This window comes from Streptococcus sp. SR1 (assembly GCF_000526075.1).
GTDB classification, from domain to species: Bacteria; Bacillota; Bacilli; order Lactobacillales; family Streptococcaceae; genus Streptococcus; species Streptococcus halitosis.
This window is the reverse complement of record NZ_JATR01000021.1, coordinates 115,343-173,013: the sequence shown is the minus strand read 5'-3', so window position 1 is coordinate 173,013 and position 57,671 is coordinate 115,343. Positions and strand designations below refer to the sequence as shown.

General features: G+C 41.1%; 59 protein-coding genes and 1 tRNA gene (2 of these 60 running past the window's edge). 53 read left to right on the top strand and 7 right to left on the bottom strand.

What is annotated here, in order from left to right:
• The 44 genes from gyrA to HMPREF1518_RS07735 all read left to right on the top strand — a co-directional run.
• Positions 1–67, top strand: the 3' portion of a protein-coding gene (gene gyrA, locus HMPREF1518_RS07945) for a DNA gyrase subunit A (protein ID WP_033585396.1). Its footprint begins 2,402 nt before the window's first position; the window shows 67 of its 2,469 coding nt (coding positions 2,403–2,469); the start codon falls outside the window, past its left edge; it ends in the stop codon at positions 65–67.
• A complete protein-coding gene (locus HMPREF1518_RS07940) occupies positions 67–813 on the top strand; it encodes a class A sortase (protein ID WP_000018512.1) in 747 nt (248 codons plus the stop codon). Before gyrA ends, HMPREF1518_RS07940 begins: the two co-directional genes overlap by 1 nt.
• A gap of 74 nt (positions 814–887) precedes the next feature.
• Positions 888–1,304, top strand: coding sequence for a hypothetical protein (locus HMPREF1518_RS07935; RefSeq protein ID WP_033585394.1), 417 nt, complete (start codon positions 888–890; stop codon positions 1,302–1,304).
• Positions 1,305–1,330: 26 nt separating this feature from the next.
• Positions 1,331–1,960: a hypothetical protein gene (locus HMPREF1518_RS07930; RefSeq protein WP_033585390.1), complete on the top strand. Its 630-nt coding sequence runs from the start codon at positions 1,331–1,333 to the stop codon at positions 1,958–1,960.
• A gap of 131 nt (positions 1,961–2,091) precedes the next feature.
• Positions 2,092–2,214: a hypothetical protein gene (locus tag HMPREF1518_RS11055; RefSeq protein ID WP_260468146.1), complete on the top strand. Its 123-nt coding sequence runs from the start codon at positions 2,092–2,094 to the stop codon at positions 2,212–2,214.
• 119 nt (positions 2,215–2,333) lie between these two features.
• Positions 2,334–2,675 carry a hypothetical protein gene (locus tag HMPREF1518_RS07925; protein ID WP_033585389.1) on the top strand — a complete coding sequence of 114 codons (342 nt, stop codon included), beginning with the start codon at positions 2,334–2,336 and terminating at the stop codon, positions 2,673–2,675.
• Positions 2,676–2,797: 122 nt separating this feature from the next.
• The gene (locus HMPREF1518_RS07920; RefSeq protein ID WP_033585387.1) at positions 2,798–3,145 is read left to right on the top strand and encodes a hypothetical protein; all 348 of its coding nucleotides are present in this window, start codon (positions 2,798–2,800) and stop codon (positions 3,143–3,145) included.
• A 124-nt stretch (positions 3,146–3,269) separates the two neighbouring features.
• Positions 3,270–4,067 (top strand): formate/nitrite transporter family protein, encoded by a 798-nt coding sequence (locus tag HMPREF1518_RS07915; RefSeq protein WP_000254787.1) that lies wholly within the window; start codon positions 3,270–3,272, stop codon positions 4,065–4,067.
• Between the two features lie 150 nt (positions 4,068–4,217).
• A complete protein-coding gene (locus HMPREF1518_RS07910; RefSeq protein ID WP_033585385.1) occupies positions 4,218–5,498 on the top strand; it encodes an O-acetylhomoserine aminocarboxypropyltransferase/cysteine synthase family protein in 1,281 nt (426 codons plus the stop codon).
• A 94-nt stretch (positions 5,499–5,592) separates the two neighbouring features.
• Positions 5,593–6,867, top strand: coding sequence for a DUF2130 domain-containing protein (locus HMPREF1518_RS07905; protein WP_033585383.1), 1,275 nt, complete (start codon positions 5,593–5,595; stop codon positions 6,865–6,867).
• A 7-nt stretch (positions 6,868–6,874) separates the two neighbouring features.
• Positions 6,875–7,786, top strand: a complete 912-nt coding sequence (locus HMPREF1518_RS07900; protein WP_033585382.1) for a hypothetical protein — start codon at positions 6,875–6,877, stop codon at positions 7,784–7,786.
• An 86-nt stretch (positions 7,787–7,872) separates the two neighbouring features.
• Positions 7,873–8,250, top strand: coding sequence for an SdpI family protein (locus HMPREF1518_RS07895; RefSeq protein ID WP_000506904.1), 378 nt, complete (start codon positions 7,873–7,875; stop codon positions 8,248–8,250).
• Positions 8,251–8,360: 110 nt separating this feature from the next.
• Positions 8,361–9,239, top strand: coding sequence for a tRNA pseudouridine(55) synthase TruB (truB, locus tag HMPREF1518_RS07890; protein ID WP_033585380.1), 879 nt, complete (start codon positions 8,361–8,363; stop codon positions 9,237–9,239).
• Between the two features lie 110 nt (positions 9,240–9,349).
• Positions 9,350–9,988, top strand: a complete 639-nt coding sequence (gene udk / locus HMPREF1518_RS07885; protein ID WP_001181372.1) for a uridine kinase — start codon at positions 9,350–9,352, stop codon at positions 9,986–9,988.
• Between the two features lie 128 nt (positions 9,989–10,116).
• Positions 10,117–11,457 carry an exodeoxyribonuclease VII large subunit gene (xseA, locus tag HMPREF1518_RS07880; RefSeq protein ID WP_033585409.1) on the top strand — a complete coding sequence of 447 codons (1,341 nt, stop codon included), beginning with the start codon at positions 10,117–10,119 and terminating at the stop codon, positions 11,455–11,457.
• Entirely contained in the window at positions 11,435–11,647 is a 213-nt protein-coding gene (locus HMPREF1518_RS07875) for an exodeoxyribonuclease VII small subunit (protein ID WP_033585378.1), read from the top strand. The genes xseA and HMPREF1518_RS07875 overlap by 23 nt, the downstream gene beginning before the upstream one ends.
• Positions 11,644–12,519 carry a polyprenyl synthetase family protein gene (locus HMPREF1518_RS07870; protein WP_033585377.1) on the top strand — a complete coding sequence of 292 codons (876 nt, stop codon included), beginning with the start codon at positions 11,644–11,646 and terminating at the stop codon, positions 12,517–12,519. Before HMPREF1518_RS07875 ends, HMPREF1518_RS07870 begins: the two co-directional genes overlap by 4 nt.
• Positions 12,512–13,327: a TlyA family RNA methyltransferase gene (locus HMPREF1518_RS07865; protein ID WP_033585376.1), complete on the top strand. Its 816-nt coding sequence runs from the start codon at positions 12,512–12,514 to the stop codon at positions 13,325–13,327. Before HMPREF1518_RS07870 ends, HMPREF1518_RS07865 begins: the two co-directional genes overlap by 8 nt.
• A complete protein-coding gene (locus HMPREF1518_RS07860) occupies positions 13,320–13,751 on the top strand; it encodes an arginine repressor (protein ID WP_033585375.1) in 432 nt (143 codons plus the stop codon). Before HMPREF1518_RS07865 ends, HMPREF1518_RS07860 begins: the two co-directional genes overlap by 8 nt.
• A gap of 6 nt (positions 13,752–13,757) precedes the next feature.
• Entirely contained in the window at positions 13,758–15,425 is a 1,668-nt protein-coding gene (gene recN, locus HMPREF1518_RS07855) for a DNA repair protein RecN (protein WP_033585373.1), read from the top strand.
• On the top strand, positions 15,426–16,154 hold the full coding sequence (locus HMPREF1518_RS07850; RefSeq protein ID WP_033585371.1) for a metallophosphoesterase family protein: 729 nt from the start codon (positions 15,426–15,428) through the stop codon (positions 16,152–16,154). It begins immediately after the preceding gene.
• Positions 16,155–16,232: 78 nt separating this feature from the next.
• Positions 16,233–18,056 carry a translation elongation factor 4 gene (gene lepA, locus HMPREF1518_RS07845; protein ID WP_033585370.1) on the top strand — a complete coding sequence of 608 codons (1,824 nt, stop codon included), beginning with the start codon at positions 16,233–16,235 and terminating at the stop codon, positions 18,054–18,056.
• Positions 18,057–18,200: 144 nt separating this feature from the next.
• Positions 18,201–18,824, top strand: coding sequence for a hypothetical protein (locus tag HMPREF1518_RS07840; protein ID WP_033585368.1), 624 nt, complete (start codon positions 18,201–18,203; stop codon positions 18,822–18,824).
• A gap of 80 nt (positions 18,825–18,904) precedes the next feature.
• Positions 18,905–19,753: a DNA-processing protein DprA gene (dprA, locus tag HMPREF1518_RS07835; RefSeq protein WP_033585367.1), complete on the top strand. Its 849-nt coding sequence runs from the start codon at positions 18,905–18,907 to the stop codon at positions 19,751–19,753.
• 116 nt (positions 19,754–19,869) lie between these two features.
• Complete coding sequence (gene topA / locus HMPREF1518_RS07830) at positions 19,870–21,957, top strand: type I DNA topoisomerase (protein ID WP_033585366.1); 2,088 nt, start codon at positions 19,870–19,872, stop codon at positions 21,955–21,957.
• Between the two features lie 106 nt (positions 21,958–22,063).
• Entirely contained in the window at positions 22,064–22,423 is a 360-nt protein-coding gene (locus tag HMPREF1518_RS07825; protein ID WP_001220358.1) for a YbaN family protein, read from the top strand.
• Positions 22,424–22,516: 93 nt separating this feature from the next.
• Positions 22,517–23,149 (top strand): copper homeostasis protein CutC, encoded by a 633-nt coding sequence (locus HMPREF1518_RS07820; protein WP_033585362.1) that lies wholly within the window; start codon positions 22,517–22,519, stop codon positions 23,147–23,149.
• 43 nt (positions 23,150–23,192) lie between these two features.
• On the top strand, positions 23,193–23,849 hold the full coding sequence (locus HMPREF1518_RS07815; RefSeq protein WP_033585360.1) for an MmcQ/YjbR family DNA-binding protein: 657 nt from the start codon (positions 23,193–23,195) through the stop codon (positions 23,847–23,849).
• 314 nt (positions 23,850–24,163) lie between these two features.
• Positions 24,164–25,726: a 2-isopropylmalate synthase gene (locus tag HMPREF1518_RS07810; RefSeq protein ID WP_033585358.1), complete on the top strand. Its 1,563-nt coding sequence runs from the start codon at positions 24,164–24,166 to the stop codon at positions 25,724–25,726.
• Between the two features lie 11 nt (positions 25,727–25,737).
• Entirely contained in the window at positions 25,738–26,775 is a 1,038-nt protein-coding gene (leuB, locus tag HMPREF1518_RS07805) for a 3-isopropylmalate dehydrogenase (RefSeq protein ID WP_033585356.1), read from the top strand.
• A complete protein-coding gene (locus HMPREF1518_RS07800; RefSeq protein WP_033585355.1) occupies positions 26,772–27,041 on the top strand; it encodes a DUF1294 domain-containing protein in 270 nt (89 codons plus the stop codon). The genes leuB and HMPREF1518_RS07800 overlap by 4 nt, the downstream gene beginning before the upstream one ends.
• Positions 27,042–27,044: 3 nt before the next feature.
• Complete coding sequence (leuC, locus tag HMPREF1518_RS07795) at positions 27,045–28,427, top strand: 3-isopropylmalate dehydratase large subunit (RefSeq protein WP_000907571.1); 1,383 nt, start codon at positions 27,045–27,047, stop codon at positions 28,425–28,427.
• Positions 28,428–28,436: 9 nt separating this feature from the next.
• Entirely contained in the window at positions 28,437–29,030 is a 594-nt protein-coding gene (gene leuD, locus HMPREF1518_RS07790; protein WP_033585353.1) for a 3-isopropylmalate dehydratase small subunit, read from the top strand.
• 26 nt (positions 29,031–29,056) lie between these two features.
• Positions 29,057–29,836, top strand: coding sequence for an L-threonylcarbamoyladenylate synthase (locus HMPREF1518_RS07785; RefSeq protein WP_000160498.1), 780 nt, complete (start codon positions 29,057–29,059; stop codon positions 29,834–29,836).
• 137 nt (positions 29,837–29,973) lie between these two features.
• Positions 29,974–31,620 (top strand): AAA family ATPase, encoded by a 1,647-nt coding sequence (locus HMPREF1518_RS07780; RefSeq protein WP_231458944.1) that lies wholly within the window; start codon positions 29,974–29,976, stop codon positions 31,618–31,620.
• Entirely contained in the window at positions 31,604–32,908 is a 1,305-nt protein-coding gene (locus HMPREF1518_RS07775) for an McrC family protein (RefSeq protein ID WP_033585406.1), read from the top strand. The genes HMPREF1518_RS07780 and HMPREF1518_RS07775 overlap by 17 nt, the downstream gene beginning before the upstream one ends.
• A 172-nt stretch (positions 32,909–33,080) precedes the next feature.
• Positions 33,081–34,067 (top strand): GMP reductase, encoded by a 987-nt coding sequence (gene guaC / locus HMPREF1518_RS07770; protein WP_033585352.1) that lies wholly within the window; start codon positions 33,081–33,083, stop codon positions 34,065–34,067.
• Between the two features lie 67 nt (positions 34,068–34,134).
• Positions 34,135–34,206, top strand: a tRNA-Arg gene (locus HMPREF1518_RS07765).
• A 182-nt stretch (positions 34,207–34,388) separates the two neighbouring features.
• Positions 34,389–35,087, top strand: coding sequence for a ribonuclease III (gene rnc, locus HMPREF1518_RS07760; RefSeq protein WP_033585349.1), 699 nt, complete (start codon positions 34,389–34,391; stop codon positions 35,085–35,087).
• On the top strand, positions 35,078–38,617 hold the full coding sequence (smc, locus tag HMPREF1518_RS07755) for a chromosome segregation protein SMC (RefSeq protein ID WP_033585348.1): 3,540 nt from the start codon (positions 35,078–35,080) through the stop codon (positions 38,615–38,617). The genes rnc and smc overlap by 10 nt, the downstream gene beginning before the upstream one ends.
• Positions 38,618–38,760: 143 nt before the next feature.
• Positions 38,761–39,687: a bifunctional riboflavin kinase/FAD synthetase gene (locus tag HMPREF1518_RS07750; protein ID WP_033585347.1), complete on the top strand. Its 927-nt coding sequence runs from the start codon at positions 38,761–38,763 to the stop codon at positions 39,685–39,687.
• Positions 39,688–39,834: 147 nt separating this feature from the next.
• A complete protein-coding gene (locus tag HMPREF1518_RS07745; protein ID WP_033585341.1) occupies positions 39,835–40,029 on the top strand; it encodes a hypothetical protein in 195 nt (64 codons plus the stop codon).
• 75 nt (positions 40,030–40,104) lie between these two features.
• Positions 40,105–40,341, top strand: a complete 237-nt coding sequence (locus tag HMPREF1518_RS07740; protein WP_033585340.1) for an AbrB family transcriptional regulator — start codon at positions 40,105–40,107, stop codon at positions 40,339–40,341.
• Positions 40,338–40,751 (top strand): type II toxin-antitoxin system death-on-curing family toxin, encoded by a 414-nt coding sequence (locus HMPREF1518_RS07735; RefSeq protein WP_033585338.1) that lies wholly within the window; start codon positions 40,338–40,340, stop codon positions 40,749–40,751. The genes HMPREF1518_RS07740 and HMPREF1518_RS07735 overlap by 4 nt, the downstream gene beginning before the upstream one ends.
• Before the next feature lie 92 nt (positions 40,752–40,843).
• Here HMPREF1518_RS07735 and HMPREF1518_RS07730 read toward each other — a convergent pair whose 3' ends face one another.
• Genes HMPREF1518_RS07730 through HMPREF1518_RS11050 form a run of 3 tightly spaced genes read right to left on the bottom strand, consistent with a single transcriptional unit; the run spans position 40,844 to position 42,693 of the window.
• Positions 40,844–41,659 (bottom strand): TIGR03943 family putative permease subunit, encoded by an 816-nt coding sequence (locus HMPREF1518_RS07730; RefSeq protein WP_033585336.1) that lies wholly within the window; start codon positions 41,657–41,659, stop codon positions 40,844–40,846.
• Positions 41,656–42,561 carry a permease gene (locus HMPREF1518_RS07725; protein ID WP_033585335.1) on the bottom strand — a complete coding sequence of 302 codons (906 nt, stop codon included), beginning with the start codon at positions 42,559–42,561 and terminating at the stop codon, positions 41,656–41,658. The genes HMPREF1518_RS07730 and HMPREF1518_RS07725 overlap by 4 nt, the downstream gene beginning before the upstream one ends.
• Complete coding sequence (locus HMPREF1518_RS11050; protein WP_000268696.1) at positions 42,562–42,693, bottom strand: SPJ_0845 family protein; 132 nt, start codon at positions 42,691–42,693, stop codon at positions 42,562–42,564. It lies immediately after the preceding gene.
• A 130-nt stretch (positions 42,694–42,823) separates the two neighbouring features.
• Here HMPREF1518_RS11050 and HMPREF1518_RS07715 point away from each other — a divergent pair, with 130 nt between their 5' ends.
• The 5 genes from HMPREF1518_RS07715 to HMPREF1518_RS07695 all read left to right on the top strand — a co-directional run bounded on the left by HMPREF1518_RS07715 (position 42,824) and on the right by HMPREF1518_RS07695 (position 48,843).
• The gene (locus tag HMPREF1518_RS07715; RefSeq protein WP_033585334.1) at positions 42,824–44,953 is read left to right on the top strand and encodes a Tex family protein; all 2,130 of its coding nucleotides are present in this window, start codon (positions 42,824–42,826) and stop codon (positions 44,951–44,953) included.
• Complete coding sequence (locus HMPREF1518_RS07710; RefSeq protein ID WP_033585332.1) at positions 44,940–45,383, top strand: SprT family protein; 444 nt, start codon at positions 44,940–44,942, stop codon at positions 45,381–45,383. The genes HMPREF1518_RS07715 and HMPREF1518_RS07710 overlap by 14 nt, the downstream gene beginning before the upstream one ends.
• 59 nt (positions 45,384–45,442) lie before the next feature.
• Complete coding sequence (locus HMPREF1518_RS07705; protein ID WP_001092795.1) at positions 45,443–45,715, top strand: PspC domain-containing protein; 273 nt, start codon at positions 45,443–45,445, stop codon at positions 45,713–45,715.
• Between the two features lie 379 nt (positions 45,716–46,094).
• Positions 46,095–46,853, top strand: a complete 759-nt coding sequence (locus tag HMPREF1518_RS07700; RefSeq protein WP_033585331.1) for an ABC transporter ATP-binding protein — start codon at positions 46,095–46,097, stop codon at positions 46,851–46,853.
• A gap of 1 nt (position 46,854) precedes the next feature.
• On the top strand, positions 46,855–48,843 hold the full coding sequence (locus tag HMPREF1518_RS07695; protein WP_033585330.1) for an ABC transporter permease: 1,989 nt from the start codon (positions 46,855–46,857) through the stop codon (positions 48,841–48,843).
• 40 nt (positions 48,844–48,883) lie between these two features.
• Here the strand turns inward: HMPREF1518_RS07695 and HMPREF1518_RS07690 are convergent, their stop codons facing one another.
• Positions 48,884–49,579: a VIT1/CCC1 transporter family protein gene (locus HMPREF1518_RS07690; RefSeq protein ID WP_000136040.1), complete on the bottom strand. Its 696-nt coding sequence runs from the start codon at positions 49,577–49,579 to the stop codon at positions 48,884–48,886.
• Positions 49,580–49,784: 205 nt separating this feature from the next.
• Here HMPREF1518_RS07690 and HMPREF1518_RS07685 point away from each other — a divergent pair, with 205 nt between their 5' ends.
• Genes HMPREF1518_RS07685 through ftsY form a run of 3 tightly spaced genes read left to right on the top strand, consistent with a single transcriptional unit; the run spans position 49,785 to position 52,693 of the window.
• Positions 49,785–50,576 (top strand): Cof-type HAD-IIB family hydrolase, encoded by a 792-nt coding sequence (locus tag HMPREF1518_RS07685; protein ID WP_033585329.1) that lies wholly within the window; start codon positions 49,785–49,787, stop codon positions 50,574–50,576.
• Complete coding sequence (locus HMPREF1518_RS07680; protein ID WP_033585327.1) at positions 50,576–51,394, top strand: Cof-type HAD-IIB family hydrolase; 819 nt, start codon at positions 50,576–50,578, stop codon at positions 51,392–51,394. The genes HMPREF1518_RS07685 and HMPREF1518_RS07680 overlap by 1 nt, the downstream gene beginning before the upstream one ends.
• A gap of 3 nt (positions 51,395–51,397) precedes the next feature.
• Positions 51,398–52,693 (top strand): signal recognition particle-docking protein FtsY, encoded by a 1,296-nt coding sequence (gene ftsY / locus HMPREF1518_RS07675; protein WP_033585326.1) that lies wholly within the window; start codon positions 51,398–51,400, stop codon positions 52,691–52,693.
• A gap of 44 nt (positions 52,694–52,737) precedes the next feature.
• Here the strand turns inward: ftsY and zwf are convergent, their stop codons facing one another.
• The 3 genes from zwf to HMPREF1518_RS07660 all read right to left on the bottom strand — a co-directional run bounded on the left by zwf (position 52,738) and on the right by HMPREF1518_RS07660 (position 57,279).
• On the bottom strand, positions 52,738–54,225 hold the full coding sequence (gene zwf, locus HMPREF1518_RS07670) for a glucose-6-phosphate dehydrogenase (protein WP_033585324.1): 1,488 nt from the start codon (positions 54,223–54,225) through the stop codon (positions 52,738–52,740).
• Positions 54,226–54,373: 148 nt separating this feature from the next.
• A complete protein-coding gene (locus HMPREF1518_RS07665) occupies positions 54,374–55,114 on the bottom strand; it encodes an amino acid ABC transporter ATP-binding protein (RefSeq protein WP_007516801.1) in 741 nt (246 codons plus the stop codon).
• A complete protein-coding gene (locus tag HMPREF1518_RS07660) occupies positions 55,114–57,279 on the bottom strand; it encodes an ABC transporter substrate-binding protein/permease (protein WP_033585323.1) in 2,166 nt (721 codons plus the stop codon). Before HMPREF1518_RS07660 ends, HMPREF1518_RS07665 begins: the two co-directional genes overlap by 1 nt.
• 180 nt (positions 57,280–57,459) lie before the next feature.
• On the opposite strand from HMPREF1518_RS07660, the gene uvrB reads away from it, so the two are divergent.
• Positions 57,460–57,671 carry the beginning of an excinuclease ABC subunit UvrB gene (gene uvrB, locus HMPREF1518_RS07655; protein WP_033585322.1) on the top strand. 1,777 nt of this gene lie beyond the right edge of the window, so only the first 212 of its 1,989 coding nucleotides appear in the window; its start codon is at positions 57,460–57,462; its stop codon lies beyond the right edge, outside the window.

Here is a 57,671-nt window from a genome sequence, read left to right as displayed (position 1 = left end):
TACAACGGTTGATGCGGTAGAAAAAGAAGAAGTTGGGACTGAAAACGAAACAGAAGGTAAAGCATAATGTCTCATAAAAAAACGAAAAGTAAGAAGAATAAGCGTAGGAATTTATTTCTCAATATTTTAGCAGTTTTCTTAATCCTTTTATCCTTAGCTTTGATTTTTAATTCAAAGATTCGAGATCTCTTTATGGTATGGAATACCAATAAATACCAAGTCAATCAGGTTACTAAAGAAAATATAGATGAAAATCTCAAAACAGAAGGAAATTTTGATTTTGATTCGGTTAAATCTATCTCATCTGAAGCAGTTCTAGCCGCTCAGTGGGACGCTCAGAAGCTTCCCGTTATTGGAGGAATTGCTATTCCCGAAGTGGAGATTAACCTACCGATTTTCAAAGGGCTGGATAATGTAAACTTGTTCTACGGAGCAGGAACCATGAAACCAGACCAAAAAATGGGAGAGGGCAACTATTCTCTAGCAAGTCACCATATCTTTACTGCTGAAAATGCCAGTCAAATGCTCTTTTCACCTTTAGTTAACGCTAAAGCGGGTATGAAAATTTACCTGACTGATAAGGATAAGGTTTATACTTATGAGATTACGGAAGTTAAACACGTTACTCCGGACCGAGTAGATGAAATCGAAGATCGTGATGGTATCAAAGAAATCACATTAGTGACCTGTGTGGACTATAATGCGACAGAGCGTATAATTGTTAAGGGGATTTTTAAAGAATCAAAAGCTTATTCAGAGACTTCTGAGGATATTTTGAAGGCCTTTAATCAACCGTATAGACAACGTTATTAACCTCAAAAACCAGTGAAGAAGCAATTTCACTGGTTTTTTGTCAAATTGAGACATCAGTCAAAGGAGAATGATGCATGTTCGAATATTTTTTGTTTGGAATGAAAACGATGTGGGAAAGTCCTGTCTTTAGTTTTGCCTTTTACTTATTAGCCTCTATTCTGTTACTAATCTTTTGGCGACGTTTTATAATTGTCCGTCGTAGTGGTGGTAATTTTTTTGCCCCGTTTCACATTGCCAATGGGAGATTTTATATTCACAATGCTTTTGTATTTGTGAAGAGAATCATTCCGCTGAATAACATCAGAAGGATTGAAGTCAAATATATTCGAAGTGTCAAATTGAATGGGGCAAGTTATCATTTGTTTATCGAAAGAAAAGATGGAAAAGCTGTCAGTTTTTTCTTCGGACAATCAAAACAGAATGATCTCCTTGTGAAGAATCTAAAGAATGAAACTAAAAACTACCATATTAGAATTGTAATAGATGGATAAGTGTTTAGCTTAAGAAAGGAATGATCATGGATAAGCTACAAGAAGTCAGAGAAAATGAACAGTTAAGGACCTTACTGATGACTGAATGTGATATTTATTTTTATGACAAGATAAGTGAAGTTCAGTTTTCAGGGAACAATGAGGAATACTCTCTTGCCTGTAAGGCATTTGCTCAAGACGGTAGTGGGGAAGAATATGTTTTTCTCGAAGATAACAGCATAGGCTTTATCGGAAGTGAGGGCCAAGTGGGGAGAGTAGCAGAAAGTCTGGATGACTTACTGATATTCCTACTTCACGCAGGTTGTATTTCGGATTTTAGCTGTCGGTATCTTTATCAGAACACAGACTTATTGAAAGCATTTTGTAGGGGCTATGTGTCTAAAATACGAGAAAGCTATCAGGCTAAGCAGGAAAATTGGGATCTGGTACGAGGAAGTATGGCTCAAAAACTATCACTTGATTTCAATCCCCAAAAACTAGAAAAAGTAGCCATGGCATTTTATCAAGCAGCGACAAGGAAGCCTGTCTTTTCCTGTAAGTATATAGACGGTGAAGAAGAATATACCTGTGATTCAGTCTTGTCGGACATTGTGGGCTTGTGGACGACAGAACTTGTAGGCATGAGTAGAGAAGAAATCGAAAACTATAAAATTTGATAATGTATGATGCTTGCAAGATGATCATTCAACTTTAATGGTATCTTTTCAATGTGAGAGGAAGCTAATCAGTAGGTTGAAAGGTTTATCGTAAGTAACCGAAGGATGCCTGGCATAAGAGAGGATAGATAATGAGTCAGTTAAGAGAAAAGTCTTTCGTTACGCTCAAAGAAGACATAACAAGTAGTTTTCCATTTGACAAGGATCTTCCTATGATATTCTTGGGAGGAATTGCCAATATGGCTGGACACTGAATCTTCATAGGAAAATCGGGGGAAGTGTTATTTTGGATATCATATTTCACATTTTAGAGAACTAAGTGAAGATGAGATATAGGACTTTCGCAGTAGGAAAAATAGATGAGGAGTTGACAATGAATAATCAGATTGACTTGGTACTTCCAAACTTATACGCAGAATTCTTGAGTAAAATCGACAAAGCAGGAGAGTTGATAATAGAGAATACAGGTATCATCTTATACTCGAAGCTAGATTTGCTAGAAAGAAACTCCACCTACCAAATAGAAGAGTGGGAACCTGATTTTTTCCTGATTGGGCAAGATGGGGATGTCGCTTTTTTTATAAAGAAAGATTCTGACGACACTATTTATATGAATGATTTGGGGGCATTAGGTTCACTGGAAATGAAACCCATATCTTTGAATATTTTCGAGTTTGTGCAACAAGCGAGTGAACATTATGATGATATCTTCTAATCATTGCAAGTGTTGTTATTTTATCATACGCGTGTGTGGAAGACATTTTTATGAAATCATTTGAACATTTTGATTAATGTTAATAAATTTTTAGTAAATGATAATGATTTGGAGAGTGAACAATGAATTTTGATGAGAGTTTACGGCAATACACTTATGAGCATGAGGGAGTGATCTTTGTTTGGGACGAAGAGCCTGATTGTGACTTTATAGATAAAGTTGAACTGTTATCAAAAAATTATCAGGAAAATCTCAATAGAATTATCAACTTCATGCTAGCTGATCTTAAGGAAATGTATGGAGAAGTTAGCGAGGAAGATGTGAAGAACAAGCTGGGGAAACCTATCATTGACTACAATCAAGGAACAGTTAGTTATTGTGAGCAAACCTTCGATGACTGGCACCTATTTGAGTTTGAATTTTTGGATGATCAATTTGAAACATTGAAATGTTTTTCTGTTAATGGGTAAAGGAGAGATTTATGGAATTCCCCCAATGCCTTGATTTTCTTTGTAGAAAACGTATACAAGAAAGGCTTTTCAAAATGCGTGCTTTATGTTATAATATTCACAAATAAAAGTTTAGGAGTTTTTTATGGTCTCTTCAGAATTTATCTCAAAGATTGAATTTGCTTGTAAGAAGAAAGAAAGTCTTTATAGTCAAAGCAAGTTTAAGTATGCAATTCGTTCCATGTTTGCAGGTGCCTTTTTAACATTTAGTACGGCTGCGGGTGCAGTTGGGGCTGACTTGATTAATAAAATCGCACCAGGCAGTGGTCGCTTCCTTTTCCCATTTGTTTTTGCTTGGGGATTGGCCTACATTGTTTTCTTGAATGCCGAGTTGGTAACTTCAAATATGATGTTTTTGACAGCTGGTAGTTTCTTGAAAAAAATCTCTTGGAGAAAAACAGCTGAGATTTTACTTTACTGTACCTTGTTCAATCTCATCGGAGCCTTGATAGCAGGTTGGGGCTTTGCCCACTCAGCAGCCTATGCAAATCTGACACATGATAGCTTCATTTCAGGGGTTGTAGAGATGAAGTTAGGTCGTTCCAATGAGTTAGTCTTACTTGAAGGTATTTTAGCCAATATCTTTGTAAACATTGCCATTCTTTCATTTGTTTTGGTGAAAGACGGTGGCGCCAAACTTTGGCTTGTCTTATCAGCAATTTACATGTTTGTATTCTTAACAAACGAACACATTGCTGCGAACTTTGCTTCTTTTGCGATTGTTAAGTTCAGTGTTGCAGCTGATTCAATTGCTAATTTTGACATTCCTAATATTCTTCGTCACTGGGGTGTAACCTTTGTCGGAAACTTTATCGGAGGAGGTCTCTTGATGGGATTACCATACGCTTTCCTCAATAAAAACGAAGATACTTATGTCGATTAAAGAAACGAGCACGAGTGAATCGTGCTTTTTTGTTTGATGTGTAAGACTAGTCATAGTTGTTCCTTATATCAAAATATAGAAAAACAGTATTGGAAAAGACTAGCCTAAGATGATACAATATCCCTAATGAAGCTATTTGGAGGTCGTCTTATGACTCGTGATTTTAAATTTGAAACCCTACAATTACATGCTGGGCAAGTAGTTGATCCAGCGACTAAATCTCGTGCAGTACCAATTTATCAAACAACATCCTTCGTTTTTGATGACACGCAAGAAGGTGCCGATTTGTTTGCTTTGAGAAAACCGGGGAATATCTATACCCGTATCACAAATCCTACAACAGCAGCCTTTGAAGAAAGAATCGCTGCTCTTGAAGGTGGTGTTGGAGCACTAGCGACAGCATCAGGTATGGCTGCTGTAACCTACACTATTTTGGCGCTTGCTCACGCAGGTGACCATGTGGTGGCTGCGTCAACTATTTACGGTGGGACCTTCAACCTCTTGAAGGAAACCCTTCCTCGTTATGGGATCACAACAACCTTTGTGGATGTGGATAATTTGGAAGAAGTGGAAGCAGCTATCAATGACAATACAAAGCTTGTCTTGATTGAAACCTTGGGGAATCCCTTGATTAACATTCCTGACTTGGAAAAATTGGCTGAGATTGCGCATAAACACCAGATTCCTCTCGTTTCAGACAACACTTTTGCCACACCATATTTGATTAACGTCTTCTCTCACGGTGTAGATATTTCCATTCACTCAGCAACTAAGTTTATCGGTGGGCATGGTACGACTATTGGAGGAGTGATTGTCGATAGCGGTCGTTTTGACTGGGCAGCTTCAGGGAAGTTCCCTCAATTTGTTGAGGAAGATCCGAGCTACCATAACTTGAGCTATACTCGTGATGTGGGTGCAGCAGCCTTTATTATCGCTGTTCGTGTTCAATTGCTCCGTGATACAGGTGCTGCCTTGTCACCGTTTAATGCCTTTCTCTTGCTCCAAGGGCTTGAAACTCTTTCACTTCGTGTAGAACGCCATGTGCAAAATGCAGAGAAAATTGTTGATTTCCTTGTCAACCATCCTAAGGTAGAAAAAGTCAACTATCCAAAACTTGCAGACAGTCCATATCATGCCTTGGCTGAGAAATATTTGCCAAAAGGTGTTGGTTCAATCTTTACCTTCCATGTCAAAGGTGGAGAGGCAGAAGCCCGCAAGGTGATTGATAATCTGGAAATCTTCTCTGACCTTGCAAACGTAGCAGATGCAAAATCGCTTGTTGTCCATCCAGCCACAACTACTCACGGTCAATTGTCAGAAAAAGACCTAGAAGCAGCAGGTGTTACACCAAACCAAATTCGCTTGTCGATCGGTCTTGAAAATGTAGAGGATTTGATTGAAGATTTGCGTTTGGCCTTGGAAAAAATTTAAAGTAACAGATATAAACAGTGGGTTTCGACTCGCTGTTTTTGATTTTCCCTCAGGCATGATATAATGGTTACAGAAGTCTAGAAAGAGGAAAGTTATGAACGAAATCAAATGTCCCAACTGTGGGGAAGTCTTTACAGTAAATGAAAGTCAGTATGCCGAACTCTTGTCTCAAGTGAGAACGGCTGAGTTTGATAAGGAATTACACGACCGCATGAAGCAGGAACTTGCCTTAGTTGAGCAAAAGGCTATGAATGAGCAGCAGTCTAAACTGGCTCAAAAAGACCAAGAAATTGCGCAATTGCAGAGTCAAATCCAAAACTTTGATACAGAAAAAGAATTAGCTAAGAAAGAAGTTGAGCAGACAAGCCATGAGGCCCTATTGGCAAAGGACAAGGAAGTGCAGGCCTTGGAAAACCAACTGGCTACCTTGCGTTTGGAGCATGAAAATCAACTGCAAAAGACCCTTTCTGACTTAGAAAAAGAACGGGATCAGGTCAAAAATCAGCTCCTCTTGCAAGAAAAGGAAAATGAGTTGTCTTTGGCTTCTGTTAAGCAAAATTACGAAGCCCAGCTCAAGGCTGCTAGTGAACAAGTCGAATTTTACAAGAATTTCAAAGCTCAACAATCTACCAAGGCAATCGGTGAAAGTCTGGAACAGTATGCAGAGAGTGAGTTTAACAAGGTTCGTAGTTTTGCCTTTCCAAATGCCTACTTTGAGAAGGATAACAAGGTCTCTGCACGTGGGTCTAAGGGGGACTTTATCTTCCGTGAATGTGATGAAAACGGAGTGGAAATTATTTCCATCATGTTTGAAATGAAAAACGAAGCGGATGGGACGGAGAAAAAGCATAAGAATGCAGATTTTTACAAGGAATTGGACAAGGACCGTCGGGAGAAGAACTGTGAGTATGCTATTTTGGTGACCATGTTAGAAGCAGATAACGATTACTTTAATACAGGAATTGTTGATGTCAGCCACGAGTATGAAAAGATGTATGTGGTCCGTCCTCAGTTCTTTATCCAGTTGATTGGACTCTTGCGTAATGCAGCGCTTAATTCCCTTAAATACAAGCAAGAGTTGGCCTTGGTTCGCGAGCAAAATATCGATATTACACATTTTGAGGAAGATTTGGACGCCTTTAAGCTAGCCTTTGCAAAGAACTACAACTCTGCTTCAACCAATTTTGGTAAAGCTATTGATGAAATCGACAAGGCCATCAAACGCATGGAAGAGGTCAAGAAGTTCCTAACCACATCCGAAAACCAACTCCGCCTCGCTAATAACAAATTGGAAGATGTTTCAGTTAAAAAATTGACCCGAAAAAATCCAACTATGAAAGCGAAGTTTGAAGCACTGAAGGGGGAGTGAGAAAGCAGTGGAAAATGAATTATTAGTATTGGGTACTGAAGAAGTAGATGAGTCTAAAAATATAAACTATGACGAATTAGAAGAACTATTGGAACAGCAATTTACAATGGAGTTTTCTAATCTCGAAAAATTAGAACTAGAATGTAAAGAGATTAGTTCACCAGATAAATTAGGAGATGTTATTTTAGATGAAATCTGGGATCAATTTGCGAATCAAATTGGTTTAGATATGACAAGTGACACGCTTCTTAAGCAGTATAACGATAAACATCCTAATGGTTATACAAAAGAAGAGGGTGCTAAAATAATGAAAGATAAAAGGTATACTGATGCAAAGAATGCTATGAAAGAAAAGCAAAAATCTGGAAATTTAAAGGATGAATATACTGGAAAAACTTTAAAATTAAATGAAAACGCAAATTTGGATCACGTTGTAGCACGTAAACAAATTTTTGAAAATTCTTGGAGAAAGATTGCTGATATAGATACTGCAGATTTAGCAAACAAAAAGGAAAATTTAGCAGCAACTAATGAATCGCTTAATAAAAGTAAAGGTGCAGAATCTAATAGCGAGTATATAAAGGATAGAGAAGTAAGAGAAAAAAATCTAAAAGAACAAGTTGAAAGAGCTAATAAAAAAATTGACAAGAAGGATATTTCAGATTTCGAAAAACGAAATCTGAACGCTATAAACGAAAAAAGATTAAATGATAAATACATTTTGCATGATTCTGCAAAAGAAACATTAAAAAAATATTTAGAATTACATAGTAACAATCCTGAAAATAAAAATGCAAATGGGCGATTTGCAAGAAATGTATTTGATAGGATAGCACGTTCTAGCGCACGTGTAAAAAAATGCTACAAAGTCAAATTGAGCAATTGCGCGATGATTTTGAGCGTGAACGTACTCAACTAGTGGATCAAATCGATCAAAAAGACAAGCAGATTGCTGACATGATCGGAATCTATCATTTAGAGGTAAAAGTAATGGAGGGAATTTAAATGGGATTTAGGATATTCATGCTAATCGTAGTTTTACTTATTCCGTTAACTATGCTTTTATTTGGCTGGCTATTTTTTAGGAGAACACCGAAAGAAATCAATTATGTATTCGGATACCGAACAAAAAGGTCCATGAGGAATGAAGAAACATGGAAGTTTGCGAATCAATATTTTGGGAAAGTATGGTATCTTTGCGGACTACTTTCAGCACCTCTCTCCGTGATTGCCATGGCCATTGTTTTTGAAAAGGGAACGGAGACAATGAGTACTGTTGGCTTTATTATCACGATGATTCAGACAATCCCTTTAGTTGGCGCGATGATTTCAACAGAGATTGCATTGAAGAAAAACTTTGATGAAAACGGGAGAAGGAAATAAACGAGGTATATCCATCACTAGAAGAAAAGCAGCAAATCTTTTGTTACAAAAGATAATTACATTATAATTCTTGAAGAAGATATTTCATGAATGAAATAAGAAAGCAACACATGAACGGTATTATCAATTTAAAAAAAGAAGCGGGGATGACTTCGCATGATGCGGTTTTTAAACTGCGTAAGATTTTGGGAACCAAGAAGATTGGTCATGGTGGGACCTTGGATCCGGATGTAGTGGGAGTTCTGCCAATCGCGGTTGGCAAGGCAACCCGTATGGTCGAATTTATGCAGGACGAGGGCAAGGTCTATGAGGGAGAGATTACTCTGGGCTATTCAACGACGACCGAGGATGCTAGTGGGGAAGTGGTCGCAGAGACTCCTGTTTTGTCGCCCTTGGATGAAACCATTGTCGATGAAGCGATTGCGAGTCTGACTGGGTCTATTACTCAGATTCCACCTATGTACTCGGCTGTCAAGGTCAATGGTCGTAAGCTCTATGAGTATGCGCATGCAGGTCAGGAAGTGGAGCGCCCAGAACGTCAGGTGACTATTTATCAATTTGAGAGGACGAGTCCGATTTCTTATGAAGGCGAACTTGTACGTTTTACTTTTCGTGTGAAATGCAGTAAGGGAACTTATATCCGTACCTTGTCAGTTGACTTGGGAGAAAAGCTTGGTTACGCGGCCCATATGTCCCATCTGACACGGACTAGTGCTGCAGGGTTACAACTGGAGGATGCTCTTACCTTGGACGAAATTGCTGAAAAAGTGGAGGCTGGTCAGCTGGACTTTCTCCATCCTCTTGAAATTGGAACGGGGGATCTTGTCAAAGTTTTCCTAAGTCCAGAAGAGGCTACAGAAGTGCGCTTTGGTCGTTTTATCAAGCTAGACCAAACAGATCAAGAACTGGCTGCCTTTGAGGGGAATAAATTGCTAGCTATTCTAGAAAAACGAGACAATTTCTACAAACCAAGAAAGGTTTTTAGCTAGTTTAACTGGAGTGTGGGAAGGATTTGTTTTCCCTAGGCTATCCAAATCAGACTATAAATTTTGCAAAAAATATGATAGAATAGACGACGGATAAAAAAACGGAGGATAGCATGCAAAATAGACCAATCATTATCGGAGTGACAGGTGGTTCTGGTGGTGGTAAAACCAGTGTTTCAAGAGCCATTTTATCGCATTTTCCTGATGAAAAGATTTCCATGATTGAGCATGATTCATACTACAAGGATCAGTCTCACTTGACTTTTGAAGAGCGTGTCAAAACCAACTACGACCATCCATTTGCCTTTGATACAGATCTGATGATCGAGCAGATTAAAGAATTGTTGGCAGGGCGCCCAGTGGACATCCCGACTTATGACTATACAGCGCATACACGGAGTAGCAAGACCTATCGTCAGGAGCCTCAAGATGTCTTTATCGTTGAGGGGATTCTGGTCTTGGAGGATAAGCGCCTGCGCGATTTGATGGATATCAAGATTTTTGTGGATACAGATGATGATGTGCGTATTATTCGTCGGATCAAGCGTGATATGGAAGAGCGTGGACGTAGCCTTGACAGTGTCATTGAGCAGTACTTAGGTGTAGTTAAACCTATGTACCACCAGTTTATCGAGCCGACCAAGCGCTATGCGGATATCGTCATTCCTGAGGGAGTCAGCAATACAGTTGCTATCGACCTTTTGACCACTAAGATTGCAAAGATTTTGGAAGAAGCGCGAAACAGTAAATAATCAGATGAGGAGGCCTAGCCTCCTTTTTCTATTTTTCCTTTAGTTTCAGTAGGAAAAAGGTGATTTTTAAGCATGTTTTTGGTATAATAATACCCGTGGAAAAGCAAGAAAATGAATAGTAGGTGGAGATGGAAAAGTATTTATCGGTAACAACTTTGACCAAGTATCTGAAAATGAAATTCGATAAAGACCCTTACTTGGAACGGGTCTATTTAACTGGTCAAGTTTCCAACTTTCGTAAACGACCTACTCACCAATATTTCTCCTTAAAAGATGATCATGCAGTTATTCAAGCGACCATCTGGTCTGGGATTTATCAAAAATTAGGTTTCGACCTCGAAGAGGGAATGAAAATCAATGTGATTGGGCGTGTGCAGGTCTATGAACCCAGCGGGAGCTACTCTATCATCATTGAAAAAGCTGAGCCTGATGGGGTTGGGGCGCTAGCGATTCAGTTTGAACAACTTAAGAAAAAATTGACGGAAGAAGGTCTATTTCAAGAGAGATTCAAGCAACCTCTTCCCCAGTTTGCTAAGCGAATTGGAGTGGTGACCAGTCGTAGTGGAGCCGTTATTCGAGATATCATCACGACCGTCAGCAGACGTTTTCCTGGTGTTGATATCCTTCTCTATCCGACCAAGGTACAAGGTGATGGAGCAGCGGAGGAAATTGCTCGAAATATTGCGCGTGCCAATCAACGTGAGGACCTAGATGTTCTCATCATTGGTCGTGGTGGTGGTTCCATCGAGGATCTCTGGGCCTTTAACGAAGAGATTGTGGTACGAGCTATTTTTGAATCCCGTTTGCCCATCATTTCTAGTGTTGGTCATGAGACAGATGTGACCTTGGCAGACTTTGTGGCTGATCGTCGTGCTGCGACGCCAACAGCTGCAGCTGAATTGGCAACGCCTGTGACCAATTTGGATCTATTGACGCATTTGCAAAATCAAGAAAAACGGATGGCAACAGCAGTTCAGAATGTCTTGTCAAAGAAAAAAGAGGCTTTGAAAAAATGCAGTCAGTCTGTTATCTTTAGACAGCCAGAGCGCTTGTATGATGGTTATTTGCAACGGTTAGATCAACTGCAACTGCGATTAAAACAAAGTTTTCAAACACGGATTTCTGATAATAAACAGCTAGTCCAAGCAAGGACGCATCAACTAGTCCAATTATCACCTATAACCAAAATCCAGCGTTATCAAGACCGGCTTGGTCAGTTGGACAAGCTCTTACGTAGCCAAATGGCGCTGGTTTATGATGCTAAGGTTGCTGAAGTGAAAAGACTTTCAGAAGCCTTGTTGATGTTGGATACCAGTCGAATCGTGGCGCGTGGTTATGCTATTGTCAAAAAAGAAGAGTCCGTTATCGATTCGGTTGAAAATTTGAAGAAAAAAGACCAAGTGACGCTTTTGATGCGAGATGGTCAAGTAGAATTAGAGGTTAAAGATGTCAAAACAAAAGAAATTTGAGGAAAATCTAGCAGAACTGGAGACCATTGTCCAAAGTTTAGAAAATGGTGAAATTGCTTTGGAAGATGCGATTGCGGCCTTTCAAAAGGGCATGTTCTTGTCAAAAGAGCTCCAAGCGACGTTAGACAAGGCTGAAAAGACCTTGGTCAAGGTCATGCAAGAAGACGGAACAGAAAGTGATTTTGAATGAAGAAGCAAGAAAAATTAGCTCTTGTTGAGTCGGTCTTGGAAGCCTTTTATGGAGACCAGCAGTTTGCTTCTAGTTTACGGGAATCTGTTCTCTATTCCATTCATGCTGGTGGCAAGCGTATTCGACCTTTTCTCTTGTTAGAAGTTCTGGAAGCCTTGCAAGTCACTATCCAACCAGCACACGCGCAGGTGGCTGCGGCCTTGGAAATGATTCATACAGGGAGTTTGATTCACGATGATCTTCCTGCCATGGATGATGACGATTACCGTCGAGGGCGGTTGACCAATCATAAGAAATTTGGCGAAGCTATGGCAATATTGGCAGGAGATGCCTTGTTCCTAGATCCCTATGCCTTGATAGCGCAGGCAGATTTGCCAAGTCAAATCAAGGTGGACTTGATTGCCAACTTATCCCTTGCTTCAGGAAGTCTGGGAATGGTTGCAGGGCAGGTTTTAGATATGGAAGGCGAACACCAGCACTTGTCCTTGGAAAAACTTCAGACCATTCATGCTAATAAGACTGGAAAATTACTAGCCTATCCTTTCCAAGCCGCCGCTATCATAGCAGAATTAGCGCCTGAAATCCAAGCAAAATTGAAAACGGTTGGTGAATTGATTGGGCTGGCCTTTCAAGTTCGAGATGATGTGCTGGATGTGACAGCTAGTTTTGAGGAAATCGGCAAGACTCCACAAAAGGATTTGCAGGCTGAAAAGTCAACCTATCCAGCCTTGTTGGGTTTGGAGGAGGCCATTGCTTTTTGTAACCAAACTCTGGATCAAGCTAATGCAAAACTAGAGGAAATTGCCCATCAGGTTCCCTTTGAAACAGAGCCGATTGTGAAAGTAGTAGAAAGTTTGAGAATCAATGGCTAAGGAAAGAGTGGATGTACTAGCTTATAAACAGGGTTTGTTTGAAACGCGTGAACAAGCCAAGCGCGGTGTCATGGCTGGACTAGTCGTAGCAGTCCTTAATGGAGAACGCTTTGATAAACCAGGAGAAAAAATCCCAGATGACACTGAGCTAAAACTCAAAGGTGAAAAACTCAAGTATGTCAGTCGTGGTGGTCTAAAACTGGAGAAGGCCTTGCAGGTATTTGATTTGTCAGTTGATGGAGCGACCACGATTGATATCGGTGCTTCCACTGGAGGATTTACTGACGTCATGTTGCAAAATGGTGCTGAGTTGGTCTTTGCAGTTGATGTTGGCACCAATCAGTTGGCTTGGAAATTACGCCAAGACTCGCGGGTTGTCAGCATGGAACAGTTTAATTTTCGTTATGCTGAAAAGACTGATTTTGAGCAGGAACCAAGCTTTGCCAGTATTGATGTGAGTTTCATTTCCCTCAGTCTGATTTTGCCTGCTTTGCATCGTGTCTTGGCTGATCAAGGTCAGGTGGTGGCTCTGGTTAAGCCTCAGTTTGAAGCAGGTCGTGAGCAGATTGGAAAGAATGGAATCATTCGCGATGCCAAGGTTCATCAAACTGTCCTTGAATCTGTCACTGCTATGGCAGTTGAACAAGGTTTTTCAGTGCTTGGTTTGGACTTTTCTCCCATCCAAGGTGGACATGGAAATATCGAATTTCTGGCATATTTGAAAAAGGAAGAGGGAGCAAGTAATCAAGTTGCCCCTGAAATAGAAAAAGTTGTAGAGAGAGCACATAGAGAATTTAAAGATGAATAAAAAAGAGAGACTTGAAAAAATTAGAAGATTTGTTACGGATTATCAAATCGGGACTCAGGAAGAAATCGTTGAGCATTTGAAGGAAGCAGGTATTTCTGCTACGCAAGCCACTGTCTCAAGGGACATCAAGGAGCTTGGTATTGTTAAAATTCCTTTGAAGAATAATACCTATATTTATGAGTTACCAAAATCAATCGTCAAAAGTTTGCAGTTGGCTGAGGACAATATTGTGAGTTACGAGCTTATGGGAAATATGATCAACCTTTCTGTCATTCCTGGAAATACTATTTTTGTGAAGAGTCAGTTGGTTGAAGCATTTTCTGAACAGATTTTTAGCTGTCTAGCTGATGATGATTCTATCTTAATTGTAGCTAGAACAGCAGAGGCAGCTGAAGAAATTGTTGAACAAGTCAAAAAATGGTAGGTCAGTATGTTACTTGAAATTTCGATAAAAAACTTTGCCATTATTGAGGCGATTTCCCTCAATTTTGAAAAGGGTATGACTGTTTTAACCGGGGAAACGGGTGCTGGAAAGTCTATTATTATCGACGCTATGAATCTCATGTTGGGGGCTCGTGCAACGACAGACGTTATTCGTCATGGTGCGCCAAAGGCGGAGATAGAGGGGCTTTTCTCGGTTGAAAATAGTCGCCTTTTACAGGAACTTTTTGAAGAGCAAGGTTTGGAAATGGGCGATGAGATCATCATCCGCCGGGAAATTTTACAAAACGGTCGTAGTGTTAGTCGTGTGAATGGTCAGATGGTCAATCTTTCTGTCTTGCGTGCTATTGGGCAACACCTTGTGGATATCCATGGTCAGCATGACCAAGAGGAGTTAATGCGTCCTCAACTGCACATCCAGATGTTGGATGAGTTTGGTGATGCTGCTTTCTTGGAGCTGAAGGAGACCTATCAGACGAGCTTTGATGCCTATCGCAAAATGCGCAAGCAGGTTTTGGAAGTCAAGAAAAACCAACAAGAACATAAGGCTCGTATTGAGATGTTGGAATTTCAAATGGCAGAGATTGAGGCAGCAAACTTGCAGGCTGGTGAAGACTTGGCTCTCAACCAAGAACGAGATAAACTCCTCAATCATAAAAATATTGCGGATACGCTAACCAATGCCTACACTATGTTGGACAATGAGGAATTCTCCAGTCTTGCTAATGTCCGTTCAGCAATGAATGACATGGAAAGTGTCGAAGAGTATGACCCTGAATACCGTGAAATTTCAAGTTCTCTATCAGAAACCTACTATGTTTTAGAAGATATTACCAAGCGTTTGGAAGATATTATTGAGGACTTGGATTTTGATGGCAATCGCCTCATGCAGGTTGAAAATCGCTTAGACCTTATAAATACTATTACCCGCAAGTACGGTGGAACTGTGGACGATGTTTTGCTTTATTTTGCCAAGATTACGGATGAGTACAATCTCTTGACAGGTAATAACCTTTCTTCTGAAGACATGGAAGCAGAGCTCAAGAAATTGGAAGTTAATCTTGTTGATTTGGCAGGGCAGCTTGCATCAGCTCGCCATGACTTGGCCCAGCAGCTTGAGGCAGAGATTAAACAAGAACTGCAAGATCTCTATATGGAGAAAGCACAATTCCAGGTTCGCTTTAGCAAGGGCAAATTTAGTCGTGAGGGGAATGAAACGGTCGAGTTTTTCATTTCTACCAACCCAGGTGAAGACTTTAAACCCTTGGTCAAGGTTGCATCTGGTGGGGAATTGTCTCGTCTCATGCTAGCCATCAAGTCTGCTTTTTCTCGTAAGGAAAGCAAGACTAGTATTGTCTTTGATGAGGTGGATACTGGAGTTTCAGGTCGTGTTGCTCAAGCTATTGCTCAGAAGATTCACAAGATTGGCCAACATGGTCAGGTTTTAGCTATTTCTCATCTTCCACAAGTGATTGCCATTGCGGATTATCAATTCTTCATTGAGAAGATTAGCGATGAGCACTCAACGGTGTCAACTGTTCGACTCTTGACTTTAGAAGAACGAGTAGAGGAAGTTGCTAAGATGTTAGCAGGAGAGAATGTAACCCAAGCAGCCCTTACCCAAGCGAGAGAATTATTGCAAACGAGGGAGAAATAAATGACAGACTATTACGTAATTGGAGATGTCCATGGAAAAGCAGGTATGCTGGAAGACCTTCTCAAAACATGGGACGGTCACACCCAGTTGCTCTTTCTGGGGGATTTGATTGACCGAGGTGAAGACAGTCGCCGTGTTCTAGAAATGGTCAAAGACTTGGTCGACAATCAAGGGGCTATCTGTCTATCAGGAAACCACGAGTATATGTTTCTGACTTGGCTCGATGACCCAGAAGAAAGCTATGACCATTATCGTCGCAATGGTGGAGATACAACTATTAACTCTATTTTAGGTCGTCCCTTGGATGCACCAGTTGATGGCGTAGAAGATGCCAAGCGTGTTGCGACTGAAGCGGCTGACTTGGTCGAATTTATTCGTCAAATGCCATTTGTAGTAGAGACAGACAAGTATATCTTTGTTCATGCGGGTATTGATTTGACCTTGGATGATTGGCATGAAACGACTGATTACAAGAAAGTCTGGCTCAGAAAGCCATTCCACGAAGCCGAAAATCATACTGGGAAAATGATTGTCTTTGGGCATACACCGGTTTATGGTTTGCTCAAGCAAGACCGAGGTACAGCTGAGCTTTGGATAACAGAGGATGGCAAGATTGGTATGGATGGAGGAGCTGTCTATGGTGGTGTCCTTCATGGTATTGTCTTTACAGACCAAGGAATGACAGAACACCACTTTATCGAAAATGATGGCTTTATTGCCGAAGATTAGTACTCCTTACAGGGTATGGTCTTGTCAAAATGTTAAAAACAATTTATAATTAATAGATACCCTGAAAGGAAGAGCAGCATGAACTTAGAAGAATTAAAGAAACGACAGGAGAAGATCCGGAACTTTTCTATTATCGCCCATATTGACCACGGGAAGTCAACGCTGGCAGACCGCATTTTGGAAAAGACGGAGACGGTTTCTAGTCGTGAAATGCAAGCCCAGCTTCTGGATAGTATGGACCTAGAACGAGAGCGGGGAATTACCATTAAACTCAATGCCATTGAGCTCAATTATACTGCAAAAGATGGTGAGACCTATATTTTTCACTTGATAGACACACCTGGGCATGTGGACTTTACCTATGAAGTGTCACGTTCGCTCGCTGCCTGTGAAGGGGCGATTTTAGTAGTTGACGCTGCACAAGGAATTGAGGCACAAACTCTTGCCAACGTTTATCTAGCATTGGACAATGATTTGGAAATTCTGCCAGTCATTAACAAGATTGACCTACCAGCAGCCGATCCAGAGCGTGTGCGTACAGAGATTGAGGATGTCATCGGACTGGATGCCAGCGAAGCGGTCTTGGCTTCAGCCAAAGCTGGTATTGGTATTGAAGAAATTCTTGAGCAAATCGTAGAGAAAGTTCCCGCTCCAACTGGCGATGTTTCAGCTCCATTAAAAGCCTTGATTTTCGACTCGGTCTATGATGCCTACCGCGGGGTTATTCTCCAAGTTCGTGTCATGGATGGGATAGTCAAACCTGGCGATAAGATTCAGCTCATGAGCAATGGCAAGACCTTTGATGTCACTGAGGTAGGAATTTTTACACCGAAAGCAGTAGGGCGTGATTTCCTAGCGACTGGTGACGTTGGTTATATTGCGGCTTCCATCAAGACAGTTCAAGACACGCGTGTCGGAGATACAGTGACCCTAGCAAGCAATCCTGCCGCAGAACCATTGGATGGCTATAAGCAGATGAACCCTATGGTCTTTGCAGGACTTTACCCAATCGAGTCAAATAAATACAATGACCTTCGTGAAGCCCTTGAAAAATTGCAGCTCAACGATGCCAGTCTGCAGTTTGAACCAGAAACATCGCAGGCGCTGGGATTTGGTTTCCGTTGTGGATTCCTTGGACTTCTCCATATGGATGTTATCCAAGAGCGTTTAGAGCGTGAGTTCAACATTGACCTCATCATGACAGCTCCGTCTGTTATCTATAAGGTTAACCAAACTGACGGTGAGTCTATGGATGTCTCTAACCCATCAGAGTTTCCAGACCCAACCAAGATTGCGACTATTGAAGAACCGTATGTTAAGGCGCAAATCATGGTACCACAGGAGTTTGTCGGAGCAGTTATGGAATTAGCTCAACGCAAACGTGGGGACTTTGTGACCATGGACTATATTGATGACAATCGTGTCAATGTTATCTATCAAATTCCACTTGCTGAAATCGTCTTTGACTTCTTTGATAAGCTTAAGTCTTCGACGCGTGGTTATGCAAGCTTTGACTATGAATTGTCAGAGTACCGTCCATCTAAGCTGGTCAAAATGGACATTCTTCTCAATGGAGACAAAGTTGATGCCCTTAGCTTTATCGTTCACAAGGACTTTGCCTACGAACGTGGGAAACTCATCGTTGATAAGCTCAAGAAAATCATCCCTCGCCAACAATTTGAAGTGCCGATTCAAGCAGCTATTGGACACAAAATTGTGGCTCGTACGGATATCAAGGCCCTTCGTAAAAACGTACTTGCCAAGTGTTATGGTGGTGACGTTTCTCGTAAGCGTAAACTTCTTGAAAAACAAAAAGCTGGTAAGAAACGCATGAAAGCTATCGGATCAGTAGAAGTCCCACAAGAAGCCTTCCTTAGCGTCTTAAGCATGGATGAAGAATAGAAATAGAAAACAAAACTCTTGAAGATTTTTCAAGAGTTTTTTCTTTAAATGAGAGTGATAAAATCGGAAACTAACAGAATTGATTAGGTTAAAATTTGACAGAAGTCCTTATTTTTCTTATAATGCAGATGGAAAGGTGGTAGGATGAAAAAATTATTAATTTTAGGTACTGTAGTTACTGCTAGTATTTTTCTAGCTTCATGCTCCAATAAATCACAAACAGCAACCGAAGAAAGTACGACTGCGGTTGTTAGTTCTTCTAGCAGTCAGGAAACGAGTGGCTCTAGCTCTGCCGTTTCTGAATCGAAAAAGGAAGAGACTCAAATCATCGGCTCGAATGAGTATGGTTTTGTCAAGGTACCCAAATCATGGGTTCGATTCCATGAAGTAGAAGGTGGAAATGATATACAGTATAGTGATGGAACAGATATCAACATTGTTACGCTGAATACCTTCAAGGCTGAGCAATTTAATATCAGCGAAGAAGAATATGCTAAACTGGATGTTGTGACTGTCTCGTCTAGTATTTTAACTTCCAAAGAACAAAGCTCTGATTTCAGTAAGGTTTGGGGCTCCAAATCGACCATTGGAGGTTATGAAGCCTATGTTGTCAATGCAATTGCTAAGTCAGGGGAATACCTCGTTACTTGGGTTTTCCGATCAAATGATGGTAAAATCCGCTATGTTTCACTTGAAGGGGATGGAGAAACTTTAAAAACAATCTTACCGATGGTTGAAAGTAGCTGGTCAACTACTAAATCTGAATAAATGAAAAAAAGAAGATCCTTGGTCTTCTTTTTATTTTTTTACGAATAGATAGATGAGTAGAAAAAGAAATGGAGTTGTATATGAAGATCACAAACTATGAGATTTACAAATTGAGAAAAGCTGGGCTGACAAATCAACAAATTTTAACTGTTCTTGAATACGATGAGACTGTAGATCAGGAGCTCTTGCTAGGTGATATTGCAGAACTATCGGGGTGTCGTAATCCTGCTGTCTTTATAGAACGCTATTTCCAGATAGATGATGCACAGTTGGAGAAGGAGTTCCAAAAATTTCCATCCTTCTCGATTCTTGATGACTGTTATCCTTGGGATCTGAGTGAGATTTATGATGCTCCAGTGCTCTTGTTTTATAAAGGAAATCTGGACTTGTTGAAGTTTCCAAAGGTTGCTGTTGTAGGGAGCCGTTCATGTTCTAGTCAGGGAGCAAAGTCGGTTCAGAAAGTCATTCAAGGTTTGGAAAACGAGTTAATTGTGGTCAGTGGGTTAGCCAAAGGGATTGATACAGCTGCCCATATGGCTGCACTCCAGAATGGAGGAAGAACAATTGCTGTCATTGGAACTGGATTGGATGTTTTCTATCCCCGAGCCAATAAACGTTTGCAGGAACACATTGGCAATCACCATTTGGTACTTAGCGAATACGGACCTGGTGAAGAACCCTTGAAATTTCACTTTCCAGCTCGTAATCGAATCATAGCAGGACTATGTCGAGGGGTCATTGTAGCAGAGGCAAGGATGCGTTCTGGTAGTCTTATTACTTGTGAGCGAGCTATGGAAGAAGGGCGTGATGTTTTTGCCATTCCAGGAAACATTTTAGATGGCCATTCAGATGGCTGTCACCACCTGATCCAAGAGGGAGCAAAACTGATTTCCAGTGGTCAAGATGTGTTGGCTGAGTTTGAATTTTAAGGAGAAATTGATTATTCAGATAAACTTTTCTTCTATATATAGGACTTAGGTCTTGACAGCTATAGAAAAATGGTTTACACTTTATAAAGTTTATTACTTTGAAAAGGTGTGATAGTGTGGCTACGGCAACAAAGAAGAAAAAATCAACAGTTAAAAAAAATCTAGTCATTGTAGAGTCTCCTGCTAAGGCGAAAACGATTGAAAAATATCTAGGCAGAAATTACAAGGTTTTAGCAAGTGTCGGGCATATCCGTGATTTGAAAAAATCCAGTATGTCGGTCGACATTGAAAACAACTATGAACCGCAGTATATCAATATCCGTGGAAAAGGTCCTCTCATTAATGACTTGAAAAAAGAAGCTAAAAAGGCCAATAAAGTCTTTCTTGCGAGTGACCCGGACCGTGAAGGAGAAGCAATTTCCTGGCATTTAGCTCATATCCTTGATTTGGATGAGAATGATGCCAACCGTGTAGTCTTTAATGAAATCACCAAGGACGCAGTAAAAAATGCCTTTAAAGAACCTCGTAAGATTGATATGGACTTGGTCGACGCCCAACAAGCTCGTCGAGTCTTAGACCGCTTGGTAGGGTATTCGATTTCGCCTATTTTGTGGAAAAAGGTCAAGAAGGGCTTATCAGCAGGACGCGTGCAGTCTGTTGCCCTTAAGCTCATCATTGACCGTGAAAATGAAATCAATGCCTTTCAACCAGAAGAATACTGGACAATTGATGGTGTTTTTAAGAAGGGTACCAAGCAATTTCAGGCTTCTTTCTATGGTATGAATGGCAAAAAGATGAAATTGACCACCAATGAAGAGGTCAAAGAAGTCTTGTCCCATTTGACTAGCAAAGATTTCACAGTAGACCAGGTAGATAAGAAAGAACGCAAACGCAATGCACCCCTACCTTATACGACTTCAACCATGCAAATGGATGCGGCTAACAAAATTAATTTCCGTACTCGGAAGACCATGATAGTTGCCCAACAGCTTTATGAAGGGATTAATATCGGTACAGGCGTGCAAGGTCTGATTACCTATATGCGTACAGACTCGACTCGTATCAGTCCTGTGGCTCAGAATGAAGCGGCAAGCTACATCAACGATCGTTTTGGTAGCAAGTATTCCAAGCATGGTAGCAAGGTCAAGAATGCCTCAGGAGCTCAAGATGCTCACGAAGCCATTCGTCCATCTAGTGTCTTTAACACACCTGAAAGCATCGCTAAGTACTTGGACAAAGACCAGCTCAAGCTCTATACCCTTATCTGGAACCGTTTTGTAGCGAGCCAGATGACGGGAGCTATCTTTGATACCATGGCTGTCAAGCTCTCTCAAAATGGAGTCCAATTCGCGGCAAATGGTAGTCAAGTTAAGTTTGATGGTTATCTTGCTATCTACAATGACTCAGATAAGAACAAGATGTTGCCAGATATGGAAGTAGGAGATGTGGTCAAGCAGGTCAATAGCAAGCCAGAACAACATTTCACCCAACCGCCAGCTCGCTATTCGGAAGCGACGCTTATTAAGACTTTGGAAGAAAATGGAGTTGGGCGTCCGTCAACCTACGCTCCGACCATTGAAACTATCCAAAAACGTTACTACGTTCGTCTGGCTGCTAAACGTTTTGAACCGACAGAACTGGGAGAAATTGTTAATAAGCTCATCGTTGAATATTTCCCAGACATCGTAAATGTGACCTTTACAGCTGAAATGGAAGGAAAACTGGATGATGTCGAGGTTGGAAAAGAACAGTGGCAACGTGTTATTGACGAATTTTACAAACCATTCTCCAAAGATGTAGCCAAGGCTGAAGCTGAAATGGAAAAAATTCAGATCAAGGATGAGCCAGCTGGATTTGACTGTGAGGTCTGTGGTAGTCCAATGGTGATTAAGCTAGGCCGTTTTGGTAAATTCTATGCATGTAGCAATTTCCCAGACTGCCGTCACACACAAGCGATTGTCAAAGAGATTGGAGTCGAGTGTCCAAGTTGTCATCAAGGACAAATCATCGAACGCAAAACCAAGCGCAATCGTATCTTCTATGGTTGCAATCGTTACCCAGAATGTGAATTTACTTCCTGGGATAAACCAGTTGGACGTGATTGTCCAAAATGTGGTCACTTCCTTATGGAGAAGAAAGTCCGTGGTGGTGGTAAACAGATTGTGTGTAGTAATGGCGACTACGAAGAAGAGAAAATTAAATAAAACGAAGTGTCCTGAAAATAAATTTCAGGCTCTTTTTACTTGAAGCTTGACAAATTTCCTCACTTTGTGGGAAACTAGTATAAGATTATTTCAATTAGGAGAAGACATGCGTATTATTTACCTCAGTATTGGTTTTATTTCTTTAGCCTTGGCTCTTGTTGGGGTTGTCTTGCCCCTCTTGCCAACAACGCCCTTTCTTTTGTTAGCTATCGCTTGCTTTTCAAAATCTTCTAAGCGTTTTGAAGACTGGCTTTATCATACAAAGCTTTATCAGACCTATGTAGCTGACTTTCGGGAAACCAAGTCAATAGCGCGTGAACGCAAGAAAAAAATCATCGTATCTATCTATATCTTGATGGGGATTTCCATTTATTTTGCCCCTCTTTTGCCAGTCAAAATTGGTCTGGGTGCCTTGACTATCTTTATCACCTACTATCTCTTTAAAGTCATTCCAGACAAAGAATAGATAAAAATAGTAGTTATTTGCCTTGATAAAAATGAAAGCATATTTAAAATAATATGATATAATAAATTCAAAGAAAACATCAAGGAGAATCAAATGATTTACGAATTTTGTGCTGAAAATGTGACCTTGCTTGAAAAAGCGATGCAGGCTGGAGCTCGTCGAATCGAACTCTGTGATAATTTAGCTGTTGGCGGGACAACACCAAGCTATGGAGTAACCAAGGCAGCGGTTAAATTGGCAGCTAACTACGATACGACCATCATGACCATGATTCGTCCACGTGGTGGCGACTTTGTTTATCAGGATCTGGAAATTGCCATCATGCTAGAAGACATTCGTTTGACTGCTCAAACAGGTAGCCAAGGGGTTGTCTTTGGTGCTCTAACTGCTGATAAGAAATTGGATAAGGCTAATCTTGAAAAATTAATCGCCGCATCAAAAGGAATGGAAATTGTCTTCCACATGGCCTTTGATGAATTGAGTGATGAAGATCAGTTGGAAGCCATTGACTGGCTCAGCCAAGCTGGTGTCACTCGTATCTTAACTCGTGCTGGTGTGTCTGGTGACTCGCTAGACAAGCGTTTCGCTCATTATCACAGAATTTTGGAACATGCAAAAGGTAAAATTGAAATTTTACCAGGTGGGGGGATTGACTTGGACAACCGTCAAACCTTTATCGACCAGCTAGGTGTGACACAATTGCATGGAACTAAGGTTGTCTTTTAAAAAATAGAAAGGAACTGCTAGCTTTTGGTAGCAGTTTTCACTTATGTTTGAAATTTTTAACTCCTATCAGTTTAATAAAGAAAAAGCTCATGCCTATGGTTTTATAGAAAATGGAGAAGTCTGGACCAATAGTTGCCAGATTTTGCAGGGTGACTTTATCATGACAGTCTCCATCACTACTGATAATGTGAGTTTTCAGGTCTTTGATAAGGAGACTGGTGACCTCTATCCTCAAGTCCACATGGAAAGCATGAGGGGAAGTTTTGTCGGAAGTGTCCGTGAGGCTTGTTTGGAGATTCTTTACCAGATTCGGAAGGCTTGCTTTGATGTACAGGATTTTATCTGTCCTCAGACTAAGCGTATCATGGCTCAAGTTCAGGAAAAGTATGCTAATCAGTTGGAGTATCTTTGGGAGAAATCGCCTGATACAGCTGTATTACGCCATGAAGGTAATCAAAAATGGTATGCTGTTTTAATGAGAATTCCTTGGGATAAGCTGGAAAAGGGGAGAGAAGGGCTAGTCGAAGCAGTCAACCTCAAACACGACCAAGTAGCGGATTTACTTTCAAAAAGGGGCATTTATCCAGCCTTTCATATGAACAAACGCTACTGGATTAGTCTTACTCTTGATGATAGTTTATCTGATGATGACGTTCTAGATTTGCTAGAAATCAGTTGGAATTTGACTTTGAAAAAGTAAGGAAATTCCCTTGTGTTTTCAAATACTTTCAATTAGCAAAATATTCTTTACTGAAGAAATTTTCAGAAAATATTGGATTTTTTCTTGACAAGAGATTTTTCCTATGCTAAAATACTTAACAAGACATCAAACGAAGGAGAAAGTCAAACATGAAAACAGCTAAGTTTAATCAATTTGCTTTGTTGTTGAGGTACTCGGGCTAGTGCAAAAGCATTAGTCCTGTTTGGCTTACCAAGCGGGAGTAAATCAACATCTCGCTTGGGTTTCTGAGCGAGATGTTTTTTTAAAACCATATTTGGAAAAGGGGAAATCTTATGCGAACAGTTGAATTTCTAGATACCAGCCTTCGAGATGGAGAGCAGACACCTGGCGTTAACTTTTCAATCAAGGAAAAAATTGCCATTGCAAGGCAGCTGGAGAAGTGGGGCATTTCAGCCATCGAAGCTGGTTTTCCAGCTGCTAGCCCAGACTCATTTAAGGCAGTTCAGGAGATTGCTAAAGTCTTGAAAAAAACAGCGGTGACTGGTCTAGCACGTTCGGTCAAGTCTGATATTGATGCTTGTTACGAGGCGCTAAAGGATGCCAAGTATCCACAGGTCCATGTCTTTATCGCTACCAGTCCGATTCACCGCAAGTATAAGCTAAATAAGAGCAAGGAAGAGATTTTAGAAGCTATTAAGGAGCATGTTTCTTATGCGCGTTCTAAGTTTGAAATCGTTGAATTCTCTCCTGAAGATGCGACTAGAACAGAGTTGGATTTCCTCTTGCAAGTCGTTCAAACAGCAGTCGATGCAGGGGCGTCTTATATCAATATCCCAGACACAGTAGGATTTACCACGCCAGAAGAATACGGTGCTATCTTCAAATATTTGATTGAGAATGTCAAGACCGATCGTCAGATTATCTATTCACCTCACTGTCATGATGACCTCGGAATGGCAGTGGCTACCAGCCTTTCTGCTGTCAAGAACGGTGCAGGACGTGTCGAAGGAACCATCAACGGTATTGGGGAGCGAGCTGGGAATGCTGCGCTTGAAGAAATTGCAGTGGCGCTCAATATTCGCCAAGATTACTATCAGGCAGAAACCAGTATTGTCCTAAATGAGACCATCAATACGTCTGAAATGGTTTCTCGCTTCTCTGGTATTCCAGTTCCTAAAAACAAGGCTGTGGTTGGTGGTAATGCCTTTTCTCACGAGTCTGGTATTCACCAAGATGGAGTCCTTAAAAATCCTCTCACTTATGAGATCATCACACCTGAATTGGTCGGTGTCAAGAGTAATAGCCTTCCACTTGGTAAATTGTCTGGTCGCCATGCCTTTGTTGAGAAACTAAGAGAATTGGCTCTAGACTTTACAGAAGAGGATATCAAACCACTCTTCGCTAAGTTCAAGGCACTGGCGGACAAGAAACAAGAAATCACAGATGCAGATATTCGAGCTCTGGTAGCTGGAACCATGGTTGAAAATCCAGAAGGCTTCCACTTTGATGATTTGCAACTTCAAACCCATGCAGACAATGAAATTGAAGCGCTCGTTAGCCTAGCCAATATGGATGGTGAGAAAGTCGAATTCAATGCGACAGGACAAGGTTCCGTTGAAGCAATCTTTAACGCTATCGATAAGTTCTTTAACCAATCTGTCCGCTTGGTGTCCTATACCATTAATGCTGTGACAGATGGAATTGATGCTCAAGCTCGTGTCTTGGTTACTGTTGAAAACAGAGATACAGAAACCATCTTTAACGCAGCAGGTCTTGATTTCGATGTATTGAAGGCTTCGGCTATTGCTTATATCAATGCCAATACTTTTGTTCAAAAAGAGAATGCAGGTGAGATGGGGCATAGCGTTTCCTACCGAGACATGCCTAGTGTGTAAAGGAGAAGGCTATGACAAAGAAAATAGTAGCTCTAGCAGGGGATGGAATCGGTCCAGAAATCATGGAAGCTGGTTTAGCGGTTCTGGAAGCTCTAGCTTCAAAAACAGGATTTGACTATGAGATAGATAGACGACCTTTTGGAGGTGCAGGTATTGATGCTGCGGGGCATCCCTTACCTGATGAAACCCTCAAGGCATGTAGAGAAGCAGATGCTATTCTCCTTGCGGCTATCGGTAGTCCCCAGTATGATGGGGCGGCAATTCGGCCTGAACAAGGCTTGCTGGCTCTCCGTAAGGAACTCAATCTCTATGCCAATATTCGGCCTGTAAAAATCTTTGATAGTCTCAAGCATTTATCACCACTTAAACTAGAACGAATTGCTGGTGTAGACTTTGTCGTGGTACGTGAGTTGACAGGTGGTATCTACTTTGGGGATCATATCCTTGAAGAGCGAAAAGCGCGTGATATCAACGACTACAGCTACGAAGAAGTAGAGCGGATTATTCGCAAGGCATTTGAAATTGCAAGAAATCGGAGAAAAATCGTTACTAGTATCGATAAGCAAAATGTTCTAGCAACATCAAAACTTTGGCGGAGAGTAGCTGAGGAAGTTGCGCAAGATTTTCCAGATGTAACCTTGGAACACCAGTTGGTGGACTCAGCTGCTATGCTTATGATTACCAATCCTGCTAAGTTTGATGTCATCGTAACGGAGAATCTTTTCGGAGATATCTTATCTGATGAATCAAGCGTTCTATCAGGCACTCTTGGTGTTATGCCATCAGCCAGTCATTCTGAAAAGGGGTCAAGTCTTTATGAGCCTATTCACGGTTCGGCACCTGATATTGCAGGTCAAGGAATTGCTAATCCTATCTCTATGATTTTGTCAGTTGCCATGATGCTGAGAGACAGCTTTGGACGTTATGAGGATGCGGAGCGTATCGAGCGTGCTGTTGAAGCTAGTTTAGCGGCTGGCATTTTAACAAGAGATATTGGAGGACAGGCTTCTACTAAGGAGATGACAGAAGCCATCATTGAAAGATTATGAAGATGAATGAAGGAATCACGCTTGCCCTCTTGATTTGGAATTTGCTGATTTTATTGATTTATGGCATTGACAAATCCAAGGCAAGAAGAGGTGCTTGGCGCGTCCAAGAGAAAATCTTACTCATTTTAGCCTTTACTTGTGGTGGTTTTGGTGCCTGGTTGGCAGGAATCATCTTTCACCACAAGACTAGAAAATGGTATTTCAAAACAGTTTGGTTTCTCGGGATGGTGACCACACTAGTAGCCTTATATTTTATTTGGAGGTAATGGATGGCAGGAAAATCGATTTTTGATAAATTATGGGACCGTCATGTCATCACAGGAGAAGAAGGGCAGCCCCAACTCATGTATGTGGACCAGCACTATATTCATGAAGTGACTAGTCCCCAAGCTTTTCAAGGATTACGAGATGCAGGCCGCAGATTGAGACGACCAGACTTGACATTTGGGACCTTTGACCACAATGTACCAACGGTCAATATCTACGATATTCGAGATGTCATTTCCAAGGCTCAAATTGATAAGCTAGCAGAAAATGTTGAGGAGTTTGGGATTGAACATGCTGCCCATGGTTCTGAAAAGCAGGGAATCGTTCACATGGTAGGTCCAGAAACAGGACGGACGCAACCAGGAAAATTCATCGTCTGTGGAGATAGCCACACAGCTACTCACGGAGCTTTCGGAGCTATCGCTTTTGGGATTGGGACCAGTGAGGTCGAGCATGTCTTTGCTACCCAGACACTCTGGCAAGTTAAACCCAAGAAAATGCTGGTAGAATTCACTGGTGTTCCTCAAAAAGGAGTTTATTCTAAGGATTACATTCTCGCCTTGATTGCCAAGTACGGCGTTGCTTGTGGTGTTGGCTATGTAGTTGAATATCGTGGGCAAGCGATTGATGCACTGACCATGGAAGAGAGGATGACCATCTGCAATATGTCCATCGAGTTTGGCTCCAAGATGGGAATTATGAATCCAGACCAGACTACCTATGACTATCTCAAGGGACGGGAATGCGTTCCCGAAGCTTTCGAGGAGGCGGTTGCTGACTGGAAGACGCTTGTCAGCGATGATGATGCTGTCTATGATAAGGTTATCCGGATGGATGTCTCAGACTTGGCTCCTATGGTGACCTGGGGAACCAATCCTGCTATGGGCGTCGACTTTGACAGTAGTTTTCCAGAAATTAAGGATATGAATGATGAACGAGCTTATCATTACATGAACTTGGAGCCTGGTCAAAAGCCAGCGGATATTGAACTAGGCTATATCTTTATCGGGTCTTGTACCAATGCTCGGCTCAGTGACTTGCAACTGGCTGCTCGATTTGTCAAAGGGAAGAAAATAGCTCCCAACTTAACGGCTATCGTAGTCCCAGGCTCTCGTCCTGTCAAACGAGCTGCTGAGAAGTTGGGCTTGGATAAAGTATTCTTAGACGCTGGCTTTGAGTGGCGAGACCCTGGTTGCTCAATGTGCCTAGGGATGAATCCTGACAAGGTCCCTGATGGGGTCCACTGTGCCTCAACCAGTAACCGCAACTTTGAAGACAGACAAGGATTTGGTGCTAAAACCCATCTCTGCAGTCCAGCTATGGCAGCGGCGGCAGCTATTGCAGGGCGTTTCGTAGATGTTCGGCAAATGCCAGAGGCCCAGTAAGGAGAGGATATGGAGAAATTTACAGTTTATACGGGAACGACCGTTCCTCTCATGAATGATAACATCGACACCGACCAAATACTCCCCAAGCAGTTTCTCAAGTTAATTGATAAAAAGGGCTTTGGTAAGTATCTCATGTATGCTTGGCGTTATCTGGACGATAACTACGCAGAGGATCCAGACTTTGTTTTTAACCAACCTGAATATCGTAAAGCCAGCATCCTCATCTCGGGGGATAACTTTGGGGCGGGGTCTTCGAGGGAACACGCAGCTTGGGCTCTAGCCGACTATGGTTTTAAGGTCGTGATTGCAGGATCTTTCGGGGACATTCATTACAATAATGAACTCAATAATGGCATGTTGCCTATTGTTCAGCCTAGGGAGGTTAGAGAAAAGCTAGCCCAACTCAAACCGATCGACCAGGTAACTGTGGACTTGGAACAACAAAAAATCATCTCACCAGTCGGAGAATTCACTTTTGAAATCGATAGTGAATGGAAACACAAGCTTTTAAATGGTTTGGATGATATCGGTATTACTTTGCAGTATGAAGACTTGATTGCTGCCTATGAAAAACAACGTCCAGCCTACTGGCAGGAATAGAAAAATAGAAAAGGAAATATAGAACTATGACAAAACACATTCAATGGAACGGAACACTTTCACAAGAAGGCTATGACATTTTAAAAGGTGAGGGCGGTTGTATCGTTTGCCCTACAAAAGTTGGTTACATCATTATGACCAGTGACAAGGCAGGACTTGAGCGTAAGTTCGCAGCCAAAGAGCGTAACCGTAACAAACCAGGTGTTGTCCTCTGCGGTAGCATGGACGAGCTACGAGCTTTAGCACAACTCAACCCAGAAATTGAAGCCTTCTACCAAAAACATTGGGATGAAGACATTCTCCTCGGTTGTATCCTTCCTTGGAAACCAGAAGCTTTTGAAAAACTCAAAGCATACGGTGATGGCCGTGAAGAACTCATGACTGACGTTCGTGGTACTAGCTGTTTTGTCATCAAGTTTGGTAAAGCTGGTGAACAGTTGGCTGCTAAACTTTGGGAAGAAGGCAAGATGGTCTACGCCTCATCAGCCAACCCATCTGGAAAAGGAAATCGTGGTAAGGTGGAAGGTATCGGAGAACGTATCGAAGGAGCAGTGGACCTTGTCATCGAAGCAGATGACTACGTTGCTTCTATCCAACCGGACAAAACAATCGAAACTCGCTACGAGCAAGGTGTGATGGTCTCTATGGTCGATAAAGACGGCAAACTCATCCCAGAACAAGGTGGAGCACGTTCAACCTCACCAGCACCAGTTGTTATCCGTAAAGGGCTTGACATTGATAAAATCATGATGCACCTGTCAGATACCTTTAACTCATGGGACTACCGTCAGGGAGAGTATTACTAAGATAAAAAAAGAAGTCTAGTGTTAAGAGTCATTGAAGCTCCTAACGCTGGGCTTTTTATTTAATTTCTTGCTTTGCTTATTTAATAGTGTTATTATGTAAAAAGGTATTATATGTTAATGTGAAAATGGAGGAATTTATGTCGAATATAAGAGTCTGGAAAATTTCAGTTGGCGGAACCAATAACACAAAATTGCATGAGAAATCTTTTAAGGATAATGTTCTATATATCGGATTTAATAATATAGAAGAAAAAAATTATCCTTATAATGGGGAAGAAAGACCTAGAAAACAAGAGAATCAAGTAGCACTCCTTCAACATGGAGTCAGTATAGGAGATTTAGTAGTAGTTCCTAGGAGGAATCTACGGGCTTCTTTTTTGGCTAAAATAATTGGTCCTTATCAATATGTTGAAGATAGTGAGTTTGAAGTGTTTCCGAGACGATTTGAAATCATACCGATTAGTAAATTTGGTGATTTCCAGTTAAATTCTCTTGAAACTAAGAAATGGGACAATACAACAGTATCAGCATTACCATATTCAAGTCTTGATGAGTTATATGTGGATTTTAATATTGAAAAAGATAAGATTTCAGATGTTCAAAACGAGGAAAACGCATCAGAAAATATCAACGAGTATAAGAATATCTTATTACAATCCAAAAACCTCATCCTCCGTGGTGCTCCTGGCACAGGAAAAACTTATCTTGCTAAAGAAATTGCTAAAGAATTAACGGGTGGCAACGAAGACCAAATCGGATTTGTACAATTTCATCCATCCTATGATTATACTGATTTTGTAGAGGGGTTGAGACCGGTATCAAATGGGGATGGAGCTATTGAGTTTAAATTGCAAGATGGTATTTTTAAGCAGTTTTGCCAGAAGGCTAAAGAAGCTCAGAAGACTGGAGGTCAAGATAATTTTGATGAAGCTTGGGCTAAGCTAACGGATGCTATCAATGAAAAGCAAGGACAATACTTCTTCCCTCGTAGTTCTGTTCCAGCTAGTTTAAATAGCCAAGGGAATGTGAAGTTTGATTCTCCTGTTGCTACCAAAGAAAAAGTGTATCTTTTGTACAAGGGTGAAGATACTAATTTAAAGTACGAAACTTATCAAAACATTGTTTTGGATCACATGAAAGAAAGTTATGGATTATGTGATTATGTATCTCCAACGATTGACACAGACAAGAAATTCGTCTTCATCATCGATGAAATCAATCGTGGGGAGATTTCTAAGATTTTTGGTGAACTCTTTTTCTCTATCGACCCTGGCTATCGTGGTGAAAAGGGAAGTGTTTCTACCCAATATGCTAATTTACATGAGACTGATGAGAAATTTTATATCCCTGAAAATGTCTATATCATCGGAACAATGAATGATATTGACCGTTCAGTAGATACCTTTGATTTTGCTATGCGTCGTCGTTTCCGTTTTGTTGAAGTTACTGCTGAAAGCCAGTTATACATTCTAGATAAGAAACTAGATGGACATGAGGAAGAAGCGAAAAAACGTTTAAGAAACTTGAACGCTGCTATCAAAAACGTTCAGGAGTTAAACAGTCATTATCATATCGGACCAAGTTATTTCCATAATTTAAAAGAATTGGATTATGATTTTGAATTACTCTGGTCTGATTACCTCAAACCACTTTTAGAAGATTACTTACGGGGCTCTTATGAGGAGGCTGAAACTCTGGATACATTGAAAAAAGCATTTGATCTGACAAATAACGAGCAAACAGATCAGCAAGAGACTGGTGATAATGATGCGGATAACCGATAATCAGCATAGAATTGCTAAAGAAGACTTTGTCGCAGAATATCCCAAACTAAGTCAAGCCCTTCTTGATAGAACACTGGATAACCTTTCTAAAGAGAACAGTATCTTTATTTTCCCAAATGATTTGAAGCATTCTCCTGATTTGGATAAAGACCAAAAGATTTTTGAAACTGTCAATCAGGAAATTAAGACAGGAAACGTGATTGGTTTTCTTGGATATGGTCAGGAAAGATTAACGATTGCCTCTCGTTTTTCTGATGAAAGTAATGACCATTTTTTGCATTATCTCTTACAAAAGGTTCTCAATATCAATCTGACTAGTTTGGATGTCGGTCTATCTCCAGAGGATAAACTCTATCAACTCTTGATTTACCTATTTCCCAAGTATCTGCAAGCTGCTCTCAGAAAAGGTCTTTATAAGGAATACCAGAGATTTTTCTATAACGATAGTCATGTAAAGGGTGTACTAGATGTTGGAAATCATCTGAAAAAAAATCTCCCTTTTACGGGAAATATTGCCTATATAACTAGAGAGTTCACCTATGATAATCCACTCATGCAGTTGATTCGGCATACGATTGAGTACATAAAGAATCAGAAAAGTTTCGGAGTTCTGCTCGATAGCAATCGTGAAAATATGACAGAAATTACTCGTGTAACCTCATCTTATAAACTAGCTGATCGTGCCAAGATTATCAGAATGAATAAAATCAAACCCATCCGACACGCCTATTTTAGAGAGTATAGAAAATTACAGGAACTCTGCTTGATGATTCTGAGTAGAGAAAAGCATGGTCTTGGACCTCAAGCCCAAAAGGTACATGGTATTCTCTTTGATGTTGCCTGGCTTTGGGAAGAGTATGTTTACAGTTTGTTGCCAAAAGGTTTCATCCATCCACGAAATAAAGATAAGACGGACGGAATTTCAGTATTTTCTGTTGGGAAACGAAAAGTATATCCAGATTTTTATGACAGAGAACGAAAGATTGTTCTAGATGCAAAATATAAGAAACTGGAGTTCACTGAAAAAGGGATTAACCGTGAGGACTTGTTCCAATTGATTTCCTATTCTTATATCTTAAAATCTGAGAAAGCTGGACTGATTTTTCCTAGTATGGAGCAGTCAGTAAATAGTGAAATAGGAAAACTAGCTGGCTATGGAGCTCAATTGAAGAAGTGGTCTATCCAAATCCCTCAGAATGCCTCATCCTATAGTGCATTTTGTAAAATGATGGAAAATTCGGAAGAAAATTTTAAAGCGATTATTGATGAAGAAGTGGGGAGAAAATAGTCTCTTCACTTTTTTGCTATTTATATAAGCAATTCCCGAACAATATAATTTGATTGTTAAAAATATTTGACAAAAACTGTACTTTAGTTTATAATGAATCAAGGAAACGTCAGAAAAGACGTAGGGGTGCGCAAGCATAGGTAGGTCATTATAAAAGAAACGAGACATCGATATGTTAAATGAATTTCCAATTTTTGATTATGAAGATATTCAGTTGATCCCTAATAAATGTGTGATTAAAAGCCGTTCAGAAGCGGATACAAGTATTACGTTTGGAAAATACACTTTTAAACTACCTGTTGTGCCAGCAAATATGCAGACGATTTTGGATGAGAACGTAGCAGAGCAACTTGCTAAAGGCGGTTACTTTTACATTATGCATCGTTTTGATGAGGCTGGGCGCATTCCTTTTATCAAACGCATGCACGATCAAGGGCTCATTGCTTCCATTTCTGTCGGTGTCAAGGATTACGAGTATGACTTTGTTAGCCGACTCAAGGCTGATGCTCCTGAGTATATCACGATTGACATTGCCCATGGTCATGCGGATAGCGTGATTTCTATGATTCAACATATCAAGAAAGAATTGCCAGATACTTTTGTCATTGCTGGTAACGTAGGAACACCAGAAGCTGTTCGTGAATTGGAAAATGCCGGTGCGGATGCTACTAAGGTTGGAATAGGTCCTGGTAAGGTTTGTATCACAAAGGTAAAGACAGGTTTTGGTACAGGTGGTTGGCAGTTGGCTGCCCTACGCTGGTGTGCAAAGGCTGCGCGTAAACCGATCATCGCTGATGGTGGGATTCGTACTCATGGCGATATTGCTAAGTCTATCCGTTTCGGTGCCAGCATGGTCATGATTGGTTCCCTATTTGCAGGACATATCGAAAGCCCAGGAAAGACGATTGAAGTCGATGGCGAACAGTTCAAAGAATACTATGGTTCAGCTTCTCAATACCAAAAAGGAGCATATAAAAATGTGGAAGGCAAGCGCATCTTACTGCCTGCTAAAGGGCACTTGCAAGACACCCTTACTGAGATGGAGCAGGACTTGCAAAGTGCTATTTCCTACGCAGGTGGACGCAGGCTTGCTGACCTTAAACACGTTGATTATGTTATCGTGAAAAACTCTATCTGGAACGGGGATGCTTCCCACTAATGGATGGTTAGTCTACCCATAAAAAACTTGTTATTAGAGCAAATTTCTGTTATAATAAAGCAAGTTTCCACCCTTAGTGTAATGGATATCACGTAAGATTCCGGTTCTTGAGATGGGGGTTCGATTCCCTCAGGGTGGATGTAAATAGCCCAAGAAAGCCTTAAATAAGGCTTTTTCTTTATCTCGCCCCAAATTTGCCCCTAAAATTAAAAATTTTATTCTAAAAAATGCTCAAATCCCCTCTAGTCCCGTTTTAAAGTGACTCAGGGGGCTTTTTTTGATATAATAAAAGAGACTGTTATCAGTTAGAAAGAGGTTGGTATGAAAGAATTACAAACTGTACTAAAGAAGCGTTTTACAATCGAATTTGCAGATAAAAAACTACTAGAAACGGCCTTTACTCATACGAGTTATGCCAATGAGCACCGCCTCTTAAAAATTTCACACAATGAGCGCTTGGAATTTTTAGGAGACGCTGTTCTGCAATTATTGATTTCAGAATATCTGTATAAAAAATATCCTAAGAAACCAGAGGGAGATTTGTCCAAACTACGTGCTATGATTGTCCGTGAGGAGAGTTTGGCTGGTTTTGCGCGTGATTGCCAGTTTGATCAGTTTATCAAGCTAGGAAAAGGAGAAGAAAAGTCTGGTGGTCGCAATCGTGACACCATTCTTGGTGATGCCTTTGAAGCCTTTCTGGGTGCTTTGCTTTTAGACAAGGATGTTGCTAGGGTAAAAGAGTTCATCTATCAAGTCATGATTCCCAAGGTTGAAGCAGGTGACTTTGAAATGATTAAGGATTACAAGACACACCTGCAAGAGCTGCTCCAGGTTAATGGCGATGTGGATATTCGCTACCAGGTGACCTCTGAGACGGGGCCTGCCCATGACAAGGTTTTTGATGTAGAAGTTCTGGTTGAGGGCAAAAGTATCGGAAAAGGTCAAGGCCGTTCTAAAAAATTGGCAGAACAAGAGGCCGCCAAAAATGCAGTTGAGAAAGGGCTGGATTCATGTATTTAAAGGAGATTGAGATTCAGGGATTCAAGTCCTTTGCTGACAAGACTAAGGTCGTATTTGACCAAGGCGTGACAGCTGTCGTTGGGCCCAATGGTTCTGGAAAGTCAAATATCACAGAAAGTTTGCGATGGGCCTTGGGAGAGTCCAGTATCAAGAGCCTTCGTGGTGGTAAGATGCCCGACGTTATCTTTGCTGGAACAGAAAGTCGCAAACCACTCAATTATGCCTCTGTTATCGTGACCTTGGACAATGAAGATGGCTTTATCAAGGATGCAGGGCAAGTCATTAAGGTAGAACGCCATATCTATCGTAGTGGAGATAGCGAGTATCGAATTGATGGCAAGAAGGTTCGCTTGCGTGATATTCATGACCTCTTCTTGGATACCGGTTTGGGTCGTGATTCCTTCTCCATCATCTCTCAAGGGAAGGTTGAGGAGATTTTTAATTCCAAGCCCGAAGAACGCCGTGCTATTTTTGAAGAAGCTGCGGGTGTTCTGAAATACAAGACTCGTCGAAAAGAAACAGAAAGCAAACTGCAACAAACTCAAGACAATCTCGACCGCTTAGAGGACATTATCTATGAGTTGGACAATCAAATCAAGCCCCTTGCAAAACAAGCCGAGAATGCGCGCAAGTTTCTCGACTTGGATGGTCAACGCAAGGCGATTTACTTGGATGTACTGGTTGCTCAAATCAAGGAAAACAAGGCTGAACTAGAGCTGACAGAAGAAGAGCTAACGCAGGTTCAGGAACTCTTGACCAGTTATTACCAAAAGCGTGAAGAATTAGAAGAGGAAAATCAAAGCCTTAAAAAGAAACGTCAGGATCTCCAAGCTGAAATGGCCAAGGATCAAGGAAGTTTGATGGATTTGACTAGTTTGATCAGTGACTTAGAGCGAAAACTAGCCCTATCAAAACTGGAATCCGAGCAAGTAGCCCTCAATCAACAAGAGGCTCAAGCCCGTTTGGCGACTTTGGAAGATAAGAGAAAGGCTCTAAGTAAGGAAAAGGCTGAAAAAGAAGCGAACTTGGAACAGTTAGAGGAAAGTCTAGCTGAAAACAATAAGGAACTAAATCGTTTAGAAGCGGAGTTGTTGGCATTTTCAGATGATCCTGACCAAATGATCGAGCTCCTGCGTGAACGTTTTGTTGCGCTTTTACAAGAAGAAGCGGATGTCTCAAACCAACTGACCCGCATCGAGAATGAGTTGGAAAACAGCCGTCAGCTGTCTCAAAAACAAGCAGACCAACTTGAGAAACTGAAAGAACAACTGGCTACAGCTAAAGAAAAGGCCAGTCAACAGCAGGCTGAGCTTGAAACTGCCAAGGAGCAGGTTCAGAAATTATTGGCTGACTACCAAGCTAGTGTCAAGGAGCAAGAGGAGCAGAAAGTTTCTTTCCAAGCCCAGCAGAGCCAACTCTTTGACCGTCTAGACAGTCTCAAAAACAAGCAGGCTCGAGCCCAAAGTTTAGAGAATATCCTTAGAAATCATAGTAATTTTTATGCGGGCGTTAAGAGTGTTCTCCAAGAAAAAGACCGCCTTGGTGGGATCGTTGGTGCAGTCAGTGAACATTTGACTTTTGATGTGCATTATCAAACTGCCCTAGAAATTGCGCTTGGAGCTAGCAGTCAACATATCATCGTAGAAGATGAAAACGCGGCAACCAAGGCGATTGATTTCCTCAAACGCAACAGAGCTGGTCGTGCAACCTTTCTTCCATTGACGACTATCAAGGCTCGTACCATTTCTAGTCAGAATCAAGATGCTATCGCAGCAAGTCCAGGATTTCTGGGCATGGCAGATGAGTTGGTGTCGTTTGATAAGAGACTAGAAGCCATTTTCAAAAACTTGCTTGCTACGACAGCAATTTTTGATACTGTAGAACATGCGCGTGCCGCAGCTCGTCAAGTTCGCTATCAGGTTCGTATGGTGACACTGGATGGGACAGAGTTGCGTACAGGTGGTTCCTACGCGGGTGGTGCCAATCGTCAAAACAACAGTATCTTCATCAAGCCAGAGCTGGAGCAATTACAAAAAGAAATTGCTGAAGAAGAAGCTGACTTACGGTCAGAAGAAGCGACTTTGAAGACCTTGCAAGATGAGATGGTAGTATTAACAGAAAGATTAGAAGCTATCAAATCTCAGGGTGAGCAAGCTCGTATTCAGGAGCAAGGTTTGTATCTTGCTTATCAACAAACCAATCAGCAGGTCGAAGAACTGGAAACGCTTTGGAAACTTCAAGAAGAGGAATTAAATCGCCTTACTGAAGGAGATTGGCAAGCGGATAAGGAAAAATGCCAAGAGCGCCTTGCTACTATCGCCAGTGAAAAGCAAAATCTGGAAGCTGAGATTGAAGAGATTAAGTCTAACAAAAACGCTATTCAAGAACGCTATCAAAACTTGCAGGAACAAGTAGCGCAAGCACGCTTGCTTAAGTCCGAACTGCAAGGACAAAAGCGGTATGAAGTGACTGATATTGAACGCTTAGGTAAGGAATTAGATAACCTCAATCTTGAACAAGAAGAAATCCAGCGTCTCCTCCAAGAAAAGGTTGATAATCTTGAGAAGGTTGATACGGATTTGCTAAGTCAGCAGGTGGAAGAGGCCAAAACTCAGAAAACAAATCTCCAACAAGGTTTGATTCGCAAGCAGTTTGAGTTGGATGATATCGAGGGTCAGCTGGATGATATTGCCAGCCATTTGGATCAGGCTCGCCAGCAGAACGAAGAGTGGATTCGCAAGCAAACACGTGCTGAAGCTAAGAAGGAAAAGGTCAGCGAACGCTTGCGCTATCTACAAGCTCAATTAACTGACCAGTACCAGATTAGCTACAATGAGGCTCTAGAAAAGGCTCATGAACTGGAAAATCTCAATCTGGCGGAGCAAGAGGTTAAGGATTTGGAGGAGGCTATTCGCTCACTGGGTCCTGTCAACTTGGACGCTATTGACCAGTATGAAGAAGTTCACAACCGTCTGGATTTTCTCAATAGCCAACGTGATGATATTTTGTCTGCGAAAAATCTACTCCTTGAGACCATTACAGAGATGAATGATGAGGTTAAGGAACGCTTCAAATCCACTTTTGAAGCTATTCGTGAGTCCTTTAAAGTGACCTTTAGACAGATGTTTGGCGGTGGTCAGGCAGATTTGATATTGACTGAGGGCGATCTTTTAACAGCTGGTGTGGAGATTTCTGTCCAACCACCAGGTAAGAAAATCCAATCTCTCAACCTCATGAGTGGTGGTGAGAAAGCCCTTTCTGCTCTTGCCTTGTTGTTCTCTATCATTCGAGTCAAGACCATTCCTTTCGTTATCTTGGACGAGGTAGAGGCGGCGCTGGATGAAGCTAATGTTAAACGTTTTGGGGATTACCTCAATCGCTTTGACAAGGATAGTCAGTTCATCGTCGTAACCCACCGTAAGGGGACGATGGCGGCAGCGGATTCTATCTATGGAGTTACCATGCAAGAATCAGGTGTTTCTAAGATTGTTTCGGTTAAGTTAAAAGATTTGGAAGAAACAGTAGACTAGTTAACAAACGATAGCATCTCTTAGGAGGTGCTATTTTTTAAAACTAAAGCCCTAAATTTTCTCTTACGGTCAGTTCAGGCGCAAAAAACGACATTTGGGATTTCCTCTTAGCGAAAAGACTTTCTCTATGATATAATAGTTTCATGATTACAACAGTACCTATTAAGAACGAAAAAGATATTGCAGTACCAGGTAATACAGTCCTTGTACTAGGTTATTTTGATGGCATCCACAAGGGGCATCAGAAACTCTTTGAAGTAGCCAGTAAGGCTTCGATGAAGGATTATCTGCCAGTTGTCGTGATGACCTTTACAGAATCGCCAAAACTTGCCTTACAACCTTACCAACCTGAACTCATGCTTCACATCGTCAATCATGAGGAACGAGAGCACAAGATGAAGTGGCACGGAGTAGAGGCTCTTTTCCTACTTGACTTTAGTAGCAAATTTGCTAGTCTAACGGGTCAAGAATTCTTTGATACCTATGTTCGAGCTTTAAAACCAGCGATTATTGTAGCAGGATTTGACTATACCTTTGGCTCAGATAAGAAAACTGCGGATGACCTGATGGACTATTTTGATGGAGAGATCATCATTGTTCCTCCAGTTGAGGATGAAAAGGGCAAGATTAGTTCTACACGGATTCGTCAGGCAATTCTTGATGGAGATGTAAAGGAAGTCAAGCATCTGCTCGGCACTCCGCTCCCATCTCGTGGAATGGTCGTTCATGGAAATGCTCGTGGGCGGACTATTGGTTATCCAACAGCCAATCTGGTCCTAAGAGACCGAACTTACATGCCAGCGGACGGTGTTTACGTAGTCGATATCGAAGTGCAACGTCAGAGATATCGTGGCATGGCAAGTGTTGGGAAAAATGTTACTTTCGATGGAGAAGAACCACGTTTTGAAGTCAATATTTTCGACTTTTCAGACGATATTTACGGTGAGACAGTCATGGTCTACTGGCTGGACCGTGTTCGCGATATGGTCAAATTTGACTCCGTAGAGGAATTGGTAGACCAACTCCAGAAAGACGAAGAGATTGCTCGGAACTGGAAGGATGGAGAGTAGAAAAGTTTAAAAAAGTGAACCATATTTTGTGTTTGCTTTTTTATTTTTGAAAGAAATTTTTATAGCGAGAAACATAATTGAAGGTTGATTGAAAATCTGTTAAAATAGTGATATTCATAACTTTAAAACCAAAGAAAAGAGACTAGTATGATTACAGGCGAATTAAAAAATAAAATTGATCAGCTGTGGGAAATGCTGTGGACTGAAGGAAATGCAAATCCTCTAACAAATATTGAATATATGATAGAAAGAGCAAAATCACAATTGGCAATTCAAAAATCTCTGGAAGAATTGGAAACCTTGAAAAAATCACTTATGCTGAGTATTCCGGTTAAGCTCTGATATGAAATAGTAGTTTTACACTATCATTGTAATTACCGTAATTATTTGTTATAATACTTCAAAGGAGGAAATAAGATGGTCGTAAAAACAAGAAAACAAGGAAATTCAATCACCATTACAATTCCAAGCGAATTCAATATTCCAAGTGGTGTTAAATATGAAGCAAAATTGTTACCAAGTGGCGAAATTATCTTTACTCCTGAAGAATTGGATCATCAGGTCTCTTATGTTTCTGATGATGCCTTTAACTTAAAATTGGATACAATTTTTGAAGAATACGACGATGTTTTCAAAGCTTTGGTGGAAAAATGACAGTCTATCTAACAGAAAAGCAAATGGAAAAAATCAATGCTTTAGTAATTCAACGGTATTCTCCAAATGAGCAAATTCAAACAGTTAGCTCTTCAGCGTTAAATATGATTGTGAATTTACCAGAACAATTTGTTTTTGGCAAGCCTCTTTATCCAACAATTTTTGATAAAGCAACAATATTATTTGTCCAATTGATAAAGAAGCATGTCTTTGCAAACGCCAATAAACGAACAGCTTTCTTTGTTTTGGTGAAGTTTTTACAATTAAATGGTTATCACTTTACTGTTTCCGTGGAAGAAGCGGTTGATATGTGCGTGACTATAGCGGTAGAAGCTTTAACTGATGAAAGAATGATAAGCTACTCTAAATGGGTTTCTGAACATTCTATCAGAGAAATGATCAAAAAATAAGATAGTACGCTGGATTGAAATGAGCATAAGAAAAAATGAAAAGACAATATTAGAATTCTGTAATGCAGAAACTCTGATATTGCCTCTTTTTATTAAAACACGCGATATACATAAGGATTTTCTGGTTTATCTACTTTTGTGAAACTCTCAACCTCTAGTGTTGGGAGTTTTTGTTTGAGTTCTTTATGGTAGTGGAGGGTCAGGGTTCCTCTAGCGGTAATCCAGGTATTGTCAGGATACTGGCGTGAGTTTCCCTTGGTCAGGAGTCCATATACTCCAGAGTCTGCGATACAGTGGATGATGCCAAAGCGAAAGAGGAACTGGCTATCTGGATGGCTAGGATCGTTATAGACGAAGCCTGTAAACTCGATTTTCTTTCCTTCAAACTCTTGAGGATAGTCATAGAGAACTTCCATGACCTCCATATAGTTATCGTCTGTAATTTGAATGGTTGGCTGGGTGAGGTATTTATCAGCTGTAGTCCTCATTTCCTTTTCATAAGCAGATTTGGAAAAATAGGTGCTGGTATCGGGTTTGAGGTATTGACTGGATGTTTCTTCGCTTGCCTGAATGGCTGTGTTGATTCCCTCAGCAAGTGGGAAATGATATCCTTTGGCAGATACGGTTCTCGAGTCCAAACTTACTGTAGGAAAGGCAACCCCAATCAACAGAGGTAGTGACAGTAAAAGGATGCTGATTCGTCTAGATCGACGACTTTCCAAATGGCTGTGAGAGTTGATTTTCTTGATCCAGATATAGAATTGGACCAGAGCCAACAGAAGAGAAAGGACCATAGAGATATAGACTAGATAGGAATAGTGGAGGTTGATGTAGTGACTGAGCTTGCCAGATAGCTGCAGATACAGAGTTAGGGCAAAATAACCCAGTAAAATGAAAAATCGGATCATAGCATCACTCCTATCATGTAAGAATAAAGCAAGACAAGCACTGTCACGATGCCCATGAATTGCCAGATGAAGCGTGCTTTGAGATAGTGTTTCAACATGAGGAGATTTTTGATATCAAGCATGGGGCCAATGACCAGAAAAGCAAGGACTGGCGCTAGGCCGAAGCTCGAGAGGAGAGAAGCACCGATAAAGGCGTCCGCCTCGCTACAAAGAGAGAGGAGAAAGGCTAGAAACATGAGCAAGAGAATCGCAAGGACTGGACTTGCGCTGATAGAGGTCAAGATCCGAGTCGGGACATAGACCTGCACGATAGCCGCAAAGAGACAGCCAAAGATCAAGTAACGCCCCATATCAAAAAACTCATCAATAGCTTGTATAAAGACCTGAAATATTTTTCTAGCAGGAGTCAAGTGTGAAAAGTCATGTTCATGACAAGCGATAAGATTCTCTTTTTGAATGGGTTCCTTCCAGAAAAATCCTAGGAAAATTCCAAGCACCAAAGCAATCACAATAGCTCCCAGAGCTCGCAATAAGGCAAATTTTATTGAATTGCCAAAGGCAGAATATGTAGCGAAAAGAACGATAGGATTGATGATGGGAGCAGTCACCAGAAAGGGAACCGCTGTGTAGTTGGGCACTTTCTTTTCCAGAAAACGATTGATAATTGGAACGATTCCACACTCGCATGATGGAAAGAGAAAGCCAATGAAGGTACCAAAAAAGATCCTCCCCCAACGATTGCGAGGAAGAAACTCATAAACTTTATCAGGTGTGATATAGACCTCAATCAACCCCGAAATCAGACTCCCAATCAGGACAAAAGGAAGGGCTTCAATCATGATGGAGAGAAAAATAGCTCCCGCTTGTAATACACTAGGAGGAAGAGATTGGAAAATCGTCATCTATTTTTTCTTCTCAACTTTTTCTTTTTTGTCTTTGTCATCTGGGAAAGTGACTTGTGTTAAGTCAGGAAGTTTGGCGAATTCTTCAAACATCTTGTCCAAATCATCCGTTTTTGTAAATTTAACAGCCATGGGTGTACCTCTTTTCTACATTCTACCTTTATTATACTATTATTTTGTGGAAATGGGATTATTTTGATAATCAAAGATGCAAAAACAGGTAAGGCAAAACAAGAGTTGTTCCTTATGGTATAATAGGTATATGGATAAAAAATATGAAAAAATTTCCCAAGATTTGGGTGTAACCTTAAAGCAAATCGATACCGTTCTAAGTTTGACGGCTGAAGGGGCGACAATTCCCTTCATTGCACGTTACCGGAAGGACATGACTGGTAGTCTGGATGAGGTAGCGATTAAGGCCATTATCAACCTAGATAAAAGTCTGACAAATCTCAACGACCGTAAAGAAGCTGTCTTAGCTAAGATTCAAGAACAAGGCAAACTAACCAAGGAATTGGAAGCAGCTATTTTGGCAGCTGAAAAATTAGCAGATGTTGAAGAACTCTATCTTCCTTATAAGGAAAAGCGTCGGACCAAGGCAACCATTGCCCGTGAAGCTGGACTCTTTCCTCTTGCTCGCTTGATTTTGCAGAATGTAGCTGACTTAGAGAAAGAGGCCGAAAAGTTTGTCTGTGAAGGATTTGCGACTGGTCAAGAAGCCTTGGCTGGTGCGATTGATATCTTGGTCGAAGCCCTATCCGAAGATGTGACCTTGCGTTCACTAACCTATCAGGAAGTGTTGAGACATTCTAAAATCACTTCGCAAGTCAAGGATGAAAATCTTGATGAAAAACAAGTTTTTCAGATATATTATGATTTTTCAGAGACAGTTGGCAATATGCAGGGTTATCGTACCTTGGCTCTCAATCGCGGTGAGAAACTAGGGATTTTGAAGGTCGGCTTTGAACATGCGACGGACCGTATCTTATCTTTCTTTGCTGCCCGATTCAAGGTGAAAAATGCCTATATAGATGAAGTGGTTCAACAGTCAGTTAAGAAAAAGGTCTTGCCTGCTATCGAACGACGCATTCGGACAGAATTAACTGAGAAAGCAGAAGAAGGAGCTATCCAACTCTTTTCTGACAACCTGCGCAATCTCCTCTTGGTTGCTCCTCTGAAAGGACGCGTGGTTCTAGGATTTGACCCTGCTTTTCGTACTGGTGCTAAGCTTGCTGTCGTAGATGCAACAGGAAAAATGCTGACGACTCAAGTCATTTATCCAGTAAAACCAGCCTCCGCTCGTCAGATTGAAGAAGCCAAGAAAGATTTGGCAGACTTGATTGGTCAGTATGGTGTAGAAATCATTGCCATCGGAAATGGAACGGCCAGTCGGGAAAGTGAAGCCTTTGTGGCGGAAGTCCTGAAAGATTTTCCTGAGGTCAGTTATGTCATCGTCAATGAAAGTGGCGCTTCTGTCTACTCTGCCAGTGAACTTGCTCGTCAGGAGTTTCCAGAATTAACTGTTGAAAAACGCTCGGCTATCTCTATCGCCCGTCGTTTGCAAGATCCCCTCGCGGAATTGGTCAAAATCGATCCTAAGTCAATCGGTGTTGGTCAATACCAGCACGATGTCAGTCAGAAGAAACTGTCTGAGAGTCTAGATTTTGTCGTCGATACGGTGGTGAACCAAGTCGGTGTCAATGTCAATACCGCCAGCCCAGCTCTTCTTTCCCATGTGGCTGGACTCAATAAAACCATTTCTGAAAATATTGTCAAATACCGTGAGGAAGAGGGAAAAATCACTTCACGCGCCCAAATCAAAAAGGTTCCTCGCCTCGGTGCCAAAGCCTTTGAGCAGGCTGCTGGTTTCCTCCGTATCCCAGAAAGTAGCAATATTCTTGATAATACAGGAGTTCACCCAGAAAACTATGCTGCCGTTAAGGAACTTTTCAAACGCTTGGATATCAAGGACTTGAATGAAGAAGCCCAAAATAAGCTTAAGTCTCTTTCTATCAAGGAAATGGCGCAAGAACTAGAACTTGGCCCAGAAACCCTTAAAGATATCATTGCTGACCTTCTCAAACCAGGTCGAGACTTCCGTGATTCCTTTGACGCACCTGTACTCCGTCAAGATGTACTGGATATCAAAGACTTAAAAGTTGGCCAGAAGCTAGAAGGTGTGGTGCGTAATGTCGTTGACTTCGGTGCCTTCGTTGATATCGGGATTCACGAAGACGGCCTCATTCATATTTCTCATATGAGTCGCAAATTTATCAAACATCCCAGCCAAGTGGTGTCTGTTGGAGATTTGGTAACGGTTTGGGTTAAAAAAATCGATACCGAACGTGAAAAAGTCAATCTGTCGCTCCTCGCTCCAGATGAATCTAACTGAGTACGTTCAGTCTGTTTCACTCGTAGACTTTGGTAGACCCTTTACCCACCAAGCCCAGTGGAATTCTCGTCTGCGAACGACAGGTGGGCGATTTTTCCCTAAAGATGGGCATTTGGATTTTAATCCCAAGGTCTATAATGAACTTGGTTTGGAGGTTTTTCGGAAAATCGTGCGCCATGAACTCTGTCACTATCACCTTTATTTTCAGAAAAAGGGTTATCGGCATAAGGACCGAGATTTTAAAGAACTTTTGAAAGAAGTGGATGGACTGCGCTTTGTTCCCCCTTTGAGAGCCCAAAGTAGTTACCTAGTCTATCAGTGCCAATCTTGCCAGCAAACTTATCAGCGTAAGCGTAGGATTGATACAAAACGCTATCGTTGTGGCGTCTGCCGTGGTAAACTTGTCATCTTAAATCGGCCTAAGGACTGATGTTTGTGCCCCTGTTTCATGCTATACTAGTTGTAAGAATACCGAAAGAGGAAACAATCATGAATACAAAATTTTATAAAATGAGACGAAATCGTATGGTGTCAGGAGTTTTAGCCGGTCTGTCAGACAAGTGGAATTTTGATGTAACCTTAGTTCGCTTTCTCTTCGCCATTTTTACCATATCAAATTTTGGAGTTGGTGTGATTATTTACATCATTCTCGCCTCCATCCTGCCAACTAAGGAAGAAATCGAAGCAGAAATGTACGGAACAGGACCACGCAAACGCAAGGAAGCCGAAGCAATTGATGACAATGATGGCTGGTTTTGGTGAGTTGGATTTTGAAATAGTTTATAGATACTTTCCTTATTTCTCAAAGAGGTCAGAAAAAGAAGTGAACCTTAACCCTTGCATCCGCAAGGGTTTTCTTCTTGCCTTTCTTTTATGGTAAAATATTGATAGCGAAATTGCTTGATTTTTTCAATCTTACAAAAATGTAAGATTAAAGTCTCTTTTGTAAGGTTAGGTTATGGCAAGCCGCCTTTTTTTGCGATAAACTAGACTCATAAAGAACAAAGGAGTAAAACCATGAAAAGAATCTTACAAAAGAAAACAAGAAAACCAAGTCAAAAAGATATCGAGCGTGTTCAACTGGGATGCGCTATGATGCAAGCGCAGTTTCAAATGATGGGATATTAAGAAGGAGAAAATCATGACACTTTTAGATGTAAAACACGTTCAAAAAATCTACAAAACACGCTTCCAAGGCAACCAAGTAGAGGCTCTCAAAGATATTCACTTTACCGTAGAAAAGGGTGACTACGTTGCCATCATGGGAGAGTCTGGTTCTGGGAAATCAACCCTGCTCAACATCCTAGCTATGCTGGATAAGCCAACTCGTGGTCAAGTTTACTTGAACGGAGTAGACACAGCCACCATTAAAAACTCACGGGCTTCCAGCTTCCGTCGTGAGAAGTTGGGATTTGTCTTCCAAGACTTTAACTTACTAGATACCTTGTCTGTCAAAGACAATATCTTGCTTCCTCTAGTTTTATCAAGGAGACCCATCACTGAGATGATGAAGAAATTGGTAGTGACAGCTGAAAATTTGGGCATTAACCAATTGCAAGAGAAGTACCCTTACGAGATCTCAGGCGGTCAAAAGCAACGGGTAGCAGTAGCACGCGCCATCATCACAGAACCTGAAATTCTCCTTGCGGATGAGCCAACAGGAGCCCTTGACTCCAAGTCATCTGCAGCCCTTCTTGATGTATTTGATGAAATCAATGAACGTGGCCAAACCATTCTCATGGTAACTCACTCAACGGCAGCAGCCAGCAGGGCCAAGCGCGTTCTCTTTATTAAAGACGGCATTCTTTACAACCAAATCTACCGTGGAGACAAGACAGAGCGTCAGATGTTCCAAGAAATCTCTGACACTTTGACTGTTATGGCAAGCGAGGTGAATTAGTATGTTCCGATTAACCAATAAGTTAGCGGTATCCAACTTAATCAAAAACCGCAAACTCTACTATCCCTTTGCCTTAGCAGTTCTCTTAGCAGTGACCATCACCTATCTCTTTTACTCACTGTCACTTAACCCTAATATTGGCAAGATCCGAGGGGGAGAAACTATCTCTATGACCCTCGCTCTTGGTATGGTGGTTGTTACCATCGCTTCTGGAATTATTGTCCTGTATGCCAATAGTTTTGTCATGAAGAACCGCTCCAAGGAGCTGGGTATATATGGTATGTTGGGTCTCGAAAAGCGCCATTTGATCAGTATGGTTTTTAAGGAGCTTCTTATTTTTGGTTCCTTAACCTTGACAGCTGGTCTCGGCCTAGGAGCTCTCTTTGATAAGCTAATCTTTGCCCTTCTTCTGAAGCTGATGAAGATGAAAGTGGAGCTCGTTTCGACTTTCCAACCAATTGTCTTTATCCTAGTTCTCATCGTCTTTGGAGCTATCTTCCTAGGTTTGATTTTTATCAATGCCTTTCGCATCGCACGCATGAATGCCCTTCAGCTCTCTCGTGAAAAAGCTAGTGGTGAGAAAAAAGGACGTTTCTTAGGCCTTCAAACCATTCTAGGTCTAATCAGTTTGGGAGCGGGTTATTACCTAGCAGTTACAGTTGAAAACCCACTTTCTGCTGTTCTGATTTTCTTCGTAGCAGTCTTGCTGGTAATTTTTGGAACTTATCTTCTCTTCAATGCAGGAATCACAGTTTTCCTACAAATCTTGAAGAAAAACAAGCGTTACTATTACCAACCTAACAACATGATTTCTGTATCCAATCTCATTTTTCGTATGAAGAAAAATGCTGTTGGTCTAGCGACGATTGCTATTCTCTCAACCATGGTCTTGGTGACTATGTCTGCTGCAACGAGTATCTTTAAGGGCTCTGAAACTTTCAAGAAAGTCATGAATCCACATGATTTTGGAATTACAGGACAGAATGTTGAAAAAGAAGACATAAATAAACTCCTAGACCAGTATGCTAGCGATAAAGGATTGACTGTCACAAAGAAAGAAGTCCTTACATACAGTAGCTTTGGTGTAGCAAACCAAGAAGGTACGAAATTAACCATTTTTGAGAAAGGTCAAAATCGTGTTCAACCGAAAACTATTTTTATGGTCTTTGACCAAAAAGATTACGAGAATATGACGGGTCAGAAACTTGCACTTTCAGGTAAGGAAGTCGGATTGTTTACTAAAAACAAAGAACTTCAAGGACAGAAAGAACTGACTCTAAATGACCAGACCTATACAATAAAGGAAGAAATCAAAAAAGATTTTATTCTTGAACATGTCCCAAATCAGTACAATATTCTAACTTCGGACTATAACTATCTGGTTGTTCCTGACCTACAAGTCTTTCTTGACCAGCATCCTAATTCTTCCATCTTTAATCAATACTACGGTGGTATGAATGTAACAGCTAGTGAGGAAGAGCAACTCAAACTTGCCAACGACTATTCAAAATTCCTTGGTGATTTTAATAGAGAATTAAGCAAAGAAGGAAGCTATGTTTACGGAAGTAATCTAGCTGATAGCAGTGCGCAGATGAGTGCTCTCTTTGGTGGAGTCTTCTTCATCGGTATCTTCCTCTCTATCATCTTTATGGTGGGAACAGTTCTTGTCATCTACTACAAACAAATCTCTGAAGGCTATGAAGACCGTGAACGCTTTATCATTTTGCAAAAAGTCGGTCTCGATCAAAAGCAAATCAAGCAAACCATCAATAAACAGGTGCTAACTGTTTTCTTCCTCCCTTTGCTCTTTGCCTTCCTACACCTTGCCTTTGCCTATCATATGCTTAGTCTCATCCTAAAAGTCATTGGGGTGCTAGATGCAACCATGATGCTGACTGTCACTCTGTCCATCTGTGCGATCTTCCTCATCGTCTATGTTTTAATCTTTATGATTACCTCAAGAAGCTATCGCAAGATTGTGCAAATGTAAAAAAAGATACCTCGATATTTATCGAGGTATTTCTTTTATCTTAGATACTAAAGAGTTGTCCTAAGAGGAAGGTTACTCCCATGGTGAGAAGTCCGATACAGAGGTTACGGATCATAGCAGTTTTCGTAGGTGCTTTTCCTAATTTAGCACTGGTATAGCCAGTGACGAGAAGGGAAAGGGCTACGATAAGAACAGTTGCTGGAATACGATAGTCACTTGGAAAGACGGTGATGGAAAGCATAGGAGGAAGACTTCCCAGTACAAAGGCGATAAAGCTAGAGATAGCAGCATGCCAAGGGTTGGTAAACTCTTCGTACTCGATTCCATACTTCTCTTCGACCAAGGCTTTGAGGGGATTTTTTAAAAAGGCCTTGTTGGTCAAGAGTTGGGCGGACGTTTCACACTCACCATTTTGAAGGTAGGCAGCATAGAGGGATTGTTTTGCAGATTCGATGTCCTTATCCAAGAGCAACTGTTCTCTAGCAACAGCGGCTTCTTCCGTGTCTTTCTGAGTGGATACAGAGACATATTCGCCACCTGCCATAGAAAAAGCACCAGCGAGGATAGCGGCTAGTCCAGATAAAAAGATAATCCAGATATTGCTTGTCGCACTAGCAACCCCGATAACCACTCCAGCGATGGAAATAATCCCATCATTGGCACCCAGAACACCCGCTCGTAGGATATTGAGTCGGCCTGCAAAGTTTGCATCAATTTCATGTTTTATTTCTGTCATAGTCATCTCCTTTCTCTTCATTATAGAGAAAAGGGTAGGGGAATACAAATTTTTTAAACTATCTGAAAAAAGTTCTACGATTCTAATTTTTAGGCCCTTTGAAGTTTCTCCGAAAAAGTAGTGCTATCCTACTGTACTAGAACTTTTTAAACTTATCTATGGTATAATAGAAGATAGATTTATCAATTGGAGAATAAAGGATTTTATGATTAAACTTGTAGCAACGGATATGGACGGAACCTTTCTAGATGGAGAGGGTCGGTTTGATATGGAACGCCTTAAAAATTTACTTGTTTCCTACAAGGAAAAGGGGATTTATTTTGCAGTGGCTTCAGGTCGTGGTATTCTGTCCCTGAAAAAGTTGTTTGCGGATGTACGTGATGAAGTGATTTTTATAGCTGAAAACGGGAGCTATGTTGAGTTTCATGGAGAGAATATGTACGAGGCTACTATGTCTCGCGACTTTTACTTGAGTACTTTTGAAGCTTTAAAGAAATCACCCTATTTTGATGAAAGAAAAATGCTTCTGACAGGGAAAAAAGCGTGTTATATATTGGATACAGTCGATGAGACCTATCTCAAGTTCAGCCGTCACTACAATGAGAATATTCAAAAAGTAGCGAGTTTAGAAGATATCACAGATGAGATTTTTAAATTCACTACTAACTTTACTGAAGAAACGATAGAAGCTGGAGAGGCATGGGTCAACGAAAATGTTCCTGGTGTGAAAGCCATGACCACAGGTTTTGAATCCATCGATATTGTCTTAGACTATGTTGATAAGGGTGTGGCTATTGTTGAGCTAGCAAAAAAACTGGATCTAACCATGGATCAGGTTATGGCATTTGGCGATAATCTCAATGACCTTCATATGATGCAGGTTGTTGGGCACCCAATCGCTCCTGAAAATGCGCGACCAGAGATTTTAGAATTAGCAGAAGCAGTGATTGGCCACCATAAGAACCAATCAGTGATGGCTTATATGGAGGGCTTATAATGGCAGATATTAAATTGATTGCACTTGATTTGGATGGTACCTTACTGACAACAGATAAAAGGCTGACAGATCGTACCAAGGCGGTCCTCAAGGCTGCGCGTGATCGTGGCATCAAGGTCGTACTGACAACGGGGCGTCCTCTAAAGGCTATGGATTTCTTTCTCCATGAGCTGGGGACTGACGGTCAGGAGGATGAGTACACCATCACCTTTAATGGTGGTCTAGTGCAAAAAAACACAGGAGAGATTCTCGATAAAACAGTCTTTTCAATCGACGATGTGGCACGCTTGTACGAGGAAACTGAAAAACTCGGATTACCGTTAGACGCCATTTCAGAAGGAACAGTCTATCAAATCCAGTCTGACCAAGAAAGTCTCTATGCTAAGTTCAACCCAGCCCTGACTTTCGTACCTGTCGCTTTTGAAGATCTATCTAGTCAGATGACGTATAATAAATGTGTGACTGCCTTTGCCCAAGAACCTTTGGATGCAGCGATTCAACAGATTTCTCCAGAATTGTTTGACCAATATGAAATCTTCAAATCGCGTGAACTCTTATTGGAATGGTCGCCGAAAAATGTCCACAAGGCAACAGGTTTAGCGAAATTAATTAAACACTTGGGAATCGACCAAAGTCAAGTCATGGCTTGTGGGGACGAGGCCAATGACCTTTCCATGATTGAGTGGGCGGGTCTAGGAGTTGCCATGCAAAATGCAGTTCCAGCAGTTAAAGCAGTTGCCAATGTGATTACCCCGATGACCAACGACGAGGAAGCTGTTGCCTGGGCTATCGAAGAATATGTGCTAAAGGAGAGTTAAAAAATGGGATTATTTGACCGTTTATTCGGAAAAAAAGAAGAGCCAAAAATCGAAGATGTTGTAAAAGAAGCACTGGAAAATCTTGATTTGTCAGAAGAGGTTGAAGAAAACCAAACGGCAGTCGAAGAAACAGCGACGGACAAAGTGGAAGAAACACCTGCTCAAGAAGAACTTCCTCAGGTCTCGACAGAAGAAGTTATTGAACCAGAAGCAGTCGAGGAAACTGCTCAGGAAGAGCTTGAGCTAGAATCTGATGAACTGGAACGATTCCAAGAGTCAGAAAAAATTCTAGAAGAAGAGAGCCAAGAATCTCTAGAAACTGAAGAAGAACTAACGTCTGAAGTTGTAGAAGAAGAACTTCCTCAGGTTGAAGAAACCGCTCAGGAAAAATATGACCGCAGTCTCAAGAAAACTCGTACGGGATTCGGTGCTCGTTTGAATGCCTTCTTTGCCAACTTCCGTTCAGTCGATGAAGAATTCTTCGAGGAATTGGAAGAACTGCTCATCATGAGTGACGTCGGTGTGCAGGTCGCTTCAAACTTAACAGAAGAACTACGTTATGAAGCCAAATTAGAAAACGCTAAGAAGCCAGACGCACTCCGTCGTGTCATTATCGAGAAATTGGTTGAACTCTATGAGAAGGATGGCAACTACGATGAGCAAATCCATTTTCAAGATGGTTTGACAGTCATGCTCTTTGTTGGTGTTAATGGTGTTGGGAAAACAACTTCTATCGGGAAATTGGCTCATCGCTACAAACAAGCTGGCAAGAAGGTCATGTTGGTTGCGGCAGATACATTCCGTGCTGGAGCTGTTGCCCAGCTAGCTGAATGGGGCCGTCGTGTTGATGTTCCTGTTGTGACGGGGCCTGAAAAGGCTGATCCAGCTAGTGTAGTCTTTGATGGGATGGAACGTGCTGTAGCAGAAGGGATTGATATCCTTATGATTGATACAGCAGGTCGTCTGCAAAACAAGGACAACCTTATGGCCGAGTTGGAAAAGATTGGTCGTATTATCAAACGTGTCGTTCCTGAAGCACCTCATGAAACCTTCCTGGCCCTTGATGCGTCAACTGGACAGAATGCCTTGGTACAAGCTAAGGAATTTTCTAAGATAACACCATTGACAGGAATTGTTTTGACAAAAATTGATGGAACTGCCCGAGGTGGTGTTGTACTAGCCATTCGAGAAGAACTCAATATCCCTGTAAAATTGATTGGTTTCGGTGAAAAAATCGATGATATAGGGGAATTTAACTCAGAAAACTTTATGAAGGGTCTTTTAGAGGGCTTGATTTAATACAAAATAAATATCCTGCAAGTTAATCTTGCAGGATATTTTTGCTATTCTAAACGTCCATCTTCACGATAGGCGATATCTGGTTGCCAGGTCCATTTGGCTCCATACTTCTCAAGTAAGTCAAAGCTAGCTTGTGGTCCCATGCTCCCAGATTTATAATCGTAGAGTGGAGCTCCGTTTTCAGCCCAGAGTTTTTCAATACGGTCAATCAATTTCCAAGAAGCACTTACCTCATCCCAGTGGCTAAAATTGGTTGAGTTGTTGTTCAAGACATCGTAGATTAATTTCTCGTATGGATCTGGTGAGGCTCCAGTAGCAGTAGCATCTGTACGGTAATCCAGAGAACTTGGTGCCAGGTTAAATTCTTCACCGACTTGCTTCCCATTGAGGCTGAGTGAGAAGCCTTCAGTTGGTTGGATATAGATTGTCAAAATGTTTGGAGCAAGAGGCTCTCCAAAGATAGAGTCCATTTGCTTAAAGACGATATTGACATGAGTGCCTTTTTCTGTCAGGCGTTTACCAGTACGGAAGAAGAAGGGAACACCACGGAAACGATCGCTATCTACAAAGAAGGCGCCAGATGCAAAGGTTTCTGTTGTAGATTCAGGATCGACATTTGGCTCGCTTCGATAGGAAATGTATTTCATACCATCGATTTTACCAGAGCGGTACTGACCACGGATAAACTGTTCTTTCAATTCTTCCTCAGTTGGATGATAGAGGTTTTTAAAGACCTTTATCTTTTCAGCACGAATCTCATCCTTTGTAAAGCTAGCTGGTTTGTCCATGGCTAGAAGAGAGAGGAGTTGGAGTGTATGGTTTTGCACCATATCACGAAGGGCGCCAGATTGATCATAGTAGCCACCACGTTCTTCTACACCCAAGCGCTCTGCAAAGGTAATCTGAACATTATCGATGTGTTCGCGATTCCAAACATTCTCAAAAATCATGTTGGCAAAACGAACAGCAAAGATACTCTGAATCATCTCTTTACCTAGGTAATGGTCGATACGGTAGATCTGCTCCTCATCAAAGGCCGCAAGGAGATCTTCATTGAGCTTGCTCGCTGTTTCGTAGTCTGTACCAAATGGTTTCTCAACGATCAAGCGCTCAAAACCTTTGCCATCGACAATGTTTTCAGATTTGAGGTGCTTGGCAATGGTTCCAAAGAACTGAGGTGCCATAGACAAGAAGAAGAGCTTGTTGTGTTCAGCTTGGTATTTTTCATTCAGCTCAGCTTGTAATTGACGCAAAGCAATGTAATGTTCCGTATCATTCACATCATGGCTTTGATAGTAGAAGTGGCTAGCAAATTCTTGGGCTTGCTCGGTACTATCTGCCAAGTCAAGGATGGACTCGACAACTACAGATTCAAAATATTCCTTACTCCAAGGTCTACGAGCTGTTCCGATAACAGCAAAATGCTCAGAGAGATTGCCTGATTTATAGAGCCTGAAAAGGGAAGGGTAGAGTTTGCGTTTAGCTAAATCTCCACTCGCACCGAAAATTGTAACAATAACCTTTGATGACATCTAGCTACCTAATTTCTATATTTTTTCCTAGTTGGACTAGGGATGAGATTTTCTCATTGTCATAGATTTTATTTTATCATAATTTTCAAAAAAATCAAAAATCCAATACGCAATTAAAAAAGTGTAAGGAGAACCTTACACTTTTGTTTTATACATTTAAGACCTTGTCCAAGAACTCTTTTAGACGAGGGTGTTGCGGGTTGTCGAAGATTTGATCTGGAGTTCCATCTTCCAGGAACTCACCATCAGCCGTAAAGATAACACGATTGGCCACCTGACGAGCAAATCCCATCTCGTGGGTTACGATGATCATGGTCATGCCTTGCTCTGCTAATTCCTTCATAACGTTTAGTACATCTCCAACCATTTCAGGGTCAAGAGCGGAAGTTGGTTCATCAAAGAGCATAATATCAGGATTCATGGCAAGTCCACGAGCGATGGCTACACGCTGTTTCTGACCACCTGAAAGGCTATCTGGATTGGCATTAGCTTTATCTGCTAGTCCAACCTTTTCAAGCAACTCCATCCCCAATTTCTCAGCTTCTTCTTTGGTCATCCGTTTGTGTTCAATAGGAGCAAAAGTGATATTCTCTAGAACGGACATGTGAGGAAAGAGGTTGAAATGTTGGAAAACCATTCCCACGTTTTCGCGGACATGGTCGACATTGGTTGATTTGTCAGTCAAATCATAACCATTCACAGTGATGTGGCCACTCGTCACCTCCTCGAGAAGGTTAAGGCTACGGAGGAAAGTGGATTTACCAGAACCGGAAGGACCGATAATACAAACAACATCTCCTTCATAGAATTTAGTTGTAATGCCTTTTAAAACTTCATTTTTTCCATAATACTTATGCAAATCATTTACATCAATTTTTAGTTTTGCCATTAACGAATCCTCTTTTCTAAGCGTTTGGCTAGTCTAGTCAAAAGCGTGATAATTACAAGATAGAAGATAGCAAGGATTGCATACATCTTGAAACTTTGGTAGTTACGGGCGATGATAATCTTACCAGTTTGGAAAAGTTCCACCAAACCGATAGCAGACACGATGGTTGTATCTTTAAGAGCGATAACGAATTGGTTGACGAAGTTTGGCAACATCAATTTAGTCGCTTGTGGCAAGATAATCTTACGCATGGTTTTTCCATAAGAGATACCAAGACTGCGACTGGCTTCCATTTGCCCAACTGGAACAGCTTGAATCCCACCACGAACAATTTCAGCGATATAAGCAGCAGCATTGAGTGAGAGGGCAATAGTACCAGCTACAAAGTCATTAATTGGACTTTGTTGGCCTGTAATCGACTCGATGAAGTTTGGAATACCCCAGAAGATGAAGGCTGCAAGAATCATCAAGGGAATACCACGGATAACGTCAACGAAAATCTCAGAGATCAAACGAAGAGATTTGTATGGGCTAACACTAAACATACCAAAGATAATCCCGATGACAATAGCAATTGCAAATGAAATAAGCGCTAGAGCAAGAGTGATTCCAAGTCCACTAAGAAGTTGTTTGTAGTTGTTTTGAAGCAAGCCCCAGATAGTTGTTTCGTCAACCGTACTTGTAGAGTCAGTTGAAGTTTCGCTAGCTAGATACTTGTCAAGAATCTTTTGGAATTCTCCGTTAGCTTTGAGGTTCGCGAGTCCATTATTGAACATCTGGATCAATTCAGGGTTTGTTCCTTTTTTAACCGCAAAGGCTGTTTCACCGATTGGAGTTCCAGTGATTGGCGTTTTCAATTTTTGACCTTGGCTGATAGAATATTTTAGAACTGGCTCATCATCCATCACGGCATCAATAGATCCAGTATTCAGACTGTCATACATAGATGCGCCATCTGCGAAGGTTTTAATCTTATATCCGTATTTGTTTTGGTTTTCAGTAAGGAACGTTTGAGAAGCAGTCCCGTTTTTAACACCGACAGTTTTATCCTTGAGGTCTTCATAAGAAGCAATGGTGCTTGATTCTTTTACACCGAGAATCGTATTTGCTGTGTAGTATGATTCTGAGAAGTCGAAGGTTTCCTTACGGGCATCCGTTACAGACATACCAGCAATGATACCATCTGCTTGTCCTGCTTGTACAGCACTAATGGCTGCGTCAAATCCTGGGTTGGTAATTTCAATTTCAAAACCTTGGTCTTTAGCAATGGCCTTGATAAGGTCCATATCAATACCAGTGTATTGATTGCTTGAATTTTGAAAGACGAATGGGGCGAAAGATGAGTCGCTGGCAATAATGTACTTGCTTTTCACAGGAGTAGCTTTTTGTCCAGCAGCAGTAGTTGTCGTTGGAGTTGCCGTAGTTGTAGAAGCTGTCCATTTTTGGATGATTTGCTCCAAACTACCATCCTTTTTCATTTGTGCTAGGGCTTCATTAAACTCGGTAACCAAGTGTTCATACTTGCTCCCTTTCTTGACACCAAAGGCAAAGCTTCCAACAGCCTCACCATCCATATTGATGCTGAGATCTTGTCCTTGGTTAATCGCATACTCAATAACAGGTTTATCATCCATGATGGCATTTACAGCACCAGCACTTAGACTGTTATTCATCAAATCACCTGTATCAAAAGTTTTGATAGAGAAACCGTATTTATCTTTGATACTTTCGAGGAAACGTTGAGCGGCAGTTCCGTTCTTAACACCAACTGTTTTCCCGCTGAGTTCCTCATATTTGGTGATTTTATTTGCCTTAGTGGTAGCAATGACAACTTTTGTATCATAATAGGTATCAGACATGGTAAAGACATTTTCACGTTCTTTTGTTTTTGTCATACCTGCCATAATGGCATCTGCTTGACCTGACTGCACTGCATTTACAGCTGCGTCAAAGCCAGGATAAGACATTTGGATGTTCCATCCTTTGATTTCTGCGACTTTATTGATAATATCAACATCAATCCCTTTGTAGGTTTGATCTGAATCTTTAAACTCAAAAGGCGCGTAAGCTGTATCAGACACAATCTTAACAGTATCGGCTTTTGCCATACCTAGTGAGAAAATGGGAAATAAAATGAGCAAACATGCTAGTATTTTTTTCTTCATTTTTAGTCTCCTTTTCCGAATATTTTTCCATTATACCAGAAAAAAGGTGAAAAGGCAAATTTTATGAATTTTATGTAAGAAAATATAACATGAATTGCTCGTTCTTATCAGTTTGGAGAAGAGTCTGAAAAGCAAATTTATGGTAAAATAGAAAGATAGAAAAATGCAGATGAGGCAATCATGATTAATCGAATTACAGATAATAAATTTAAACTAGTATCAAAATATGAACCTTCAGGAGATCAACCTCAGGCAATTGAGCAGTTGGTTGATAATATCGAAGGTGGAGAAAAGGCTCAGATTCTGATGGGGGCGACGGGTACAGGGAAGACCTATACCATGAGTCAGGTCATTTCCAAAGTCAATAAACCAACTTTGGTCATTGCCCATAA

Bases quoted from the DNA above. Each gene is read 5' to 3' on its own strand.
- HMPREF1518_RS07940 (WP_000018512.1), top strand. From the start codon at position 67: ATGTCTCATAAAAAAACGAAAAGTAAGAAGAATAAGCGTAGGAATTTA.
- HMPREF1518_RS07935 (WP_033585394.1), top strand. From the start codon at position 888: ATGTTCGAATATTTTTTGTTTGGAATGAAAACGATGTGGGAAAGTCCT.
- HMPREF1518_RS07930 (WP_033585390.1), top strand. From the start codon at position 1,331: ATGGATAAGCTACAAGAAGTCAGAGAAAATGAACAGTTAAGGACCTTA.
- HMPREF1518_RS11055 (WP_260468146.1), top strand. From the start codon at position 2,092: ATGAGTCAGTTAAGAGAAAAGTCTTTCGTTACGCTCAAAGAAGACATA.
- HMPREF1518_RS07925 (WP_033585389.1), top strand. From the start codon at position 2,334: ATGAATAATCAGATTGACTTGGTACTTCCAAACTTATACGCAGAATTC.
- HMPREF1518_RS07920 (WP_033585387.1), top strand. From the start codon at position 2,798: ATGAATTTTGATGAGAGTTTACGGCAATACACTTATGAGCATGAGGGA.
- HMPREF1518_RS07915 (WP_000254787.1), top strand. From the start codon at position 3,270: ATGGTCTCTTCAGAATTTATCTCAAAGATTGAATTTGCTTGTAAGAAG.
- HMPREF1518_RS07910 (WP_033585385.1), top strand. From the start codon at position 4,218: ATGACTCGTGATTTTAAATTTGAAACCCTACAATTACATGCTGGGCAA.
- HMPREF1518_RS07905 (WP_033585383.1), top strand. From the start codon at position 5,593: ATGAACGAAATCAAATGTCCCAACTGTGGGGAAGTCTTTACAGTAAAT.
- HMPREF1518_RS07895 (WP_000506904.1), top strand. From the start codon at position 7,873: ATGGGATTTAGGATATTCATGCTAATCGTAGTTTTACTTATTCCGTTA.
- truB (WP_033585380.1), top strand. From the start codon at position 8,361: ATGAACGGTATTATCAATTTAAAAAAAGAAGCGGGGATGACTTCGCAT.
- udk (WP_001181372.1), top strand. From the start codon at position 9,350: ATGCAAAATAGACCAATCATTATCGGAGTGACAGGTGGTTCTGGTGGT.
- xseA (WP_033585409.1), top strand. From the start codon at position 10,117: ATGGAAAAGTATTTATCGGTAACAACTTTGACCAAGTATCTGAAAATG.
- HMPREF1518_RS07875 (WP_033585378.1), top strand. From the start codon at position 11,435: ATGTCAAAACAAAAGAAATTTGAGGAAAATCTAGCAGAACTGGAGACC.
- HMPREF1518_RS07870 (WP_033585377.1), top strand. From the start codon at position 11,644: ATGAAGAAGCAAGAAAAATTAGCTCTTGTTGAGTCGGTCTTGGAAGCC.
- HMPREF1518_RS07865 (WP_033585376.1), top strand. From the start codon at position 12,512: ATGGCTAAGGAAAGAGTGGATGTACTAGCTTATAAACAGGGTTTGTTT.
- HMPREF1518_RS07860 (WP_033585375.1), top strand. From the start codon at position 13,320: ATGAATAAAAAAGAGAGACTTGAAAAAATTAGAAGATTTGTTACGGAT.
- recN (WP_033585373.1), top strand. From the start codon at position 13,758: ATGTTACTTGAAATTTCGATAAAAAACTTTGCCATTATTGAGGCGATT.
- HMPREF1518_RS07850 (WP_033585371.1), top strand. From the start codon at position 15,426: ATGACAGACTATTACGTAATTGGAGATGTCCATGGAAAAGCAGGTATG.
- lepA (WP_033585370.1), top strand. From the start codon at position 16,233: ATGAACTTAGAAGAATTAAAGAAACGACAGGAGAAGATCCGGAACTTT.
- HMPREF1518_RS07840 (WP_033585368.1), top strand. From the start codon at position 18,201: ATGAAAAAATTATTAATTTTAGGTACTGTAGTTACTGCTAGTATTTTT.
- dprA (WP_033585367.1), top strand. From the start codon at position 18,905: ATGAAGATCACAAACTATGAGATTTACAAATTGAGAAAAGCTGGGCTG.
- HMPREF1518_RS07825 (WP_001220358.1), top strand. From the start codon at position 22,064: ATGCGTATTATTTACCTCAGTATTGGTTTTATTTCTTTAGCCTTGGCT.
- HMPREF1518_RS07820 (WP_033585362.1), top strand. From the start codon at position 22,517: ATGATTTACGAATTTTGTGCTGAAAATGTGACCTTGCTTGAAAAAGCG.
- HMPREF1518_RS07815 (WP_033585360.1), top strand. From the start codon at position 23,193: ATGTTTGAAATTTTTAACTCCTATCAGTTTAATAAAGAAAAAGCTCAT.
- HMPREF1518_RS07810 (WP_033585358.1), top strand. From the start codon at position 24,164: ATGCGAACAGTTGAATTTCTAGATACCAGCCTTCGAGATGGAGAGCAG.
- leuB (WP_033585356.1), top strand. From the start codon at position 25,738: ATGACAAAGAAAATAGTAGCTCTAGCAGGGGATGGAATCGGTCCAGAA.
- HMPREF1518_RS07800 (WP_033585355.1), top strand. From the start codon at position 26,772: ATGAAGATGAATGAAGGAATCACGCTTGCCCTCTTGATTTGGAATTTG.
- leuC (WP_000907571.1), top strand. From the start codon at position 27,045: ATGGCAGGAAAATCGATTTTTGATAAATTATGGGACCGTCATGTCATC.
- leuD (WP_033585353.1), top strand. From the start codon at position 28,437: ATGGAGAAATTTACAGTTTATACGGGAACGACCGTTCCTCTCATGAAT.
- HMPREF1518_RS07785 (WP_000160498.1), top strand. From the start codon at position 29,057: ATGACAAAACACATTCAATGGAACGGAACACTTTCACAAGAAGGCTAT.
- HMPREF1518_RS07780 (WP_231458944.1), top strand. From the start codon at position 29,974: ATGTCGAATATAAGAGTCTGGAAAATTTCAGTTGGCGGAACCAATAAC.
- HMPREF1518_RS07775 (WP_033585406.1), top strand. From the start codon at position 31,604: ATGCGGATAACCGATAATCAGCATAGAATTGCTAAAGAAGACTTTGTC.
- guaC (WP_033585352.1), top strand. From the start codon at position 33,081: ATGTTAAATGAATTTCCAATTTTTGATTATGAAGATATTCAGTTGATC.
- rnc (WP_033585349.1), top strand. From the start codon at position 34,389: ATGAAAGAATTACAAACTGTACTAAAGAAGCGTTTTACAATCGAATTT.
- smc (WP_033585348.1), top strand. From the start codon at position 35,078: ATGTATTTAAAGGAGATTGAGATTCAGGGATTCAAGTCCTTTGCTGAC.
- HMPREF1518_RS07750 (WP_033585347.1), top strand. From the start codon at position 38,761: ATGATTACAACAGTACCTATTAAGAACGAAAAAGATATTGCAGTACCA.
- HMPREF1518_RS07745 (WP_033585341.1), top strand. From the start codon at position 39,835: ATGATTACAGGCGAATTAAAAAATAAAATTGATCAGCTGTGGGAAATG.
- HMPREF1518_RS07740 (WP_033585340.1), top strand. From the start codon at position 40,105: ATGGTCGTAAAAACAAGAAAACAAGGAAATTCAATCACCATTACAATT.
- HMPREF1518_RS07735 (WP_033585338.1), top strand. From the start codon at position 40,338: ATGACAGTCTATCTAACAGAAAAGCAAATGGAAAAAATCAATGCTTTA.
- HMPREF1518_RS07730 (WP_033585336.1), bottom strand. From the start codon at position 41,659: ATGATCCGATTTTTCATTTTACTGGGTTATTTTGCCCTAACTCTGTAT.
- HMPREF1518_RS07725 (WP_033585335.1), bottom strand. From the start codon at position 42,561: ATGACGATTTTCCAATCTCTTCCTCCTAGTGTATTACAAGCGGGAGCT.
- HMPREF1518_RS11050 (WP_000268696.1), bottom strand. From the start codon at position 42,693: ATGGCTGTTAAATTTACAAAAACGGATGATTTGGACAAGATGTTTGAA.
- HMPREF1518_RS07715 (WP_033585334.1), top strand. From the start codon at position 42,824: ATGGATAAAAAATATGAAAAAATTTCCCAAGATTTGGGTGTAACCTTA.
- HMPREF1518_RS07710 (WP_033585332.1), top strand. From the start codon at position 44,940: ATGAATCTAACTGAGTACGTTCAGTCTGTTTCACTCGTAGACTTTGGT.
- HMPREF1518_RS07705 (WP_001092795.1), top strand. From the start codon at position 45,443: ATGAATACAAAATTTTATAAAATGAGACGAAATCGTATGGTGTCAGGA.
- HMPREF1518_RS07700 (WP_033585331.1), top strand. From the start codon at position 46,095: ATGACACTTTTAGATGTAAAACACGTTCAAAAAATCTACAAAACACGC.
- HMPREF1518_RS07695 (WP_033585330.1), top strand. From the start codon at position 46,855: ATGTTCCGATTAACCAATAAGTTAGCGGTATCCAACTTAATCAAAAAC.
- HMPREF1518_RS07690 (WP_000136040.1), bottom strand. From the start codon at position 49,579: ATGACAGAAATAAAACATGAAATTGATGCAAACTTTGCAGGCCGACTC.
- HMPREF1518_RS07685 (WP_033585329.1), top strand. From the start codon at position 49,785: ATGATTAAACTTGTAGCAACGGATATGGACGGAACCTTTCTAGATGGA.
- HMPREF1518_RS07680 (WP_033585327.1), top strand. From the start codon at position 50,576: ATGGCAGATATTAAATTGATTGCACTTGATTTGGATGGTACCTTACTG.
- ftsY (WP_033585326.1), top strand. From the start codon at position 51,398: ATGGGATTATTTGACCGTTTATTCGGAAAAAAAGAAGAGCCAAAAATC.
- zwf (WP_033585324.1), bottom strand. From the start codon at position 54,225: ATGTCATCAAAGGTTATTGTTACAATTTTCGGTGCGAGTGGAGATTTA.
- HMPREF1518_RS07665 (WP_007516801.1), bottom strand. From the start codon at position 55,114: ATGGCAAAACTAAAAATTGATGTAAATGATTTGCATAAGTATTATGGA.
- HMPREF1518_RS07660 (WP_033585323.1), bottom strand. From the start codon at position 57,279: ATGAAGAAAAAAATACTAGCATGTTTGCTCATTTTATTTCCCATTTTC.